The following is a 56,728-nucleotide window of genomic DNA, read 5'->3' as shown; positions in this document are numbered from 1 at the left end:
CAGGCCGCACGGCACGGAGATGGCCGGGCCGCCGTACAGGTTCGAGGGGATCGTGTACAGGTCCGCCAGGTACATGCTCGACGGGTCGGCCATCCGGGCACCGAGCTGGAACGCCACGAACGGGGTGGTCGGCGAGATGAGCGCGTCGACCTTCCCGAACGCCGCCTGGAAGTCCCGCGTGATCAGGGTGCGGACCTTCTGGGCCTGGCCGTAGTAGGCGTCGTAGTAGCCGCTGGACAGGGCGTACGCGCCGATCATGATCCGGCGCTTCACCTCGGGGCCGAAGCCGGCCTCACGGGTCAGCGACATGACCTCCTCCAGGCTGTGCACGCCGTCGTCGCCGGTGCGCAGGCCGTAGCGGACGCCGTCGAACCGGGCCAGGTTCGAGGAGCACTCGCTGGGGGCGATCAGGTAGTAGGTGGGCAGCGCGTACTCGAAGTGCGGGCAGGACACCTCGACGATCTCGGCGCCGAGCTTCGTGAGCGCCTCGACCGCGGAGTGGAACGCGGCGACGACGCCGGGCTCCGCGCCCTCGGCCGACATGAACTCCTTGACCAGGCCCAGCTTGACGCCGGTCAGGTCGCCGGACATGCCCTGCCGCGCCGCCTCGACCACCGGCGGCACCGGGACCGGGATGGACGTGGAGTCGCGCGGGTCGTGACCGCCGATCACCTCGTGCAGCAGGGCCGCGTCGAGGACCGTGCGGGCACAGGGGCCGGGGGTGTCCAGGGAGCTGGAGAACGCGACCAGGCCGTAGCGGGACGTGCCGCCGTAGGTCGGCTTCGCGCCCACGGTGCCGGTGACCGCGCCGGGCTGGCGGATCGAGCCGCCGGTGTCGGTGCCGATCGCGAGCGGGGCCTCGTAGGCGGCCAGGGCTGCCGAGGAGCCGCCGCCGGAGCCGCCCGGGATCCGGGTCAGGTCCCACGGGTTGAAGGTGGGGCCGTACGCCGAGTACTCCGTGGAGGAGCCCATCGCGAACTCGTCCATGTTCGTCTTGCCCAGGATCACCGTGCCGGCGGCCTTGAGGCGCTCGACGAGCGTCGCGTCGTACGGCGGCTTCCAGCCCTCCAGCATCTTCGAGCCCACGGTGGTGGGGATGCCCTTGGTGGTGACGACGTCCTTGACCGCGATCGGCACGCCCGCGAGGGGGCCGAGCTTCTCGCCGGCCGCGCGGCGGGCGTCCACGGCCTTCGCGGCGGCCAGCGCGCCCTCGATGTCCACGTGCAGGAACGCGTGCACCCGCTTGTCGACCTTCGAGATCTGGCCCAGGTGCTCCCGGGTGACCTCGAGCGAGGACGTCTCGCCGGAGGCGATCAGCGCGCCGAGCTCCGCGGCCGTCTTCTTGATCAGGCTCACGTGTCTACTCCTCGTCCAGGATCCGGGGCACCCGGAACCGGTCCTCGGCCTGGTCCGGGGCGCCCGACAGGGCCTCCGCCCGGGTCAGGCCGGGGCGCGGCTCGTCGGGGCGGAACACGTTGGTCAGCGGCACCGAGTGCGACATGGGCGGGATGTCGTCGGCGGCGACGTCACCGATCCGGGCGACGGACTGCAGGATCACGTCCAGCTGACCGGCGAACATGTCCAACTCTTCATCGGTCACAGCTAGCCGCGTGAGGCGCGCGAGATGCGCGACCTCCTCGCGGGAGATGGCGGTCATCGACTCGCTCCTCACGTAGTCCTGCTCGAACCGAACGATTCTATTCGCCGGCCTGTTACCGGCAGATGTCGGCTACTCCCCGACGGTGGCGGCGGCGAGTGCCACGTCCCGGACGTCCGGTTCCTGCCTGGCCCGCAGCGCGGCGAGCACGCCGCGGGCCTCGGCCGTCCAGGCGGTACGGGCGCCGGCGACCAGCAGGTGGACCGCGAAGAGTCCTCCGGCCAGGTCGCCCCGGGCGGCGAGCCTCGTCGCGACGTCGACCAGGGTGGCCGGCGGGGCCGTGGTCGCCGTGTCGAAGGTCAGCCTGGCCGCGAGCACCGGGCGGTCCCGGACCAGGTCGGCGAGTTCCGCCAGGTCCGCGGCCAGCGTGTCGGGGTCTGCGGTGAACCGGAGCTCGCCGTGCACCAGGTCGACGGCCGTGGGCAGCCAGTCGCGGGTCTCCGCCAGCCTCGCCGCCACGGCCAGGGTCGCTTCCCGGCCGGTGCCGGGGTTCGGGCGGTCGCCGAGCCGGGCCGCGAGGCTGACCAGCCGTCGCCGGGCGGGAAGATCACGACCTTCGACGGGTACGTGGTGCTCCAGCGCCAGGAGCCGTTCCGTGGCGTCGAGGAGCGCCGGGCCGGCCAGCCCGGACCTGTGCAGGGCGGCGAGGGCTCCGGCGGCTTCCGGCCAGTCGGTGCGCCGGTCGAGGTCGACGAGGTGGTCGACGAGCGCCGTGGCGGCGGTGCCGGGGTCGGGGAGGTGCCCGGCCCAGGCGGGAAGGACCGCCCAGGCGGCCTTGCGCAGTACCGGGTCGGCGGCCCGGGTCGCGCGGAGGACCAGCTGGGCGTAGCGGGAGCGGTGGCGTGCCGGGAGGGTGTGCGGGGCGGGGGCGAGTACGGCCGCCGCGACCAGGGGATCCTCGGCCAGGGCGGCGTCGGTGACCCGCCAGGCGCGCTCGTCGTCCAGGAGGCCCGCCACGGCCCCGACCACCGCGTGCCGGACGTCCCGGTGCCGCTCGGCCTCCCAGGCCGCCAGGAGAGCCGGCAGGCCGGCGGACCGGGCGTCGCGGCCCAGCAGGCGCGCCGCCTCCTTGCGGCTGGTCACCTTCAAGCCTCCCGCGAGCACCGGGCCGAGGGTGGCGGGCAGGGTCGACGGCCGGGCGAACCGGACCGCGCGGGCGGCGGCGTACACCGCGACCCGGGCCTGGTCCGTGTCCGCCCGGGACAGCAGGAGGGGCAGGTGGTCGGCCGGGCGGTCCGTCCAGATCAGCCCGCCGAGCGCTGCCTCCGCGAGCCGGGTGTCCGGGGAGTCGACGTACGCGCCGAGCACCGGGAGCCCGTACTCCGGGATCCGGGCCGCCGCGCCCAGCGCCGCCACCCGCTCGTCCCCCGGCCGTCCGGCGTCCGCCGCGACCCTGGCGAGGAGGTCGGCGTACGCGCGCCGCTGCCGGGGCAGCCACCGCTCCACGGCCAGCGGGTACGGAGGCACCCAGCGCGCGCCCCGGGCCAGGTACCGCCCCTCCGGCGCGCGGTCGAGCACCACGTCGAGCAGGTCCTGGCGGCGGTGGCAGAGCGCCCGCCACACGGCGGGGACGGTCACCGAGGAGGTGTCGGCGCGCAGTACCTCCTCGACGCGGGCGGAACGGGCGCGCGGGTCCGCCAGGTACAACGTGACGGCCTGTGTTCTGTGCGGCTGGTCCGGGTCTGCCGCCCGGCGGAGCAGTTCGGCGAGCGCCGGCACCGCCCAGCCGCGCCGGCCCAGGGCGCGGGCGACCCCGAACAGCGGCGCGGGGTGGTCCCGGTCCAGGGCCCGGGCCAGCCACGGCCCGACGGCGGCGAAGAACGCGTGCTCCTGGCCCCGGCGCAGGGTCCGGTCGAGGGGCTCCAGGTGGGGCACGGACCGGGACTCGAAGAGCCGCTCGAACGTCCGCGCGGCCCAGGCGGGTTCCGTGCCGAACAGGCGCGCGCCCAGAGCGCCGAGGGCGCCCCGGGTGCCGTCCCGGGCAGCGAGGGTGTCGTCCACCAGCCGGTCGAGCACCGGCAGCACACCGGCCCCGAATCGGTCCGCCGGTGCGGCGGCGATCGCGGCCAGCACCCGGGCGCGCACCGGGTCCTGCTCGTTGCGCAGCCGGGTGAGGCCGGCCAGCACCTCGGTGAACGCGGCCGGGTGCCGCTCGCGGACGGCGCAGGCGATCAGGGCCTCGTAGGCCTCGGCGCGCCGGTCGGCGTCGGGGTGCCGGGTCTCGGGCTCCAGGGTGGGGCGGGCGTCGGCGAGGGGCAGGTAGGCGCTGTAGCGGAGAGTGGCGTCGCGGTCCTCGCGGATCCGGGGCAGCGCGAGGATCCGGCGCGCCTCGGCGGCCCGGACGGCGTGCGGGAGGACCGCGAGGACGGCCGGGTCGGTTGGCGGCGCGTCGCGGGGCAGGGTGGAGGGAACCTCCCGGTCGGTTGGCGGCGCGTCGCGGAGAGGGGCGGCGGGCACGTCCGGCCCGGTGCCGGGAGCTGCCGGGGTGGCGGCCCCGGCTGCGTCCCGTCCCGCGGACACGGCGGCGAACAGCTCACCCCGGCGGGACGGCGGCAGGCTGGCCAGCACGGCCGCCCAGAGCCGCGGGTGGTGCTCCCGGAGCATCGCCGCGAACCCGGCCAGCAGGGCGGGCTCCAGCCGGCCCAGGGCGCGCAGCACCGGGCGCGGCAGGGTCGTGTACCGGTAGATCCCCCGCCGCTCGGGGGCGGCCAGCACGGCCAGGGTCCGGGCCGGCTCGGCCGTCAGGAGCGCGCCGAACGCCACGAACCGCCACGGCAGCCACTTCGGCGGCAGGTAGCGTTCCAGCAGGTCGAGGACGCGGGACGGCCGGCTCCGGTTCGCGGCCAGCACCCGGGGACAGTACCGGGACCACCACTCGTGGCGGTCCGCGTCGCCGAGCGCGGCCAGTGCGCGCTCCGCGTCGTCCAGCATCGCGTCCGGGAACCGGTGGGTGAGCGCGACACCGGAGCCGACCGCGTGCCCGATCCGGGGGAGCCACGCGCGGACCACCGGCTCCGAGCAGGCGGGCAGCAGCTGGGCGGCCTCGCGGTCCCCGTACCGGTCGAGGGTTCCTGTGATCAGGTCTTCGGCGAGGGCGGTGCGGCGGCCGGAGCGGATCACGGCGTAGACGCGGCGGCGCAGCTCGGCCGGCGTGTCGTCGAGAACCCCGGACAACACCTCGTCGGGTACGCCGACCCGCCCGCACGCCCCCAGCGCCGCCGCCCGGACCACCGGATCCGCGTCCCGCAGCGCCCCCTCGATCGTGGGGCGGTGCCGGGCGACCATGGCCACGAACACGGCGTTCCGCCGTGCCTCCCGGTCACCGGCCGCCAGTGCCGCGAGGGTGCCGTCCGCGGTGAACTGGTGCGCGCGCTCGGCGAGCAGGCGCATCCGCGCGGGGAACGGGAGCGGGTCCAGCTCGGCCAGCAGGGCGTCGGGGCGCATCGCGTGATTCTGCCACCGGCCCGCCCCGTGCGGCGCGCCCTTTCCGAAGCCGGCCGCCTCGGTAGGCGCGGGGCGGCCGCCCCGGAAGGCGCGCCGCTATCCGTGCCCCGGGGCGACCGGCGCTCCGCACCGCCCGCCCCGACCGTCAGTGCTCCGTGCCCGCCCCGGACGAAGCCCGCCGCCCACGGTTCAGTTCGATCGCGCCGCATCCCCGGTACCCGTCGAACCGGTCCTTCTCAGGAAGCCGCCTCGGGCTGACTGGGCACCGCCCGTAACAGCATCGGCGGCCGGTACTTCGCCAACCACCGCGGCAGCTCGTCCGCCGGCATCGGCCGCGCGTAGAACCAGCCCTGCGCCACGTGGCACCCGTGCGCCACCAGCCACCGCCACGTCCGCTCGTCCTCGACGCCCTCGGCCACCACGCGCAGCCCCAGCGCCCCGGCCAGCTCGATGATGGACCGCACGATGGACGCGTCGTCCTCGTCGGTACTCATCCCGAGCACGAACGACCGGTCGATCTTCACCTCGGACAGCGGGAGCCGCCGGAGGTGCTGCAACGACGAGTACCCGGTGCCGAAGTCGTCCAGGGACAGCGCGACGCCGAGCCGGTCGAGCCGTTGCAGGGTGGCGAGCACCCGGCGCGGGTCGGCCATCAGCGCGCCCTCGGTGATCTCCAGCTGGATCTGGTCGGCGGCCACGTCGTGCTCCGCCAGCCGCTGCGCCAGGTAGTCGACCAGGTCGGTGGTGTGCAGGTCGCGGACCGACACGTTGATCGCGGCCCGCAGGTGCATGCCGCCCACGGCCCACCGGGCGAGCTGGGCGAGCACCTCGTCGATCACCCGGTACGTCAGCAGGCGCATGACGCCCGAGTGCTCCGCGACCTTGATCAGCTCCTCGGGGCTGACCAGCCCGCGCACCGGGTGCCGCCAGCGCAGCAGGGCCTCGACGCCGACGACCTCGCCGCTGCTCATGTCGACCTGGGGCTGGTAGTACAGCGCGACCTCGCCGAAGCCGGGCGTCTCCAGGGAGCGCCGCAGGTCGCCCAGCAGGCCGAGCCGGGCCGGGGAGTTGTGGTCGGACTCCGGCACGTACACGGCGACGGTGTCGCCCCGGGTCTTCGCGTCGTACATCGCCACGTCCGCGTGCCGCAGCAGGGTCGTGAAGTCCTCGCCGTGGTCGGGGGACAGCGCTATCCCGATGGAGCTGGCCACATCGAGCGGCATGCCGTCGAGGCGCACCGGGTCGTTGAGGGCCAGCGAGATCGTGTTGGCGAGCGCCTGGGCCGCCTCGACGTCGGTGATCCGGGGCGCGAGGACCGCGAACTCGTCCCCGCCGAGCCGGGCGACGACCGCGTCGGCGGGGACGCACGTCGCCAGCCGGCGGCCGACCTCGATCAGCAGCCGGTCCCCCACGGCGTGGCCGAGCGCGTCGTTGACCTGCTTGAACCGGTCGAGGTCCAGCACGATCAGCGCGAGCCGGCGGTCCTGGGCGTGGCTCGGCACCTCGCGGAGCGCCGCGATCGCCTCCTCCACGCCGGTGAACAGGGCCTTGCGGTTGGCGAGCCCGGTCAGCGGGTCCAGCAGGGACAGCCGCTCGTGTTCCTGGGAGAGCCGGGCCGTGCGGTACACCGCGTAGAGCGGGACGACGATCAACGGGATCAGCCAGCCGCTGGTCTGCGCGGCGGCCACCAGGAACGGGCCGAGGAGCAGCAGCGCGAAAGCGGCCAGCCCCTCGGAGCCGACCGTCGTGGTGAGCGTCTGCCGCCAGGAGCCGCCGAACCGCAGCCACACGGCGGTGGCCACCAGGCCGTGGCTGACGGCGAACCACACCGAACAGGCCAGCAGGAGGAGTACGACGTCGTGCCGGTTGACCGTGCCGTCGCGCAACGGGATCGCGGGGGCGAGGCTGAGCACCCCGTACGCGGCGGCGAGGGCCAGCGTGTACTGGCCGACGTTGAACAGTCCACGCCAGAACGAGTGGCGCATCCGCCAGGCGAAGACCAGGGTGGCCGACGCCTGGATCAGCACGGCGGCCGGCAGGCCCCACATCAGCAGGGCCGCGAAGGCGAAGCACACCGACGGGAACACGGCCACAGACTGGCGTGGTCCGGTGGCGTTGAACGGGCGCGCGTCGGCGGCGCACGCCAGGGCGAACATCAGCCAGTAGGTCCCCGGCAGCGACAGCAGGGGTGTGCCCTGCTCGAGCGCCGCGGGTACGACGACGGCGATCGCGGCGAGAATGACCAGGCCCAGGTAGCCGAAGAATGCAAGACGCCGCCCTGGCGGCGCTGAATTGCGCAATGACGTCGGCTCCATACACCCCTCCCGACGCCATCAGCCCCGTCGAGGCCACGCTGGCTCGACGATCGCCCCCCAGCGACCCACCGCGCTCGCTTCTGGATACTTGAACGCAACCAGGACGAGCGCGGTAACGGCGTCTGTGTTGAGTATCACCCTTGGCGGCCGAGCGGGTGTATCGCCGTGCCAGAACGTGCGCGAATCGTTGCTTGCGCAAGCTGTTTCACACAGACATGCACCAATTCGTTACTTGATCACGCAATTGGATCTTCCGCGGACCCTGTTCGGGGGCGGAATCGGGCCTTCGACCCGGCGGCCTTACGCCTGAGGCCGGGGCGAGGCGCCGGGGGCGAGGCGCCGGGGGCTGAGACCGAGGGGCGTAGGCCGGGGGCGAGGGCTGGGAGCCGCAGGCCGGGGCCGGGCCGACGTACCGGGACCGGGAGCCGCAGGCCGGAGCCGGGGGTCGGGCCGGAGCCGGGGGTCGGGCCGGGGCCAGGGCGGGGCCGGGGCTGGGGCCAGGGCGGAACCGGGAGCCGTAGGCCGGAGCCGGGAGCCGGGCCGGGGCGGGAGCCGCAGGCCGGAGCCGGGAGTCGGGCAGGGGCCGGTGCCGGTGCCGGGCCGGGGCCGGGGCCGGAGCCGGGGGTCAAAGGCCGGAAGTCGCAGGCGGGGGCCGGGCGCCGCAGGCCGAGGCCGAGCCGACGTGCCAGGGCCGGAGCCGGAGGCCCGAGCCCGAGCCGGAGGCGGAACCGGAACCGGAACCGGAACCGCAGGCTGGAGGACCGAGCCGGGGCCGGGAGCCAGAGGGGGCGGCCGAGCCGGGAGCCGGAGCCTGACGGCCCAGGCCAGCGGGAGCCAGCCACCGCACCCGAACCCCGCAGCTCCAGCCACCAAGCACTCAAACCCGACCCCCCGCCCGGACGGTCGGGCCGAGCCACCCGCGCCCTGCCGTCCCAGCTACTCCCCCGGCTCGATCACCGCATCGACCTCGGGCCCCGTCTCACCGCCGGGCTCCCCGATCTGCGCGACCTCCCGGGCGGCGTCCGGCCCGTCGGTGAGCAGCACCCGCAGCCCGTCTGAGTCCAGGATCGGCACCTTGGCGGCGACCGCCTTGTCGTACTTGCTGCCCGGGTTCTCCCCGACCACCACGAACCCGGTCTTCTTCGACACCGACCCGGTGACCTTGCCGCCCTGGGCCTGGATGGCCTCGGTCGCCCCGTCCCGGGAGAAGCCCTCCAGGGTGCCGGTCACGACCACGGTCACGCCCTCCAGCGGCCGGGGGCCCTCGTCGCCACCCTCCTCCGCCAGCCGGACGCCCGCGGTGCGCCATTTCTCCACGATCTCGCGGTGCCATTCGACGGCGAACCACTCGACGACGCTCTCGGCGATCCGGGGGCCGACCCCGTCGACGGCGGCCAGCTCGGCCTGCTCCGCCGTGGCGATCCGGTCGATGTCGCGGAACTCGCGGGCCAGCGCCCTGGCCGCCGTCGGGCCGACGTGCCGGATGGAGAGGGCCACCAGGATCCGCCACAGGGGACGCTCCTTGACCTCGTCCAGGTTGACCAGCAGCTTCGTGGCGTTGGTGCCGAGCTGGCCGGCCCGCTTGCCGCTGGAGTTCACGAAGAACGGGCAGCTCAGGAGCTTGTCCTCGGTGAGGTCGAACAGGTCGCCCTCGTTGGTCAGCACGCCCGAGTCCAGCAGGGCCACCACGGCCTTGAAGCCGAGGACCTCGATGTCCAGGGCGGAGCGGCCCGCCAGGTAGCTCAGGCGCTCGCGGAGCTGGCCGGGGCAGGCCCGGGTGTTCGGGCAGCGGATGTCGACGTCGCCCTCCTTGGCCGGCGCCAGCTCCGTGTGGCATTCGGGGCACTCGGTGGGCATCACGAAGGGACGCTCGGAGCCGTCCCGCAGCTCGACGACCGGCCCGAGGATCTCCGGGATCACGTCGCCGGCCTTGCGCAGCACGACCGTGTCGCCGATCAGCACGCCCTTGCGGGCCACCTCCTGCGCGTTGTGCAGGGTGGCGAACTCCACGGTCGAGCCCGCGACCAGCACCGGGGACACCATGGCCCGCGGCGTGACCCGGCCGGTGCGGCCGACCTGCGGGATGATGTCGAGGAGCTTGGTGTTGACCTCCTCCGGCGGATACTTCCAGGCGATGGCCCATCGGGGCGCGCGGCTGGTGGAGCCGAGCCGGCCCTGCACGTCGACCTCGTCCACCTTGACCACGACGCCGTCGATCTCGTGCTCGACGTCGTGGCGGTGCTCGCCGTAGAACCGGATGAACTCGCGGACCGCGTCGAGCCCCTCGACGACCTTCCACCGCTCGGACGTGGGCATCCCCCACGCCTTCAGCTGCTCGTACGCCTCCGACTGGCGGGTCGGCGTGAAGCCCTCGCGGGCACCGATGCCGTGCACGATCATCCGGAGCTGGCGGGACGCGGTGATCCGGGGATCCTTCTGGCGGAGCGAGCCGGCGGCGGTGTTGCGCGGGTTCGCGTACGGCACCTTGCCCTGCTCGACCAGCTGCGCGTTGAGGTCGGCGAACTGCTCGCTGGGGAAATACACCTCGCCGCGGATCTCCACCAGGGCGGGGGCGTCGCCGGTGAGCTGGTCGGGGATGCCGGCGATGGTGCGCACGTTGGGCGTGATGTCCTCGCCGACCCGGCCGTCGCCCCGGGTCGCGGCGCGGGTCAGCCGGCCGTGCTCATAGGTCAGGTTGACGGCGAGGCCGTCGATCTTCAGCTCGCACAGGTAGGTGACCGGGCCGCCGGCGTCGCGCTCGACCCGGGTCGCCCAGGCGGCCAGCTCGTCGTCGTCGAACGCGTTGTCGAGGCTGAGGAGCCGCTCGGCGTGCTCCACCGGGGTGAACTCGGTGACATAGGACCCCGCGACCTGCTGGGTCGGCGAATCCGGGGTGCGCAGCTCGGGGAACTGCTCCTCCAGACCCTCCAACTCGCGGAGGAGGACGTCGAACTCGCCGTCCGTGACCACGGTCGTGTTCAGCACGTAGTAGCGATACCGATGATCATTGATCTCTTCGGCCAGAATCTTGTGCCGCTCGCGCGCCGCCTGCTCAGACGTCAACCCAACCTCCCTGGTTCTTTTCGCCAGGCTAGTCGGCCCGTACGACACTTTCGGGCCAGGCCCCGCCGGCATACAGTGGGAAAACCCCAGGAGGTACGCATGTCCAACCTCTATCCCGGCGCGGCTGCGGTCATCTGTCTACTCCTCGTCGGGCTGGCCGCCATCCTGATCGTCAACATGAACCAGCGCCGCCGCCAGCCCTCCGCCCCACCACACTGGACGGGCGAGGTCCACAACACCCCCGACCTGCACGACCGTCCGCCCGGGCCCGCGTGGCTCGAAGGCCCGCAGCCCGGCGAGATCTGGTGGGCGGACGTGCCCTTCGCGGACGGCGAGGGTTCCGAGCAGCGGCCGTGCCTCGTGCTCCGGACGCACAAGGACCGGGCCGACGTCCTGAAGATCACGAGCCAGGACCAGGGCCGCGGCCCGAGGTACGTGGCGCTGCCGCCCGGCGACTGGGACAGCGGCGCGGGCCAGGACAGCTGGCTGGACCTGTCCGGGTTCTTCCGGGTGCACAACGCGGCGTTCGCGCACCAGACCGGGGTGTGCGACGAGAAGACCTGGTGGCAGGTCCGCCGCTACCACGAGACCGGCTGGGTCCCCTAGCGTTCCAGGAGCCGCTTGGCGGCCTCGGCGCACGCGCGCAGCGTCGCGTCCGCCACCTCGGGCGAACTCCCGGCCAGCCCGCACGTCGGCGTGACCACGACCTGGCGCGGCAGGTCTGCCGGCCTGAGTCCGAGCTTGTTCCACAGGTCCTCGACCCGGTCGGCGGCGGCCTTCGACGAGGCCCGGCCGACGGAGGGCGCGACCCCGGCGAGCAGCCCGAAGCCGGCGTCGAGCGCCTCGCCCAGCGGGTCGAGGTTGCCGAGCAGCGACAGGTCCAGGGCGACGCCGACCGCCCCGGCGGACCGGATCAGCGCGACGGGCACGTCCGGCGCGCAGCAGTGCACGACGACCGGCGCGCCGACCCCGGCGACGAGCCGCGCGAGCGCCTCGGTGGCGTCGGGCGCGGGGACGGCGGGGAAGACCCCCAGGCCTGATTCGGTACCGATGTGCCCCGCCAGGACCGCCGGCAGCGAGGGCTCGTCGAGCTGGACGAGGACGGTCGCACCGGGCACCCGGGCGGACACGGCCGCGACGTGCTGGCGCAGGCCCTCGGTGAGCGAGTCGACCAGGTCCCGGACCGCGCCCCGGTCCCGGAGCACCGCCCCGCCCACGGGCAGCTGGAGGCTGGCGGCGAGGGTCCACGGGCCGGCGGCCTGCACCTTGAGCGGCCCGGTGTAGCCCTCGGCGGCCACGGTGAACGCGTCGAGGTCGCGGGCCCACCAGTCGGCGGTGCGCCGCGCGTCCCTGCCGGGCCGGCCGGTGAGCTGCCAGCGGGCCGCGTACAGCTCGACGGGCATGTCCACGAGCAGGCCCATGGTCCGGCCGAGCATGTCGGCCCCGGCGCCGCGCGCCGGCAACTCCGGCAGGTACGGCAACGGCAGTTCGAACGCGACCCCGAGCGCGTCGCCCATCGCCGACCCGGGGTGCGACCCGATCCCGGTCGCGGCCCCCGGAGCCCACGGCAACCCCCGGCCGTCCCCAGCCCCCGGCTGCGCGACGGCGTCGTGCTCCCGGTCGATCGCCTCGAACGCGGCCCGCTCCACCGACCCGAGCGGCGAACGCGGCCCGGAGGCCCACCCGCCCGTCGAGCCGGTCACCGGGCGCCGGTGATGGTCGCCGAGCCGAGGACGATGTCGCCGGCCGGGTCGGGCCGGTAGACCACGATGGCCTGGCCGGCTGCGACGCCGGAGGCGGGGCTGGCGAGTACCGCGGTGAGGGTGGTGCCGTCTGTGGTCACAGTCGCAGGGTAGACCTCGCCGTGCGCGCGGAGCTGCACCTCGTACGGCCCCTCGACGGGGGCGTGCCACACGGCCCGGTCGGCGGTCACGGTGGTGACTTCCAGCGCCGAGCGCGGGCCGACGGTGACGGTGTTGGTGACGGGGGTGATGGACAGCACGTAGCGCGGCCTGCCGTCGGGCGCGGGCCGGCCGATGGACAGGCCCTTGCGCTGGCCGACCGTGTACGCGTACGCCCCGTCGTGGGCGCCGACGACGTCGCCGGTCACCGAGTCGACGATGTCGCCGGGCTGGGAGCCCAGGCGCTCGGCGAGGAAGCCGCGGGTGTCCCCGTCCGCGATGAAGCAGATGTCGTGGCTGTCGGGCTTGTCGGCGACGGCCAGGTCGCGCTGTGCGGCGAGCCCCCGGACGTCGGCCTTGGTGTGCGGCCCGAGTGGGAACACCGACCGGTCGAGCTGGTGCCGGTTGAGCACGGCGAGGACGTAGGACTGGTCCTTGCCGGCGTCCACGGACCGGCGGAGCAGCCCGTCGCCGCCCAGCCGGGCGTGGTGGCCGGTGACGACGGCGTCGAAGCCGAGGGCGAGGGCGCGCTCCAGGACCGCGTGGAACTTGATCTTCTCGTTGCACCGCAGGCACGGGTTGGGTGTGCGCCCCGCCGCGTACTCCGCGACGAAGTCGTCGACGACGTCCTCCTGGAACTCCTCGACCATGTCCCACACGTAGAAGGGGATGCCGATCACGTCGGCGGCCCGGCGGGCGTCGCGGGAGTCCTCCAGGGTGCAGCAGCCGCGCGCCCCGGTCCGGTAGGTCTGCGGGTTCTTCGCCAGCGCCAGGTGCACGCCGGTCACGTCATGGCCGGCCTCGACCGCCAGGGCGGCGGCGACCGCCGAGTCGACCCCACCGGACATCGCAGCCAGAACACGCATGCCATTCAGGTTACCCGGCTGTTCCGACCGCCCACCGGGCAGCTCGACGGAGTCCACCGGGCCGGGAACCAGGCCCGTTCTCGCAGCTCAGCGGCAGTCCCTGGCTCCCGGAACAGAGCCCTGTCCCCGGCGGCCCCGGGCACCACGGCCGACCGCCGATCGGCCCACGGGGGCCCGTACCCGTCAGCGCCGGATCTTCCCCGCCCGCCGGGCCCGCTCCACCGCCGTGGGCAGCGCCGCCACCAACGCGTCGATGTCCGTTTTCGCCGAGCCGTGCCCCAGGGAGAACCGCAGCGAGGACCGGGCCCGCCCGCTGTCGGCCCCCATGGCGAGCAGCACGTGCGAGGGCTGGGCCACCCCGGCCGAGCAGGCGGAGCCGGTGGAGCACTCGATGCCCTGGGCGTCGAGCAGCATGAGGAGCGCGTCGCCCTCGCAGCCGGGGAACGAGAAGTGCACGTTGGCGGGCAGCCGGTCGACCGGGTCGCCGTTGAGCAGGGCGCAGGGCACGGCGTCGCGGATCCGGTCGATCATCTCGTCGCGGAGCACGGCGAGTTCGGAGGCGAAGATCTCCCGGCGCGCGCCGGCCAGCTCGACGGCCCTGGCGAAGGCGACGATCCCGGCCACGTCGAGGGTGCCGGACCGCACGTCGCGCTCCTGGCCGCCGCCGTGCAGCAGGGGGGTGCACTCGGCGTCGCGGTCGAGGAGCAGCGCGCCGACGCCGGTCGGGCCGCCCAGCTTGTGGCCGGTGAGGGTCAGCGCGGACGCCCCGCTGGCGGCGAAGTCGACGGGGAGCTGCCCGACGGCCTGGACGGCGTCGGTGTGCAGGGGCACGCCGGCCGCGCGGGCGACGGCGGCCAGGGCCGCGACGGGCTGCACGGTGCCGACCTCGTTGTTGGCCCACATCACGGTGGCGACCGTCACGTCCGGGCCGAGGGCGGCGGCGAGCACCTCGGGGTGTACCCGGCCCAGCTCGTCCACGTCGAGCCACGTCACCTCGGCGCCCTCGTGCCGCTCCAGCCACTCGACGGCGTCGATGACGGCCTTGTGCTCGACGGAGCTGGCGACGACCCGGTTTCGGCCCTCGCCCCGGCGGGCCCAGTGGATGCCCTTGAGGGCGAGGTTGTCGCTCTCGGTGCCCCCGGCGGTGAACACGACCTCGCCGGGCCGGGCGCCGAGCACGGCGGCGACCCGCTCGCGGGACTCCTCGACCAGCCTGCGGGCCTTGCGGCCGGAACAGTGCAGGGACGAGGCGTTGCCGCCGGCGGTGGCTGCGGAGACGTACGCCTCCAGAACCTCCGGCAGCATCGGAGAGGTCGCGGCGTGATCGAGGTAAACCATCGCCGCCCAGCCTAGCGGGCAGCGGCCCTCCCCCGCGCGAGTCCCATTCGCGCCTCGACCACGGAGCCGCCGTACGCGAAGGTCGCGCCGTGCGCCACGAGGAGCCGGCGCATCCGGACGTTGTCGGCGAGCAGGCTCGCGCGGAGCTCGGCGAGGCCCCGGTCGCGGGCGTCGGCGACGAGCATGGCGACGAGGGAACGGCCGAGGCCGCGTTCCTGCCAACCGTCCTCCACCAGCACCGCGAGCTCGGCGACCCCGGGTTCGGGGGTGTAGGCGAGGTGGGCCAGGGCCACGGCCCGCTGCCCGGCCTGCACGAGGTAGGTGGCGCCCCAGCCGGGGTCGCAGAACGCCTTCCACATGTGTCCGGTGAGCTGCCGGCGGGCGACGAAGTACCGGGCCCGCCGGGTCTCGGCGGTGCACCGCCGGTGCAGGGCCTGCACCTCGGTCAGGTCGTCGGGGTGCAGCAGCCGGACGGGCAGCCGGGTGCCGTCGGCGAGCGAGACGGTCTCCCGGGACGCGGTGCCGTCGAGCAGCAGCAGCCGGACGAACGCCTCGGCCCGGGCCGCCTCGGTGAGCGTGAACGGCAGCCGGCGGGTGAGGCCGACGTGCCGGGCGGGCCCGATGGGTACGACCAGGTCGGCCTCCTCCCCGTCGGCGAGCCAGCGGGCGGCGTCGGCGCGGAGGAGCTCCATCAGCAGGTCGGGCAGGTTGCGCTGCTCGGCGGCGAGCCGGCCGGCGAGCAGCAGGGCCCGGGTGGGCTCGTCGACGAGGTCGCGCCGGGTGGCCGGCACGGTGACGACGCCCCGGCCGCCGGCGATCCGCAGCGCGGTGCCGACGGCCTCCCCGGACACCCCGGGCGGGGTCTCGACGATGAACTCGTCGACGACCCCGGCGGCGTCGACCTGCACGGTCAGGGTGAGGATGTTGCCGCCGACGTCGGCGAGTGCCCGGGACAGGGCCGCGAGCCGTCCGGGCCGGTCGTCCACCTCAGTGCGGATCCGCCAGAGACTCACGCGCCCACCTCGCTGTTCCCGGCGGGCGCGGGCTCCCGGGTCGCCGGGCCGCCGATTCGCTCGCTCATGTCTTCACAATGCGGGCAAAGTGTTTCCGGCGCGCTACGGACGGGTGAGATCGCCGTTGCGGATCACAACGCGGACAACCAGGCGTGTTCCGGGTGCACCTGTCCCAGCCAGGCGGCGAGCCGGGCGCGCCGGTCGGGGCCGAGCTGCGGCAGTACCCCGTCGAAGTCGTTCTGGTCCTTCGGTCGGACGTTCTTCGCCTTGAACAGGAGCACCAGCTCGGGGATGAGGTAGGGGATCCCGTCGCCGGTCAGGGCGATGATCTCCGGGTACGGGAGGCTGATCGTCGGATCGCGCCGGCACACCCACCGCCCGCCGTCGTGGGGCTCGCGGAACACGTCGAGGTGGAAGAGTCCGGTGGCCGGGTCGCTGAGCCAGGTCTGGTGGAGCTCGGGGTGGTCGCCGGCCTCGTCGTACGGCCAGAGCCGCATGTCGCCGGGCACCTCCCAGGTGTAGCCGGGCAGGGCGGCGTGGATCTCGGGGAACGAGCCGCGCGGGACGGCGATCTCCAGGTCCTCGTGCTCGCGGGTCACCTCGCCCCGGAAGAGGTCCAGCGCCCAGCCGGCGGCCACGTACCAGGGCGCGGTCACCCCGGCGAGGCGGTCGTGGATCTCCCCGGGGGTCCACCCCCGCCAGCGTGCGTCGCATTCCTCGTGCGTGATCGGCGTGCCACCCTCGGGAAAGTCCATGGCACATCCCTACCCGACCGGACAGGCCAAACGAAAACCCTTTATCCGGGTACTCGCGACCAGCGCTCCCGCCCGCACCGGACGCGGCCCCCGTCCCGGCCGCCCGCTGACATCCCCTGCCCCGGCGGCGTCCCCGGAACGGCGGGTGGCCGGGAAGCGTGTGCTTCCCGGCCACCTGTCACACCTGACTACGAGCGGCGCTTGCGGATCTCGTCACCGGCCTGCGGGACGACCTTGTGCAGGTCCCCCACGATGCCGAAGTCCGCGAGCTCGAAGATCGGCGCCTCGGCGTCCTTGTTGACCGCGACGATCGTCTTCGAGGTCTGCATGCCGGCCCGGTGCTGGATCGCGCCGGAGATGCCCAGCGCGACGTACAGCTGCGGGGAGACCGTCTTGCCGGTCTGGCCCACCTGGAAGGCGTGCGGGTAGAAGCCCGAGTCGGTCGCGGCGCGCGAGGCACCGACGGCCGCGCCGAGCAGGTCGGCGAAGTCCTCGACGACCTTGAAGTTCTCCGCCGAGCCCACGCCGCGGCCACCGGAGACGACGATGTTCGCCTCGGTGAGCTCCGGGCGGGAACCCTTGGCCTCGATCTTGCGCTCCAGCACCTTGGCGCCCAGGGCGCCCGCGTCGACGGACACGTCGACCGGGGTCAGGGTGCCGGCGGCGGGAGCGGCCTCGGGGGTGAGCGAGTTCGGCCGGAGGGTCACGAGCGGCAGGCCGCGGGTGACCTGGGAGTCCACGATGGTCGAGCCCGCGAACACCACCTGCTGGGCGGTGCCGTCGGCCGCGAGGCTGACGACGTCCGTGAGCAGGCCGTTGTCCAGCTTGACCGCGAGGCGGGCGGCGATCTCCTTGCCCTCCTGGGTCGAGCCGATCAGCACGGCGGCCGGGTTGACCTCGCCCACGAGGCGCGCGAGCACCGTGGCCTTCGGGGCCACCAGGTGGCCGTCGATCTCGGCGCTCTCGGCGACGTAGACCTTCTCCGCGCCGTACTCGGCCAGCTTGGGGGCCAGCGCCTCGGCCGTGCCGGGCGCGCCGAGCACGACGGCCGACGGGGTGCCCAGGGTGCGGGCGAGCGTCAGCAGTTCGAGGGTGACCTTCTTGACGCCGGTCGCGGTCGAGCCGTCGACGACGACGAGTACCTCAGTCATCTTTTTCCTTCTCCCCGGCTCAGACGAACTTCTCGGCGGTCAGGTACGTCACGAGGTCGACTCCACCGTTGCCGGAGTCCTCGACCTTGGTGCCGCCGGTGCGCGCCGGGCGCTTGGTGCTGCCGAGCACCTTGCTGGTCGCGCCGGCCAGGCCGACCTCGTCCGCCCCGATGCCCAGGTCCGCGAGGGACAGGGTGCTCACGGGCTTCTTCTTGGCGGCCATGATGCCCTTGAACGACGGGTACCGCGGCTCGTTGATGGTGTCCCAGACGCTGACGATGGCCGGGCCGGTGGCCTGGACGACCTCGTACCCCTCGTCGGTCTGGCGCTCGGCGGTCAGGGTGGCGCCCTCGACCGTGAGCTTGCGGGCACCGGTCAGCGCCGGGATCCCGAGCCGCTCGGCGAGCATGTGCGGCATGAGCTGGGTCCGACCGTCGGTCGACTCCGCGCCACAGATGACCAGGTCGAACTCGAGGGTCTTGAGGGCGGCGGCGAGCACCTTCGACGTGCCGAGCGCGCACGAGCCGTGCAGCGCGTCGTCCACGACGTGCACCGCGCCGTCGGGGCCCATGGACAGGGCCTTGCGGATGGCCTCGGTGGCGCTGTCGGGCCCCATCGTCAGGAGGGTCACCTCCGACCCGCCGTTCGCCTCGGCGATCTTCAGCGCCTCCTCGATGGCGTATTCATCCATCTCGTTGATGACGTTGCTCGCCGACGCGCGGTCGACGGTGGCGTCGTCAGCGCGCAAATTGCGCTCGGAGCCGGAATCCGGCACCTGCTTCACAAGTACGACAATCTTCATCGCCGGACACGACCTCCTGCTGAACGAGCGTTAAGCTCCGGTATGACGTGAGCCTTTCGCGCACGGCCGCACGGGTCAACCCGCGCCGCTGTGTGCTTGGCCACCGCCCATGTTACTAGCCAGTAGCTAGCAGTCTAGTAGATGTCTTGTGGATCTCACTCTGCCAGGCGTTCCGGCCAGGCATGATGTGGGTGACGCAAAGTACACGATAGTGGCGTCACATCCCTCCTCCGCACACGTCTTGAGCCCAGGAGGTGTCCAGCGATGACGAAAAACTCAGAAGTCGCGGCCGAGCCCACCCAGGAGCACCACCCGCAGCCACCCCCCGACGAACACCTGTGCACCTGCGGGAAGCTCCGCGAGGAGTGCCTGCGGGACCAGTTGCACGACATGTTCCAGATCCCGCCGACGAAATAGGCCGGGCCGGGTCAGGCTGGGCGGCGGAGTTCCACCTCGCCGCCCACCACCCGGCCGCCCAGGCCCGTGAACAGCGCGTTCGAGCCGGTGTTGGTCTCGTCGACCTCGCAGGCCACCTCGGCGACCCCGCGCGCGTGCAGGGCACGGAAGACCGCACCCACCAGAGCCAGAGCCAGACCCTTCCGCCGGTACGCGGGGAGCACGCCGACCATGCCCAGCCGGGGTAAGGGGCGCGGTCCGTCCCAGACCCGGACCAGCCCGACCAGGTCCCGACCTGCCAGCGCGCCGCCGACGGCCCCCGCGTCCCGGGCGGCCCCGGGATCGCGGTCCGCCACGGCCACCAGGTAGTACTCCGGGCGGAAGAACGGCGACTCCCAGGTCTCCTCCCGGAACCACACCGGATCGGGCCGCCAGCCGGCCGCGCCGGGCACGTCCTCCCGCAGCGCGCAGTCCAGCTCCATCAGCTCCAGCCCGAGCTCGGCGGCACTGACCAGCGCGATCCCCGCCGGGACCGGGGCGTCGACCACGGACACCGGCACCAGATATTGGTGCTCCCGCCGCTCGGCCACGAACCCGAGCCCCTCGAACAGCGGCGCGTCGTCGACGGGCACGGTCACGTACACCTCGCCGGGGACGGCCCCGGCGAGCGGGGCGTAGGCGTCCGGGCGGGTCGGGCCGAAGTACAGGGTGTGCCGGCCGTCGGGGCGCCGCCACGGGTTCAGCACCCCGACGACGGCGTCGTCCTGCCAGGCGAGCCAGGTGTCGCGGTCCTCGCTGTGGTACTCCTCGATCTGGGCCCGCAGCTCCTCCACCGGGTCCCCGGTCCAGGCCGCGAGGGCCCCGTACTCACCGTCGAACCTCGTCACCCTCAGCGTCATGCGCCGCAGGCTAGCGGCCCGGCCCGGCCCCGGGCGACGGAATTACCCGCGCCCGCGATCACCGGATGACCCGCCCCGGCGGGCGCGGGCCGCGGCGTGTCAGTACTTCTCCCGCTCCGGGTAGCCGAGTTCACGGCGCATGCCGTTCTCCGTCAGGCCGTCGGGGTGCCCCGGGTAGGTGCGCTCGGGCGTGCGCGGGTCGCCGTCGTGGTCGACGGGCAGCCCGACCGCCTCCCGTTCGTGGTTGGGGGCGCCCGGGTTGGCGGCGCCCCCGTACGTCCCCGGCGCGCGGGTGTCGTGGGCGTAGTCGTAGACGTGCGCCAACTCGTGGAACAGGATCGTGAGCGGCCGGCCACCGGCGGAGCTGCCCGTACCCGGATAGGCGGGGTTGTACGTGATCTCGTACTTCTCGCTGAACTCCCAGACCCTGTCGTACCGCGCGTGCCCGGCCTCGTCCCGGCCCTCCCGGATCGTCAGCTGGTCGCCCTGGTAGGCGATGGCGCCGAGGACCGGCCAGTCCGCCGCGACGGCCCTGGTCCGGTCGTGCGCCCGGTCGATGGCCGTCAGCATCTCCTGGCCGAGCGGGGAGCCCTCCAACATGCCCAGGTCGGCCTTCACCCGGGCCACGAACTCGGGCGAGCCCTGCACCTCGATCGTGTCGCCCGGATGCCCCCTGATCTCCACGGTCACGGCCCGCTCCGCGTCGACCCGGTCCCCGGACTGGGTGAACGCCCGGTCCGTTCCCGTGCCGCCCGACCCGGTGTCGGCCCCGCGCCCACCGTAGAGCCGGTCGTCGCCCTCGCCGCCGCGCAGGGTGTCGTCGCCCTCGCCGCCGGAGAGCACGTCCGGGCCGGCGCCGCCGTCGAGCTGGTCGCCGCCCCGCGCGCCCTCCAGGTAGTCGGCGCCGGACTGGCCCGACACCCGGTCGTCGCCGGACATGCCGTAGAGCACGTCGTCGCCGGCGCCGCCGGTGACCGTGTCGTCGCTGTCGCCCGCGTCCACGTAGTCGTCGCCCGCCCCGCCGGAGATCCGGTCGGCCGCCGCCCCGCCGTACAGGCGGTCGTCGCCGGCCCCGCCGAGCAGCCGGGTCGCGCCGTCCCCGCCGTGGATCCGGTCGTCGCCGTCGCCGCCCAGGACCGTCAGACGCAGCGGGGTACCGGGCGGCACGTCGATCTCGTCGTTGCCTCCACCCGCGCGGATCACCAGGTCCATGCCGTCGAAGATCTGGCGCTCGATCCCGTTGACCACGAGGAACCGCTCGCCGGTCCGCTTGTCCACCCGCACGGACACGTGGTCGTTCCCCGGTCCGGTGTCGACGATCAGCGTGCCGTCCACGACGAGGAACACCGTCCCGTCCGGCTCCGGTGGCAGGGTGAACCAGTCGGTCGAGCCGTCCCAGGTGGCGCCGATGGTCCGCAACGGGGTGCGCAACTTCTCCAGCGCGACGAACTGGCTGGTCAACGTCACGTCCAGGTCGGCCCGGATGTCGCTGGCCGCCTGGATCTCGGCGATCACCACCTGGGTCTGGTCCCTGCCGAGCATCGTGACCGTGACCTGGTCATCCGTGAACGTCGCCCCGACCTTCGCGGACAGCCGGGCCCGGCTGTCGTCGAGCGCGCCCTGCGCCGTGCCGAGCGCGGCGGCGGCGGTCTCCAGCGCGAGCGCCGCCGCGCCGAAGTGCCCGCCGACCGCCTCGACGTCGGTGGTGACCTTGCGGCGGTGCGCGTCGTAGGTCTCGGCCGTGGTGCCCGTCCACTCGGCGGCGAAGACCGCCCCGGTGGCCGTCGTGACCGTCTCGGCGGCGCGCTGCGCCCCGGCCCCGAACAGGCGCAGCGCGGACGCGGCGGCCCGCAGCGCGGCGGGATCGGCCCCGAGCCGCCACAGGTTGGCGATCGTCTCGACCTCGCTCACCGCAGGCCCTGCCGGGTCGGGGTCCGGGCGGCGGCGTTCTCGTCCGCCCGCTGGTACGCCGCCGCGACCAGCAGCAACCGCTCGTAGTCGGTCTCCAGCAGCCCGACGAGCCGGTCGACCGGGACGGCGGCCTCCTCGGCCACGGTGGCCCAGGAGCCGGCCAGGTCCCTGCCGCCCCGGGTCACGCCGAACGCGGCGGACGGCAGCGCCATCGCGGGCCGGGCGGTGTGCAGGGCGTCGGAGAGGGCGGTGGCCGCCGCGTCGAAGGCGGCGGCCAGTCGGGCCAGCTCCCGGGCGTCGGCTCTCACCTCTTCGGGCATGCCCCGACGGTAGCGGACATGCGCAACCCTCTATGCCTGCCCGGGAGCCCGCCCGCCGGGGTCCGGCGCCCGCCCAGGGCCCGCTACGGCTGCCAGATGTACGGCGTGGTCCGGGTGACCGCCGTCATGCCCAGGCGCTCCAGGATCGGCCGGGAGTCCTCGGAACAGTCCACCTGGAGGTAGGAGTACCCGCGCGCGTGGGCGAGCCGCGCCCGGTACGCCACGAGGGCCTTGTAGATGCCCCGGCCCCGCCACTCGGCGAGCGTGGCCCCGCCCCACAGCGAGGCGAAGCTGCGCGACCCGAACCGGATCCACGCGGCCGACACGACCAGCCCGTCGGCCTCGGCGACGACGATGGTCAGCCCGTTCGGGTCGGCGGCCAGCTCGCCCAGCAGGCCCTCGGCCAGGTCGCTGCGGTCGGTGCCCCAGACCACCTCCTCCATGGCGACGATCCTGGCCAGGTCCTCCGGGGAGGTCACCTCCCGCAGGGTCACGCCGGACGGCGGGTCGGCGGCGACGGCCAGGGGTCCGACCGGGCCCACGACGACCGTCTCGGGGTCCTCGGCCTCGAAGCCGGCGGCCAGCAGCCGGTCGGGCAGGTCGGCGGGCAGATCATGCGAGTAGGTCTTCCACTCGAACCGTTCACCCCGGGCCGCGTAGAAGTCCCGCTGGCGCGCGATGAACGCGTCGAGTTCCGCGCCGTCGAGGCCGCCCAGGTCCCGGTGGTACCCGATGAAGCCGCCCCACGGCAGCCCGGAGACCCGCCAGATGGGTCCGTCCTTCTCGACAGTGGCCCCGAGGGGCAGGTCGTCGGGGTCGTGGCCCCGCATCTCGGCGTCGAACGCCGTCAACAAGTCAGTCATCCCCGGCAGCCAAGCACGTGCGGACGCCGGCCGCCATCGGTTTAGCGGGACCGCCCCGGCGGCCGCCCGGTCCGCCGGGGCGGAGGTGCGACTTCGGGGAAGACGCCGTCGATCCCGTCCGAAGGACGACGCCTTCCCCGAAGAAGACAAGAACATGCCACACGCCGATCCGGGGTGCGCCACGCGGGTCGGCCGTGCGGCACCGGTCAGGCCGCCAGTACCGGCACGTCCGCCAGCAGCGCGACCCGCACGCGCACCCCGGGCACCAGGCCACCGGCGAGCGGACTCGGCACGTCGGCGACGATCTCCCGCCCGCCGGGCAGCTCCAACGCGAGCCGGGTCAGCGCGCCGTGGAAGGTCCGGGCCGCGATCACGATGTCCCCGGTCGGGTCGGCCACCACGGTCAGGGCCTCGGGGCGGACCAGGATCTCGGTGTCGCCGTCGCCCGCGAGTTCCCGGGGGGTGCCGAACACCTCGACGGCCGTGGGCGAGATCCGCCGGGCCGGCAGCCGGTTGGTGGTGCCGACGAACTCGGCCACGAACGCGGTCGACGGCCGGTGGTACAGCTCGTCGGGGCTGGCGAGCTGCTCGACCCGCCCGGCCCGGAGCACGGCGACCCGGTCGGCGATCGACAGCGCCTCGCTCTGGTCGTGCGTGACGAACAGGGTCGTGGTGCCCAGCCGCTGCTGGATCCGGCGGATCTCGTCGCGGAGCTGGGTCCGGACCTGCGCGTCGAGCGCGGACAGCGGCTCGTCGAGGAGCAGCACCCGGGGCTCGATGGCCAGGGCCCGGGCGAGCGCGACCCGCTGCTGCTGGCCGCCGGAGAGCTGGTGCGGGTACGCCTTGGCCTTGTCGCCGAGGCCGACGAGTTCGAGCAGCTCGGTGGCGCGCGCCCGGCGGGCGGCCGACCCGACCCGGCGGACCCGGAGCCCGAAGGCCACGTTCTCCAGCGCGGACAGGTTCGGGAACAGGCTGAACGCCTGAAACACCATGCCCATGTCGCGCTTGGCAGCCGGTACCCGGGTGATGTCCGCGTCGCCGACCAGTACCGAGCCGGAGTCGACGGTCTCGAACCCGGCGAGTACCCGCAGCGCGGTGGTCTTGCCGCAGCCGGACGGGCCGAGCAGGGCGATCAGCTCGCCGGGCTCGATGGCCAGGTCCAGCCCGTCGAGAGCCTTGACGCCCCCGAAGGACCGATGCAGCCCACTCATCCTCACGGACGTCATGCCTTCTTCTCTTTTCGGTCCAGTGCGGAGACGGACAGCAGCAGCAGCCAGGTGAACACGAGGCTGGCGAGGCTGACCGCGACGGAGAGCTTGCCGTCCGAGCCGCCGACCTTCACCAGCCACACCGGGACGGTCTCGAACAGCAGGATGCTGGCCACGGTGAACTCGCCCAGCACCAGCGCCAGGGTGAGGAACGCCGCGCCGAGCAGCCCGGACCGCAGCTGCGGCAGGACGACCCGGCCGAGCACGGTGCCCCAGGAGGCCCCCAGGCCCCGGGCCGCGTCGACCAGGGTGCCCAGGTCCCCGCCGCGGATGCCCGCGTCGAGGCTGCGGTACGCGAACGGGAGGGCCAGGACGACGTACACGATGACGAGTACCCAGGGCAGTTCCGGGTCCTGGATGGACACCAGGAAGTCCCCGATCGGCGTGCCCGCGAGTTCCTCGGGGCCCATGCCCAGCAGGCTGCGGACGCCCACCACGAGCGCGATCGGCGGCACGGCCAGCGGGAGGAGGGACAGGTTCTCCACCAGGGGGCGCAGCTTCGGCAGCTTGAGGTGCACGACCAGCAGGGCCGGCAGCACGACGACGAGGACGCCGAGCACGGTCAGGACGGCCAGGGTCATGGAGCGGCGGAGCGCGTCGGCGAAGCCCGGGGAGCCCACGATGTCGCCGTAGACGCCGGTGCCGTCGGAGACCGTGAAGGCGAAGGAAGCCACCAGGGGGACGACGAAGTACAGGCCGACGAGGAGGAGTGCGAACCGGCGGATCACCGCAGCCACCTCGACGTGCGGCGCTGCAGGAGCCAGTACCCGACCATCATCACGCCGACGATGATCAGCATGTCGAGGGCCAGCGCCGCGCCGATCCCCTCGCCGCCGACCAGCACGTTGCCGCTGAGCACGTCGGCGATCTGGAGCGTGATCAGGGGCACGGAGCCGCCGACCAGGGCGGCGGCCGTCGCGTAGGCGCTGAACGCCCCGCAGAACAGCAGCAGCGCGCCCGCGCCGACGGGCGGGGCGAGCACGGGGGCGCCGACATGCCGCCAGTAGTGCCAGCGGGAGCCGCCGAGGCTGGCCGCAGCCTCGCCCCACTGCGGCTTGACGGCGTCCAGGGCGGGCAGAACGACGAGCACCATGAGGGGTACGAGGAAGTAGAGGTACACCACGGACAGCCCGACCATGTTGTACAGCGAGAACCCGGTGTCGGCGAGCCCGAGCACCTTGGTCACGATGCCCGCGTTGCCGATGGTGGCCATGAACGCGAAGGCCAGCGGCACGCCGCCGAAGTTGGCCAGCACCCCGGACGCGGTGGTGACCACCTTGCGGAGCAGCCCGGGCTTGCTCCTCACGACGGCCTGCGCGATGAGCGTGGCGAGAATGGCGCCGAGCACCGCCGTGACCAGGGACAGCTTGAGGCTGCCGGCCAGGGCGATGCCGTAGGCCCCGCCGACGGTGTCGCCGAGGCTGGTCGCCCCGGTCGCCAACACGGCGACAGGAGCGACCAGACCGATCCCGACGATCACTACGAAGGGGACGAGCGCGAACCACTTGCTCAAGAGGTGATCGCCTTCGCCCAGTTGTCGGCGAGGACCTTCTTCACCGCCGTGATCTGGTCCGGGGTCGGGAACTTGACCTCGCCCTCGACCTTCGGCAGCTTGGCGACCAGGTCGGCCTTCGCGGAGTTGGCGGTGACCATCTTCGGCAGCCGGACCGGGCGGGCGTAGCCCTTCAGCCACAGGTTCTGGCCCTCGTCGGAGTAGAGGAACTCCTGCCACAGCCGTGCTGCGGCCGGGTGCGGGGCCGACTTGTTGATCGCCTGGTTGTAGTAGTTCGCGTACTTGCCGTCGGCCGGCACCGCGACCTTCCAGTCGATGCCCTTGTCCTTGTACTTGTCGGAGTACCCGGCGTTCAGGTAGTCCCAGTCGATCGAGATCGGGGTCTCGCCCTTCTCGATCGTGGCCGGGGTCGACTCGACCGGCAGGAAGTTGCCGGCCTGCTTGAGCTTCGCGAACCAGTCGATGCCGGGCTGGATGTTGTCGAAGCTGCCGCCGTTGGCGAGCGAGGCGGCGTACACGCCGGCGAACGCCGAGCCGGACTTGGTCGGGTTGCCGTTGAGGGCGACCTTGCCCTTGTACTCGGGCTTCAGCAGGTCCGCGAACGTCGTCGGGCAGACCGCGATCTTCTTGGCGTCGCAGCCGATGGAGACGTAGCCGCCGTAGTCGTTGAACCAGCGCCCCTCGGCGTCCTTCTGGTTGGCCGGGATCTCGTCCCACTTGGCGACCTTGTAGGAGGCGAACAGGCCCTCGGCGGCGCCGGAGAGCGCGAAGGCGCTGCCCAGGTCGAGTACGTCGGGAGCCCGGTCCTGGCCCTTGAGGCTCTTGACCGCGTTGATCTCGTCGGCGGAGGAACCGTCCGGGTTCGCCTCCTCCAGCTTGATCCCGTACTTCTCCGAGAAGGTCTTGAGGATCTCGCCGTAGTTGGCCCAGTCGTGGGGCAGCGTGATGACGTTGAGCTGCCCTTCCTTCTTGGCAGCCGCGATCAGCGCGTCCATGCCGCCCAGGTCGGCCGCGCTCTTCGCCTCGGCCGCGCTGGTCGTCGCGGCCGCCTTCTCCTTGGCCTTGGACGACGAACCGCAACCGGCGAGGCCCGCCACCGCCACCATGGCGGCGACGCTCACCACTAGAACACGCTTCACTGCTGCTCCTCCAACGGGAATGTCTGGCCCCGTCAGAGTGGGCAGAGAGCGTGTCGCGGAGGTGAACGCGGCGTGAGTCCCGCTCGAACCCTGTGGGCCCGAGCGGCGACAGTCGGCTGTGCGGTGATCAAAAGCACTGCTCAGAGGCTCGGAGCGGTGGGAAAAGTAGTGGTCTAGACCACTTAGGGGGTGTACGCCTCATCCGTGTGGCTCAGCTCCAGCAGCGTGTTCCCGCCGAACTGGTAGACGGCGGTGCGCCGGAGGTTCAGCCCCGCCGCGGGCACGTCCGGCGTCCGGGTCAGGTAGACCACCGTGGCCTTCTGGCCGCCGATCGCCACCGACTGGACCGGCTCCCGGTCGGCCAGCTGCACGAGCACCGAGCACACCGGGGCGCCGGCCTCCCGCTTGCAGAGCATCAGACCCCAGAACCGGCCGGTGGTACCCGACGTGCTGCTCATGATCGTGGCAAGAGTGGAGAGTCCGCCGTGCGGGTCCAGGTTCCCGGTCGCGCACGGCGCCTGGACCGCGAAGGTCAGTCCGTCCGGCCCCGACCACTGGCCGTCGACGAGCGGCACCCCGGCCGCGGCGTAGGGCGGCTTCGTGCCCCGGACCTTCGCGCCCCGCACCTCGGCGCAGGTCACCGACGACCCCGCCGGGGTGGGCGCGCCGGTGGCCGCCGGGGCGGTGGTCTGCACCGTCGACGCGCCCGGGGCGGGCTTGGCCGGCGCGTCGGCACAGCCGGCGAGCAGGCCGGTGGCCGCCACGGCCGTGACCAGGGCGGCGGCACTCCACGAACGATGTCCCCACATGGCGGTTCCTCTCGGCACGAGCGTGTGCCGGAACGTAGCAACGCCGCCCGCCGGAAATCCGGCACTGTCCGAACCACGACCGAGCCGCGGGGTACGGTCCGGACATTCGCGCCCTGGTCGGACGCCCGGTCGGACCGTCCCGTCGGACCTTCCCGGCTCAGGCGGTCCCGACCGGTTCCACCGCGCGCAGCGACCCCGGCCGCCCGGTCCGCTCGATCTCCGCCCGGACCCGGAGCATCAGCTCCCCGGACGCGCGCCACCCCGCCGGCTCCCCGGCGAACACCTCGTCCCGGGAGCGTGCCGTGACCGTCCAGCCCCCGGGCCGCCAGCGCCGCCGCAGGTGCCAGTACCGCAGGCCGCCGCCCGCCGACGTGAACACCTCCACGTCAGCGCGCCCGGACCGCGCCCCGGATCTGGCGCATCGAACGCGGCCAGCCGGTCGCCTCGATCTCCATCCGGGTCTGCTCGATCAGCTCGGCCGACGCCCCCCAGCCGGACACCTCGGCCACGAACTTGTCCCCGCCCGACTTCGCCGTGACCGTCCACGGCACCCCGAACGCGGTCCGCGCGATGACCAGCACCGGCACGATCAGCAGCAGGAGCAGGATCTCCGCCAGGAAGATCACCGCGATCAGCAGGAACGGCAGCACGATGATCAGGAACAGGATCAGCATGATCGGGTGGTCGATGTCGAAGCTGAGGCCGTTGACAGCGTCCAGGCTGTCGAGCCGGTTCTTGGGTCGCCAGGGCAGCCAACGCCGCCGGACCCGCCAGCGCCGCCCGCCGCGGCCGGTGACGGTCACGCGAGGTTCGACGAGCGCGGGTACGCGTCCGCCGGGTCGGTCAGCACGTTCACCAGGTACGGCACGCCGGACGCGAACGCCCGGTTCAGCGCGCCGGACAGGTCCCCGGCCTTCGCCACGGTCTCCCCCGCTCCGCCCAGGCCCTTGACCACCTCGTCGTAGCGCAGGCCCGGTTGCAGGTCGGCGGCCACGTCGTAGCCGTACAGCTGGCGCATCGGGTGCTTCTCCAGTCCCCAGATCCCGTTGTTGCCCACCACGATAACGACGGGCAGGTCCTGCCGGACCAGGGACTCGACGTCCATGAGGGAGAATCCGGACGCGCCATCGCCCATCAGGACACAGATCTGCCGATCCGGGTACGTGTACCGCGCGCCCATCGCGTAGCCCATCCCGGTGCCCAGGCAGCCGTACGGCCCCGGGTCGAGCCAGCAGCCGGGGGTCGCCGGTTCGAGGTAGCGGCCCGCGTAGGACACGAAGTCGCCGCCGTCGCCGATCGTCACCGCGTCCCGGTCGAGCACCTTGCGCAGCTCCCCGTACACCCGGCTGGGGCGGATCGGGTCGGTGTCGGCCGCAAGCGCCGCCCGGTCGTCCTCGCGGGCGGAGTCCTCGATCTCGCGGAGCTGTTCGAGCCAGTCGTCGTGGTCGGCGCGCGGCCCGGCGTAGTCGGCGAGGGCGGTCAGGATCGCGCGCAGGTCGCCGGCCGGGGACACCTCGGGCTCGATGTGCGTCGCGCGCTGCGCCGGGTCGTCGACGATGTGCACCAGGGTGGCCGCGCCGAAGTCGCCGAAGCTGAGCCGGAAGTCCAGCGCGGTACCGATGACGGCCACCACGTCGGCGTCGGACAGCGCCGCGCGCCGGCTCTTCGAGAACGCCAGCTCGTGCTCCGGCGGCAGCGAGCCCCGGCCCATCCCGTTGGTGTAGACCGGCACCCGCAGGTTCTCGGCCGCCGCGCGCAGGGCGCCCACCGCGTCCCCGGTGTACACATCGGACCCCGCGATGATCGCCGGCCGTTCCGCGCCGGCCAGCAGCGCCGCGGCCCGGGACACCTCGTCGGGGTCGGCCTCCACGACCGGGGGCGCGAACATCCTCGGCAGGGTCACCGGGTCCTCGGGGTGGCCGAACAGCACCTCGAGCGGGAAGTCCAGGAACGCCGGTCCCTTGTGGCCGGAGATGGCGGCCATCGCCGCCGCGTACACGTCGGCGACGATGTCCTCGGTGTCGAGCACCGTGCCGGCGTGCTTGGTGACCGGAGCCAGCAGCGGTACGTGGTCGAGCTCCTGGAGGCTGCCGGAGCCCCAGCGCCACGAGGGTGCCCGGCCGCCGAACACCAGCACGGGCGAGCCGTTGAACTGGGCGGTGGTGACCGCCGAGATGCCATTGGTGACCCCGGGGCCGGCGGTCAGCGCCGCCAGGGCCGGGCGGCGTTGCAGCTTCGCCACGGCCTCGGCGGCGAACACCGCGGACTGTTCGTGCCGGACGTCGAGGATGCGCAGGCCGGCGCGCTGGGCGGCGTCGTACAGCGGGAAGATGTGCCCGCCGGACAACGTGAACAGCTCGTTGACCCCGAAGCCGCGCAGCGCGGCGAGCGCGAGATCACCGCCGTGCCCCGCGATCGTCTCAGTCATCCCAGCACCTTACCCGGGGGTAGATAGGCGGGACAGCCCTCAATTTCCGGGGCGGTCCGCCGCCCAACCCCGGGCGGCGGAGCCCTCTAGCGCCCGGTGAACTTCGGCGCCCGCTTCTCGACGAAGGCGGCCATGCCCTCCGCCTTGTCCTCCGTGGCGAACAGGCCCGCGAACAGCTGGCTCTCCCAGGCCAGGCCGGTGGCCAGGTCCACGTCCAGGCCGCTGTCGATGGCCTGCTTGGCGGCCTTGAGCGCCTGGGCGGGCCCGTTCGCGTACCGCTCGACCAGCTCCGTGGCGGCCGTGAACACGTCGGCGGCGGGCACGATCTTGTCGACCAGGCCGATCCGGTACGCCTCCTCGGCGTCCACCAGCCGGCCCGAGAAGATCAGGTCCTTGGCGCGCGCCGGCCCGATCAGCCGGGCCAGCCGCTGGGTACCGCCCGCGCCGGGGATGACGCCGAGGGTGATCTCCGGCTGGCCGAGCTTCGCGTCCTCGGCGGCCACCCGCCAGTCACAGGCCAGGGCGAGCTCGCAGCCACCGCCGAGCGCGTACCCGGTGATCGCGGCGACCACGGGCTTCGGGATCCGGGCGACGGCGTCGAACGCGCTGGACAGGTCGCGGGCGCGGGCGCTCATCGCCACGTACCCCATGTCGGCCATCTCCTTGATGTCCGCGCCGGCCGCGAAGACCTTCTCGCCGCCGTACACGATGACGGCCCTGATCTCCTCCCGGGCGGTGGCCTCCTGGGCGGCCGCGCGCAGCTCCTCCTGGACCTGCGTGTTCAGCGCGTTCATCTTCGGCCGATCCAGACGGATCACCGCGATGCCGTCCTTACCAGTCTCCAGCCGCACGAACTCACCCATGACCGACCTCCACCGCCGACGCCTCTGTCGGGGCCCAGACTAAAGGAGAGGCGCGGCAGGGGGGTGTGGGGCTATCGTGCGCGCGTGACGAACTGGCAGGAAATCCTGGACAACGAGTACGCCATTCCCGCCGACCGGCCGTTCGCCGAGCTGATGGACGAGCTCGTTGAGCTGCTGAGATCACCAGATCCACACCTGCGGGACGCCGTGGGCTACAACATCGCCGCCGAATGGGTCGAGCACCTCGAGGAGCCCGACCGGGTCGCACTCGGCGACACGATGGCGCTGCGGATGACCGACGACCCCGAGATCCAGGCCCGCACGTTCGCACCGCTGATCCTCGACTGCGTCGTTTCGGAGGGTACGTTCCGGCCGGAGTGGCTCGACGCCTTCGTCAAGTGGTACCCGACGGAGCCGGACATCCGGGGCTACCACCCCGAACTGGGCTGGCTGCACGCCGTCGCGCACGGGGCCGACCTGCTGGGCGCGTTCGGCCAGTGCCCCGCCGTCGACGTGGACGACCTGCTGACCCTGCTCGACGTGGGCATCGACCGCCTGGTGGCCCCCACCACGCACGTGTTCGACGCGCAGGAGGACGACCGGCTCGCCTACGCGCTCGCCCGGGTCCTCACCCGCCCCGAACTCACCGAGGACGAGGCCGTCGACTGGCTCGACCCGGCCCGGGAGACCTTCGCCGTCCGGCTGCGGACCGGCCCGACCGTCCAGGCGACGAACACGATGCGCACCCTGCGGATGCTGTACATGTTCGCCGACCGGGGCGCGCTCCTCGAGGGCGGCAGCGCTCCGGTGCCGATCCCGCACGCCCGGGAGCTGAAGCGGGCCCTGGGTTCCGTACTGCGCCCGACGTTCACCCGGATGGGCTGACCAACCGCACCGCACCGCCGCTGACACACGGTCGGCGACGCACCGCACTGCCGGCCGGCGCACGGCCGGCGATCACGGACCGGCTGACCCCGGTGGGGCTCGAGTCCCCGGACCGGGGCTCGCGCGGAGGTCGGAGCCCGCGCGAGCCCTGGTCCGGCCCACCCCCTCCCGAGCCGATCGCCCTGCCCCGGACGCACCGGAGCCGGCGTCCCGCCCGGTCGCGCACCCGGCGGAACCGGCCTCCCGTCCGGTCAAGCACCCGGATCACGCACATGGAAAGGCCCGCCCGGATCAGATCCCGGCGGGCCTCTCGCGTGGGTGCTACAGCGTCTCGGTGACCTTCTTCAGGCCACGCGGCGCGTCCGGATCCTCGCCCCGGGCCAGCGCCAACGACAACGCCAGCTGCTGCAACGGCAGGATGTCCAGCAGCGGCGCGTACCGCTCGTCCACGGCCGGCGTGCCGATCGTCATGCCCGCACCGATGGTGACGACGTCGGCCCGGCGCTCGCCCAGCTTGGCCAGCACCTCGCGCATGGACTGTCCGCCCGGCCCGGAGCCGGCGACGGCGAGCACCGGCACGTCCGGGTCGGTCATCGCCAGGGGGCCGTGCAGCAGGTCGGCGCCCGAGAACGCCAGGCCCGCAATGTAGGAGGTCTCCATCAGCTTCAGGGCGGTCTCCCGGGCGGTCGGGTACGCGTACCCCCGGCCGGTGGTGACGATCCGGTCGGCGAACCGGTAGCGGGGCGCGAGCTCGGTGGCGGTCGGGTCGGCGAGCAGCTTCTCGGCGAGTCCGGGGATCCGCTCCAGCTCGGCGCGCTCGTCGGCGGGCAGCGCGCCGCCGGCCCTGACGCCCTCGACGAGCATGAGCAGCGCGAACAGCTCCGCCGTGTACGTCTTCGTCGCGGCGACCGCGCGCTCGTGCCCGGCGAGCACGTCCACGTGCAGTTCGGCGGCGGCGGCCAGCGGGGAGGCGGCGTTGTTGGTGACCGCGAGGGTGTGCGCGCCCCCTTCGCGGGCGGCCCGGACGACCTCGACCAGGTCGGGCGACCCGCCGCTCTGGGACACGCCCACGACCAGGGCGTCCTCGAACCGCGGCCGGGCGCCGAACAGGGTCACGGCGCTCGGGGAGATCAGGCCGACGGGGATGCCGAGCCGGATCTCGGTGAGGTACGCCGCGTACAGCGCCGCGTGGTCGGACGTGCCGCGCGCGGTGAACAGCACGAACTTGGGCTGCCACTCGGCGACCTTGGCGGCGACCTCCGCGATCGCACCGGCCCCCTCCTCCAGCAACCGGGCGTAGCCCGCGGGCTGCTCGGCGATGTCGGTGGCCATGCCGATCCCGGCCTGTTGTGCGATCACTGCGCCTCCTCGTGCGATGTCCTCTGCGCACAGCATGCTCGATAATGCTCGTGAAGTCCAGTGACCAAGCTCAAACGCGCACCCATCGCGCGTGTACTGCGCACGCGTCCGTCATTAGAATGCGCCTTTATTCCCGCTGTGTCCCCCATTGCGCATGCGCGAACTGCGCGAACGGCGGCACACGGCGGTGCGCGGCCGTTCCGGTGCACGGGAAGGGCGCCCGCCATCCGGAGATGACGAGCGCCCGACAGTGTGACGGAGGCGGCGGTCCGGAGCCCCGGCCACGGCGACCCGACCGAGAACCGGCCCAGGGCCCGACCGCGGCGACCGACCGACGGCGGCCCAGGGCCCGGCCTGGGGCGACCCGACCGAAGGGGCCGCCCCACCGCTACGCCTCCACCAGCTCCTTCTCCGCCCCGTCGGACGCCCCCGGCGCCCCGCCGCGCAGCGGTACGTGCTGGATGAAGATCGCCAGCACCACCGACAGCACGGTGAACACCACGCCCCAGCCGAACACCGTCGCGGTGGCGTCGGCCACGGCCTGCCCGAACATCGTCTTGGCCTCCGTGGTCAGCTGCGCCAGGTCGGCGGGGTTCATCCGCGCCCCGCTGCTGGCCAGCTTGTCGGCGACGTCCGTCGGCAGCCCGGACAGCCCGGAGCGCAGGGTGTGGGTGAAGATCGCGCCGAAGATGGAGACGCCGAACGCGCCGCCGATGGACCGGAAGAACATCGAGGTGCTGCTGGCGACGCCCATGTCCTTCGGTCCGACGCTGTTCTGGGCGATCATGCCGACGATCTGCATGATCAGGCCCATCCCGACGCCGAGCACGACCATGTACAGCGACGTGGTCAGCTTCGAGGTGTCCACGTCGATCGTGGACAGGGCCAGCATGCCGGCCGTCATCACGATCCCGCCGGCGAACGGGAACCAGCGGTACTTGCCCGTCTTCGTGATCACCTGGCCGGCGACCATGGACGCGCTCATCATGCCGAACATCAGCGGCAGCAGGAGCAGGCCGGAGTTGGTGGCCGAGGAGTGCTGCACGAGCTGCTGGAACAGCGGCAGGAACATGATCGCGCCGAACATCGCGAAGCCCTGGAAGAAGCCGATCGCGGCGGTGAGGGAGAAGTTCCGGTTGGTGAACAGGTTCAGCGGCAGGACCGGCTCGGTCGCCCGGAGCTCGACCCAGAGGAACAGCCCGAGCCCGATGCCGGCGGCCACGGCCAGCCCGATGATCTGCGGCGAGCCCCAGGCGTACTCGGTGCCGGCCCAGGTGGTGAGCAGGACCAGGGCGGTGGAGACGCCAGACAGCAGCGCGATACCCAGATAGTCGATCTTGTGTTTGACCGTGTTCTTCGGGGTGTGCAGCTTGGCCATGATCATGAACAGCGCGATCGCGCCGAGCGGCACGTTCACGTAGAAGCACCAGCGCCACGAGATGTGGTCGGTGAAGAAGCCGCCGACCAGCGGACCGCCGACCATGGCGAGCGCCATCACGGCGGCGAAGTAGCCCTGGTACTTGCCCCGGTCGCGGGGCGGCACCAGGTCGCCGATGATGGCCATCACGCCGACCATCAGGCCGCCGGCGCCGAGGCCCTGCACCGCGCGGAACGCGATCAGCTGGGTCATGTCCTGCGCCAGCCCGGACAGTGCGGAACCGGCGAGGAAGATCAGGATGGCGGTGATGAACAGCTTCTTGCGGCCGTAGAGGTCGCCGAGCTTGCCGTAGAGCGGGGTGGTGATCGTCGAGGCGAGGATGTAGCTGGTGGCCACCCACGCGAAGTGCTGCATGCCGCCGAGGTCGCCGACGATGGTGGGCATCGCGGTGCCGACGATCGTGTTGTCCAGCATGGCCAGGAGCATGACCAGGACAAGTCCCGGCAGCACCGCGAGGATGGCTCTACGCTCCGCCGTCGAGGGCTCCGTCTGTGTCACCATGTTCTCCGTTACCTATGGCCGCTTACTTGCCGGCCGGCTAGTAGACTGTGGCGAAGATACCCCGGTCCCTTGCCGGCCGGCAAGTAGATTCTCTGAGAGGTGTGACGTGGAGACCCGTGAACGGATCATGGTCGAGGCACTCGACCTGTTCGCCGAGCGAGGCTACGGGGAGACGTCACTGCGCGAGATCGCCGAGAAGATCGGGATCACCAAGGCGGCCGTCTACTACCACTTCAAGACCAAGGACGACATCCTCAACGGCCTGCTCGACTCGATGGGTCAGCAGATCGACGCGATCATCGAGTGGGGCAACGAGCAGCCGCGCACCCCGGAGACCCGGCTGGAGGTCGTCCGGCGGTACGCCGCCAAGATCCGCGAGGGCGCCAAGGTCATGCGCTTCCTGCACGAGAACCAGACCGCCCTGCGGCACATCGACGCCGGGGCCCGGTTCCGCGAACGGATGGGGCGGCTGCACGTCCTGCTCGTCGGCGAGACCCCCGACCTGGCCGAGCGGCTGCGCGCCCTCGCGGCGATCATGACGATGCACGCGGGCTGGATGCTGCGCGAGGAGCACGCCAGCAGCGACAAGGAGATGTCCGACGCGATCCTCGAGCTCGCCTCGAAACTGGTGACGGACAAGATCTGATCTGACGGGTACCGGACACCGCCGGCTCGCTCCGGAACCAGCCGTGCCGCAGGCCCGGAGCCGACCGGTCGTCGGGCCTGCCTGTGATGGGTGGGGCCCGGTGGCTCATCGGGGCCGGCCCTGCGATGGGCGGCGCCCCGCGGCCCGGAAGACTCATCGGGGCCAACCCTGGAAAGAGCGGCGCTCCCGCGTCTCCGGTCGTCGCGGCCAGCCCGGGACGGGCGGCGCCCCGCGGCCCGGAGCGGCCCCCTCAGCCCCGGCGGGTCACCGGGTCGAGCCCGCCAGCTCCAGTCGCCACGCGTCCAGCGTCACCCCGGCCACCGGTTCCCAGTCCAGATCCGGCGTCCGGACGAACCCGAGCCGGGTGTACAGCCGCCGCGCCGGCCCCGCGACCCCCTCGTCGCGCGTGCACAGCACCATGGCCGTGCAGTCGAGCGCGACCGCCCGGTCCAGGCACGCGCGGACCAGCGCCTCGCCCACGCCGCGACCCTGCGCCGCCCGGTCCACGGCCAGCATCCGGAACTCCGCCTCGCCCGGCTTCGTCAGCTCGGCGAGCCGCTGGCCGTGTACGCAGAACGTGACCGCGCCGAGCACGGTCCCGTCCCCGTCCACAGCGACCAGCAGGTCGGCGTCCCCGGCCCGGCCGGCGGCGTCGGCGAGCACCCGCTCGTAGCGGCCGCTGTCCCCGGAGAGCTGCCCGGAGTGCGCGTACGCCGCGACGGTGATCGCACCGACCGCGGCCAGGTCCTCGGGCCCCGCCAACCGGACCAGCATTACTCGATGACCGCCAGCAGGTCGCCTTCCTGCACGACGTCCCCCATCGACTTGGCGTCGTCGGGGTCGCCGCCGTTGACCGCGATCTTGGTGACGGTGCCGTCCTCCTCAGCGATCACCGGGATCTCCATCTTCATGGACTCCAGGATCATCAGGGTGTCGCCGTCCTCGACCGTGTCGCCCTCCTTGACAAGGACCCTCCACACGTTCGCGACCATCTCGGCACGGACCTCGGTCATCGTCGAACCTCCTCATTGAGTGGGGCTACCGCGCGTATCCAATCATGCGGAAGGCCCCAGCCGGGACGCACCCACCCAGTTACCGGTGGGAAACAACGATAAGACCGGCCACTGGGGCCGGTCTTATCGGATAACGCTGTAGTCGTGCGGTGCGCCCAGTGACTAGGCGTTGGGACGACGACCGTGGTTGGCCTTGCTGTTCTTGCGACTGCGCTTCTTGCGGGCCTTCTTACCCATGATCATCTCTCCCTGCGTGTACTGCACCGAATCCCTACGAGCTTAGAGGCCCGCCGGATTGATCACCGTCTCGGGTACCTAGGCGAGGTCGCGCAGCTCCGCCTCGAACGACGGCTCGGCGGCGATCTCCTCGATCCGCATCCGCAGCCGGTCGCGCAACTCGGTCGGGGCGGACTCGCCGCCGCAGCACCGGGCCACCAGCGCCTTGACCTCCTGCTCGATCCCGAACTCCCGCAGACACGGCGAGCACTCGTCGAGATGGGTCTGGATCAGCCCCCGGCGGCCCTCGTCGCACTCCAGGTCGAGATAGAGATAGACCTCCGCCAGTACCTCGCGGCAGTCGGCCGCCTCCTGGGACTCACCGCTCACGACTGCACCTCCTGCCGGGCCTGCCCCTGACGCTCGGAGCCGCCGAAGCCGCGCTCGGCCGCGTAGTGCTCCAGCAGGCCGCGCAGGTTGCGCCGGCCGCGGTGCAGGCGGGACATGACCGTGCCGATCGGGGTACCCATGATGTCGGCGATCTCCTTGTACGAGAAGCCCTCGACATCGGCCAGGTACACCGCGAGGCGGAACTCCTCGGGCAGCCGCTGGAGCGCGTCCTTGACATCGGAGTCGGGCAGCCGTTCGAGGGCCTCGGTCTCGGCGGACTTCAGCCCGGAGGACGTGTGCGACTCGGCCTCGGCCAGCTGCCAGTCCGTGATCTCCTCGGTGGGCGCCTGGATGGGCTGGCGCTGCCGCTTACGGTACGAGTTGATGTACGCGTTCGTGAGGATCCGGTACAGCCAGGCCTTGAGGTTCGTGCCCTGCTCGAACTGGTGGAAGGCGGCGAACGCCTTCATGAACGTCTCCTGGACCAGGTCCTCGGCGTCCGCCGGGTTCCGGGTCATCCGCAGGGCGGCCGCGTAGAGCTGGTCGAGGAACGGCATCGCGTCCCGTTCGAACCGGGCCCTCTGCTCCCCCACGCCCTCGGCTACTGGCACTGTGCCGTCCCCCCTGGTCCGCGGAGTGCGGCCCTGGAGTGAGGATACGGCCCGAACCTGGAAGACCTCGCCCGAGGTTGCGGGCCACTCGGGTGCCGTCAGCAGCTGCTGCAAGTGCTCGCTGCCCTGCTCCCGCAGGATGGTCGCCACGTGCCTGCTCCCCTCCAGCCCTGCCGACCAGAGCTTCACAGGGAGGAACAGCACCGGGGCGGTCGACATTCCCTCGCCCGGGGCCGGTGAGGTGAGTCACCGACCCCGGGGAGAGTTGTGGAGGTTCCCCGCGAGGTGCCGGGTACGTCCTGTCTAACGACCGGCGTCCGCGTAGGTTGCGTCCCCGGCCGTGCGCCAGGCGACGAGCATCGCCCGCCGTTCCCGGGGCAGTGTGCCGCCCCAGACGCCGTTGATGTCCCCGGATTCCAGCGCCCAGGCCAGACATGCGCCGGATACGACGCATGAGCCGCACAGCGCCATGGCTGCGTCGGCTTGATCCCGTTCTGTCGGAGCTGGGAAGAACATCTCAGGATCGACTGATCGACATCTTCCGTCGATGCGCCAGCCGGCGTCCATCTCCCGCTGCTCGTGGGCCTGCAGAAGCCGCGGGTCGCGGCGTGCTGCGGCCACCTCGTGTGGGCGTGGCATACGCGCCCTTGTCATTGACCACCTCCCCCGTGCTGTCCGGCGGGTCAAAACGCCGGCGCTGTGTTTTACCGCACAGAAGTTGACCGAGACAAGGGGTTAGCCGGGCTTTGTTCAACATGTGAAATCATAAATTTACTCAATACCTGACAATCCCCCGGCAGCCCTGGCGAATGTCGGCGGGGCTTTCCCCGTGGCGCCGCCCGACCCGGCAGACTGGACCGGTGACTGAAACCCCCTGGACAGCACCCACCGCGACCGGACCGATCCACGGCACCGTCAGGCTGCCCGGTTCGAAGTCCATGACCGCCCGGGCCCTCGTCCTCGCGGCCGCGAGCGTCGACGCCTCCACGCTCCGCCAGCCGCTGAGCGCCCGCGACACCGACCTGATGGCCGCCGCCCTCCGCGGGCTCGGCGCGCAGGTCACCGTCGAGGACGAACTCTGGACCATCCGGCCCCGTCCCCCGCGCGGCCCGGCGCACATCGACGTGGGCCTCGCCGGCACGATCATGCGCTTCCTCCCCCCGTTCGCGGCGCTGGCCGACGGTGACATCACCTTCGACGGCGATCCGTACGCGCGGCGCAGGCCGCTCAAGCCGCTGCTGGACGCGCTGCGCGCCCTCGGCGTGCGCGTCACCGGCGACGGGCTCCCGCTGACCGTGCACGGCACCGGCCGGGTCCGGGGCGGCGAGGTCACGATCGACGCGTCCCTGTCCAGCCAGTTCGTGTCCGGGCTGCTGCTCGCGGCCACCGACTTCGACGAGGGCATCGTGGTCCGGCACGTCGGGCCGCCCGTGCCGTCCGCGCCGCACCTGAAGATGACGATCCAGATGCTGCGCGACGCCGGCGCCGGGGTGGACGACTCCGTGCCGAACGTGTGGCGGGTCGAGCCGGGCAAGCTCGCCGGCCGGGCCTGGAACATCGAGCCCGACCTGTCCAACGCCGCGCCGTTCCTGGCCGCCGCGCTGGTCACCGGCGGCGAGGTCAAGGTGCTGGACTGGCCGCGGTCGACCACCCAGCCCGGCGACCAGCTCCGGATCCTGCTCGGCCAGATGGGCGGGTCCTGGACGCTCGACACCGACGGCCTGACCTTCCGGGGTACGGGGAACCTGCGCGGCATCGACGCGGACCTCTCCCAGGTCGGCGAGCTGACCCCGGTGATCGCGGCGCTGTGCGCGCTCGCGGACTCCCCGTCGCACCTGCGCGGCATCGGGCACATCCGCAACCACGAGACGGACCGGCTCGCCGCGCTGGCCCGCGAGCTGTCCAAGGTCGGCGCGCAGGTCGACGAGACCGAGGACGGGCTCATGATCACGCCGGGCAAGCAGAGCGGCGCGGTCTTCGAGACGTACGACGACCACCGGCTCGCGCACGCCGCCGCCGTGATCGGCCTGCGGGTCGAGGGCGTCGAACTCACCGATGTCAGCTGTACGTCGAAGACGATGCCCGAGTTCCCGCAGCTGTGGGCCGGGCTCCTGGAAGGCCAGAACTCCTGAAGCAGTCGAAGGATTTTGACGAGGACGACATCCGGGTCCGACCGGGGAAGCGTTCCCGACCCCGGACCCGGATCCGGCCCAAGCACTCCGACGCGACCGCCGGGCTCGTGATCGCCGTCGACCGGGGGCGCTACACCTGCGTCACCGACGACGGCGAGCTCACGCTCACGGCCATGCGCGCCCGGGAGCTGGGCCGCAAGTCGGTCGTCGTCGGGGACCGGGTCGGCCTGGTCGGCGACGTGACCGGTTCCGCCGGTTCGCTGGCCAGGATCGTCCGGATCGACGAGCGGGTGTCCACGCTGATGCGGACGGCCGACGACGACGACCCCACCGAGCGGGTCGTCGTCGCGAACGCCGACCAGCTCGTCATCGTCGCGGCGCTCGCCGACCCGCAGCCCCGGACCGGGTTCATCGACCGGTGCCTCGTCGCGGCGTACCACACGGGCATCTCGCCCCTGCTCTGTCTCACGAAGGGCGACCTGGCCGGCCCGGAGGAGCTGCTCGACTACTACTCCGACCTGGACCTGGCCTGGCTCGTCATGCAGCCCGGCTCCTCGATCGACCCGCTGATCGACGCCCTCGACGGCAAGCTGTCCGTGCTCGTCGGGCACTCCGGGGTCGGCAAGTCCACGCTGGTCAACCGCCTGGTGCCGGGCACCGACCGGGCCGTCGGCGTGGTCAGCGCCATCGGCAAGGGCCGGCACACGTCCACGAGCGCCGTGGCCCTGCCCCTGGTCAGCGGCAACGGCTGGATCATCGACACCCCGGGCATCCGGTCGTTCGGCCTGGCGCACGTGTCCGCGCACAGCCTGCTGTACGGGTTCGACGACCTGGTCGACGGGACCCTGGACTGCCCGCCGAACTGCGAACACGACGAGCACTCGCCGGACTGCGCGCTCACCGGCTGGGTCGCGGCGGGCAACGCGGACCCGCGCCGGCTCGCCTCCTACCGGCGGCTGCTGGCGTCCCGGGCGGGCGAGGAGCTCTCGGGCCCGGACAGGACCTAGGACCACCCCGGGACGGGTACCGGATCGCGGGTGACCTCCCGCAGAAGTGCCGCCGTCACCGGGGCGGGCGCCCGGCGTAACCCGCTGAAGTCTGGTCTTGATCTGCCCTAGTTCGTCATGGTGTTGGGGAGGTGCGGGCCCAGGTAGCCGATGTAGATGGTGCCCGTGGTGGCCGTCGCGTCGTGGAAGTGCAGGCGCGGCGAGATCGCGCCCGCCGCGCCGATCCGGATGTGCGCGCCCATGAAGATCCGCCCGGCCGGGTGCACGGAGCGCGGTACCGGCAGCATCCGGTGGTTGGCGAACTTGGAGCTGTTGACGACCGTGTCGGACTCGGTCGGGGCCACCTTGCGGGCGGTGATCGCCAGGCCGCCCGGCGGGGGTTCGCGGCACCAGGCGTAGAAGTTGTTGCTGAAGCCGGCCGTGGCCCGGGCCCGGGCGTAGTCGGCGAGCGCGCGCAGGGCGTCCCAGGCGGAGACGGCCCAGGTGGAGTACTCGTGCTGCTCCTCCAGCGCCAGGGTGCGGTGCCGGTCCCCGGTGAACTCGACCCGCGGCAGCTCCCCCGTGTCGAGCCGGTCGAGGAGCTCGTCGAAGGACTTGGGCGGCTCGTCGATCGGCGGGCCCGCGTAGACCCGGTCGCCGTGGCCGGACTCGGTGAGCAGGCGTTCCAGGTAGCGGACCCGGTCGACGAGCCGGCTGCGTTCGCGCTGCTCGGTCTCCAGCTCGCTGTTGGCGTCGAAGAGGCGGCTGTCCAGCTCGTCGCGGCGGGCCCGGGCCCGGTCGCGTTCCCACTCGATCTCCTTGAGCAGGTGTTCGAGCTCCTCGTACCGGCCGCGCAGCTCCGTCAGCTCCACCTCCGACTCGCCCCCGGACCGGGCGAAGCTCACCTTGGCCAGCGCCTCCGGCAGCGGGCGGGACGCGGCGAGCCGGCGGGGCAGCAGGCCGATCAGTTGGCGGGCCCGGACCGGGTCGACCTCGATCCGCCGGCCGGCCAGCACCGGGTGCCGGGAGGCGTCGCCGGGGACCGCCGGGTCGGTCTCCTCCAGGTAGGTGCGCAGGAAGCCCGGTTCGACCTGGTAGCCGGAGTCGCCCATGCCCCGGTTGAACTCGGCGAGCGCCGGCGGGTCGAGGATGTACACGCTGGCCAGGCCGGCCAGGTCCGCCGTCACCCCCACCACGTCGTGCCGCCACGTGTCGAACGGCCGCTCCGGGTGCGGGGCCGCCACGACCACCGGCAGCCGGCGGTGCGGGGAGCACACCACGTCGAGCAGGTCCTCGACCCGGTCGGGGCGGATCAGTTCGGGCTCGGCGCGCAGCACGGCCTCGTCGTCGTACGCGTCGAACTCGGTGAGCAGCAGCCGGGCCAGCTTCGGCACGTGCGCGGGCTGCGCCTCGGCCCCCGTGACCGGGATGTGCTCGATGTCGAGGGCCACCCAGCTGCGGCCCGCCGACTCCGCCTGCACGGTCAGGGTGCTCAGCCAAGTGCCCTGGGGGTCGCGCTCGCGTAGCTGCCAGCCCCGGGTGCCGGTGGGGCTGACGTAGCGCATGTACACGCTGGGGGCGAGCTTCTGGTGCTCGTTGTCGTACGCGGCGACGCTGTAGTTCTTGTCGCGGAGCCAGGTGCGCAGTTCGCGCTCGGCCCGCTCGCGCGCCTCCCGGAACGCCAGGTCGATGTGGAACGCGGTGCGGTAGGGCAGTCCTGCGTCCATGCGTACCTCCCATCGACTGTTATCAAACATAGCGGCGTGGCCGTGCTCTGCAGATCCTCTGAAAAGGCATCGGATAGGTTTTCTCCCATGACGAGCTACGCGGACGATCTCGGCCTGGCCCACCTACTCGCGGACACCGCCGACGCCATCTCGATGTCGCGGTTCCGGGCCCTCGACCTCGTGGTGGACTCCAAGCCGGACCTGACGCCGGTCAGCGACGCGGACACCGCCGTCGAGAAGGCCCTGCGTGCGACGCTGGCCCGCAGCCGGCCCCGCGACGGCGTGCTCGGCGAGGAGTTCGGCACCACCCCGGCGAAGGCGGGTCCGGGGAACCGGCAGTGGGTGCTGGACCCGATCGACGGCACGAAGAACTTCGTCCGGGGGGTACCGATCTGGGGCACCCTGATCGCGCTCCTGGAGGGCGGCGAGCCGGTCCTCGGCCTGGTGTCCGCGCCGGCCCTCGGCCGCCGCTGGTGGGGGGCGCGCGGGCACGGCGCGTTCGCCGGGAAGCACGCCGCCCAGGCCACCCGGATCCGGGTGTCGGCGGTCTCGGAGCTGGCCGACGCCTCGCTGAGCTACTCGTCGCTGCCCTCCTGGGAGGAGGCCGGCCGGCTCGACGGGATGCTGGACCTGATGCGCGGCGCGTGGCGGACCCGGGCGTACGGCGACTTCTACGGGCACATGCTCGTCGCCGAGGGCGCGGTCGATGCGATGGTGGAGCCGGACCTGGCCCTGTGGGACATGGCGGCCCTGGTGCCGATCGTCACGGAGGCCGGCGGGACGTGCACCAACCGGGCCGGCGAGCCGTTGCGCGGCCCGGGCAGCGTGCTGATCAGCAACGGGCGGATCCACGACGTGTTGCTGGAGAAGCTCGGAGAGTGACTTGCGCCCGCCTGCTGAGGAACCGGTCGGCTACGGGACTAAGCTCGATCGGTGTCCTCAGGTTGGTTCTTCCTCGCAGCGATGGTCTTCGCGTACGGTGTGGCCAACCTCCTGCAGTCAATCGGCGTAAACAAGACCAAAGCCGGCAAGAACATGCACCCCAAGCTGCTGGTGCGGCTGTTCGGCCAGCGGATGTACATGCTGGGGCTGCTCTGCCAGATCGGCGGCTTCGTCCTCGCCTTCCTGGCCCGTAAGGACCTGCCGTTGTTCCTGGTCCAGGCGTGTATGACCGCCGGGCTCGGGGTCACCGCCGTCCTCGGCGTCCTGATGCTCAAGTGGAAGCTCCCCCGGGCCGAGGTGCTGCTGCTGACCCTGCTCGGCGCCGGGCTCGTCGGGCTCGTGTTCGCCGCCCGGCCCGCGCCGTCCCGGCAGATCGGCCTGCTCGGCATCGTGCTCCTGATCGTCGCCCTGATCGCCATCGCCGCCGCCGGGGCGTTCGCGGCCAAGCTGCCCGGGGTGCGCGGCTCGATGACCCTGGGCTCGCTCGCCGGGCTGAACTTCGCCGCCGCCGCGATGGCGTCCCGGCCGCTGGCCAACGTGGGTAACTTCGTCACGTTCGTCACGGATCCCCTGCTGTACCTGCTGATCGTGCACTCGCTGTGCGGCTCGCTGCTCCTCGCGCTCGGCATGCAGCGCGGCTCGACCATGGCCGCCATCGCCGGCATGGACGCGGCGGCGGCCGTCCCGGCGGCGGTGCTCGGCCTACTGTTCCTCGGCGACCAGATCGTCGGGGGTCGCGAGTGGCTCGCCGGGCTGGGCTTCCTCGTGACGCTGGCCGCCGTGCTGGCCCTCACCCGGTACTCGGCGCCCCAGCAGCTGCCCGCCCGCGAGAAAGTGATTGCGAAAGTGTCCTAGGGGCACGCTACGGTGCGTGCGTGTCCTTGATTCACGCGCGCGACCTCGTCAAACAGTTCGGTGACTTCACCGCCGTCAACGGCATCGACGTCGACGTCGCCCCGGGCGAGGCGTTCGGCTTCCTCGGCCCGAACGGGGCCGGCAAGTCGTCCACGATGAAGATGATCGGTTGCGTCTCGCGGCCCACGTCCGGCGAGCTGCGGATCCTCGGCCTCGACCCGGTGACCGACGGCAGCGCGATCAAGGCCCGGATCGGCGTCGTCCCACAGACCGACAACCTCGACCAGGAACTGACCGTCCGGGAGAACCTGACGGTCTACGCCCGGTTCTTCGGCCTGTCGAGGGCCGTGGCCCGGGAGCGCGCCGCCGAGCTGCTCGACTTCGTCCAGCTCAGCGAGCGGGCCGACGACCGGGTCGAGCCGCTGTCCGGCGGGATGAAGCGCCGGCTGACCATCGCCCGCGCCCTGATCAACGAGCCCGAGCTGGTCCTGCTCGACGAGCCGACCACCGGGCTGGACCCGCAGGCCCGGCACCTGGTCTGGGAGCGGCTGTTCCGGCTCAAGCAGCGCGGCGTCACCCTCGTGCTCACCACGCACTACATGGACGAGGCCGAGCAGCTCTGCGACCGGCTCGTCGTGATGGACGGCGGCCGGATCGTGGCCGAGGGCTCGCCGCGCGAGCTGATCGAGCGGCACTCGACCCGCGAGGTGCTGGAGCTGCGGTTCGCGCTCACCGAGATGGACCAGCTGGGCGCGCTCGCCGAGAAGCTCGACGGCATCGCCCAGCGGATCGAGATCCTGCCCGACCGGCTGCTGCTGTACACGGCCGACGGCGACGCGGCGACGTCCGAGGTGCACGCCCGGGGCGTCGTCCCGGCCGCGGTGCTGGCCCGGCGCGCCACCCTGGAGGACGTGTTCCTGCACATCACCGGCCGGACGCTGGTCGACTGATGACGGGCACCCTCGCGGTCTACGAGTACTTCCTGGTGATGTACCGGCGCCTGTGGCGCGCCAGCGTCTTCAGCCAGTTCATCGCGCCCCTGCTGTTCGTCGTGGCGCTGGGCACCGGCGTCGGCTCGTTCGTGAACCGGGGCGGCTCCCTGGGCGTCGACTACCTGACGTACCTGGTGCCGGGCCTGATCGCGTCCACGAGCATGAGCCTGGCGGTGTCGGAGTCCACCTTCCCGGTGTACGGCCACTTCGCCTGGAACCGGTACTACTTCGCGATCCAGGCCACCCCCGTGCACGTGGGCGGCATGATCGCCGGTCAGGTGGCGTTCCTGCTCACCCGGACCCTGATCGCCGGCTTCGCGTTCCTGCTGGTGATGGGCGCGCTCGGCGAGGTGCACGGCGTCGGGATCCTCGGCGTGGTGCTGGTCGGCATGCTGCTGGCCCTGGCGGTCGGGCCGGCGACCATGGCGTTCTCGGCCTGGGTCTCCTCCGAGGCGTACTTCGCGCTGCTGTTCCGGTTCGTGGTCGCGCCGCTGACCCTGTTCTCGGGGGTGTTCTTCCCGGTCAGCCAACTGCCGGGCTGGCTGCGCCCCGCGGCGTACGTGTCGCCGTTGTGGCACGGGGTGGAGCTGTGCCGGTCGTTCGCGTACGCGGGGTTCCCGCTGGGCAGGTCCCTCATGCACGTCGGGTACCTGCTCCTGCTGTCCGCCGCCGGGCTGTACGCGGTCCGGGTCGCCTTCCTCCGCAGGCTGGAGCGGTGATGCCGCAGAACCGCGCCGCCCCCGCCCGAGACCGTGCCGCCCCCGAAACGGATGGACCCGAGTCATGATCGCCCTGATGGTGTCCGCCCGGCGGGCCGGCGTGATGATCGAGCGCAACGTCGCGGTCTACAAGCGGCTGCCGTGGAACATCGCGTCCGGCGTCCTGGAGCCGATCTTCTACCTGTTCAGCATCGGGATCGGGGTCGGCGCGCTGGTCGACGGCGTGTTCACGGTCGACGGCGAGCCGATGTCCTACGCGCTGTTCGTCGCGCCGGCCATGATGGCCCAGGCGGCGCTGAGCGGGTCGCTGATCGAGTGCGTGTTCAACTTCTTCGGCAAGATGAAGTTCGCCAGGTTGTACGACGCGTTCCTGGCCACCCCGCTCCAGCCGATCGAGATCGCGACCGGCGAGCTGGCGTTCGCCCTGATGCGCGGCGGGGCGTACTCGGCGGTGTTCCTGGTCCTGATGGCCGCGATGGGGATGACCAGCTCGTGGTGGGCGGTGCTCGCGCTGCCGGCGGCGCTGCTGATCGGCGTCGCGGCCGGCGGGCTGGGGCTCGCGGTGGCGACGTTCCTGCGCGGCTGGCAGGACTTCGACTACGTGACCGGGGGCATGACCGCGATGTTCCTGTTCTCGGGGACGTTCGCGCCGATCGGGCTGTACCCGGCGTGGACCCAGTGGGTGATCCAGGCCCTGCCGCTGTACCACGGCGTGGAGCTGCTGCGCGGCCTCACCACCGGGCACGTCGGTCCGGGCCTGCTGGTGCACGTCGCGTACCTGGTCGCGCTGGGCATGGCGGGGCTGTGGGTGGCCAACCGGCGTATGGGCAAACTCCTGCTCAGCTGAGACGCCGCCCGTATTGTCGGGTTCATGGCGCAGCAGAAGCGGAGTGTCGGGGTCATCATCGGCGCGCTCATGCTCGCCATGCTGCTCGCCGCCCTCGACCAGACCATCGTGTCCACGGCGCTGCCCACGATCGTCGGGGAGCTCGGCGGGCTGGAGCACCTGTCGTGGGTGGTCACCGCGTACATGCTCGGGTCGACCGTCGCGACGCCGCTGTGGGGGAAGCTCGGGGACCAGTACGGGCGGAAGAACCTGTTCCTCGGGGCCATCGTCATCTTCCTCGCCGCCTCCGCGCTGTGCGGGCAGGCCGGCACCCTGGGCGAACTGATCGCGTTCCGCGCCCTCCAGGGCATCGGCGGCGGCGGACTGATGGCGCTGGCCGCCGCGATCGTCGGGGACGTCGTCCCGCCCCGGGAACGCGGCCGGTACCAGGGCCTGTTCGGGGCCGTGTTCGGCGTGAGCAGCGTCGCCGGCCCCCTGCTCGGCGGGCTGTTCGTCGACCACCTGAGCTGGCGCTGGGTGTTCTACGTCAACCTGCCGCTCGGGGTCCTGGCCCTGGTCGCCGTCGCCGTCGCGCTGCGCCCCACCGAGGTCAAGACCCAGCACAAGGTGGACTTCCTCGGGATCGGCCTGCTCGCCGCCGCCGTGAGCTGCCTCGTGCTGCTGACCAGCTGGGGCGGCACCACGTACGAGTGGGACTCGGTCGAGATCATCGGGCTCGGGGTGGCCGCCGTCGTGCTCGCCGTGGGCTGGTGGCTGTCGGCCCGGCGCGCCGCGGAGCCGGTACTCCCCCTGCATCTGTTCAAGATCCGGGTGTTCGCGCTCGGCTCGGCGATCAGCTTCGTGATCGGCTTCGCGATGTTCGGGGCGCTGACGTTCCTGCCGCTGTTCCTCCAGGTGGTGCACGGGGTCAGCGCCACGATGTCGGGGGTGTACCTGCTCCCGATGGTCGGCGGCCTGCTGCTCACCTCGATCACCAGCGGCCAGCTGATCAGCCGGACCGGGCACTACCGGATCTACCCCATCGTGGGCACGGTCGTCACCGCGCTCGGCCTGTTCCTGCTGTCCCGGATGGACGAGAACACGTCCGCGCCGGTCTACAGCGTGTACTTCTTCGTCCTTGGCGCCGGCCTGGGCCTGGTCATGCAGGTGCTGGTCATCGCCGTGCAGAACTCCGTCGGGTACCGCGACCTCGGCGTCGCCACCTCCGGCGTGACCTTCTTCCGCTCGATCGGCGGCTCGTTCGGGGTGTCGGTGTTCGGCACGATCTTCTCCAACCGGCTGGAGGCCACCCTGGGCGGGGCGCGGCCGGGCACCCCGGAGTACCTGCACGCGTACGCGGCCTCGTTGCAGACCGTGTTCGCGCTGGCGACCCCGATCGCCCTGCTGGCCTTCGTGTTCGCGGTCATGCTCCGCGAGGAACCGCTCCGCGACGGCCTGGCGACGAACTCCGACCTGGGCGAGTCCCTCGGCGGCGCGCCCACCCAGCGCACCAGCCTCGCGGAGGTCGAGAAGGCCCTGTCCCAGAGGGCGGACACCGAACTCCGACACGGGTACTACCGGTGGCTCGCCGCCGAGTCCGGCCTCGGGATCAGCCCCGCCGGGTGCTGGATCCTCGCCCGGCTGTCCCAGCTCGGGCCGACCCCGGGGGCCGAGCTGGCCGACCTGGCGGGGACGACGGTGGAGGAGGGCCGGCCGTACACGGACGGTCTCGTCGAGGCCGGGCTGCTGCGCCGGGTGGACGGCACCCTGGAGCTGACCGTGGCCGGGGAGCAGGCGGCGGAGAGGTTGTTCGCGCTGCGCCGCGCCGGGCTGGAGAAGCTGCTCGGGGACTGGTCGCCGGACACCGAACCGGACCTGGACGCGCTGCTGGACCGGATGTCGCGGGCGCTGCTGGGGGCGGACGCGGACCGGGTGCGGGCCGGGTCCTGAGGGGACCGGGCGCGCGACCCCGGACTGGCGCGGCTCCGAGCTGGCGGGCGGCTACAGCGGTACCAGGGTGAATCTGGTCTTCAGGGTCGGCAGCAGTCGGCGGTACGCCTCGATCGTGTCCGGCTTCCCGTTGTCGTGGGACAGCACGATCGACCCCGGCCGGGTGGACCCGTTGACCGCCGCGACCACGTGCTCGATCATCGGCGCGCCGTGCCCGTACTTGGTGCTCTCCCAGTCCCGGGGGTCCACGTCCCAGTACGCGGAGCGCATGCCCAGCTGGCGGGCCGTCGCGACGAGCCCCGGGGTGAAGTTGCCGCCCGGGGCCCGGAAGTAGGGGATCGGCACGCCGGGTGCCGCGTTGTGGATCGCGTCGTTGGTGCGCTGCAGGTCCGCCCGGATGTACCCGTCGTCGTGCTTGGCCAGGTCGAACAGGTGCTGCCACGAGTGGTTGCACAGGGTGTGCCCCTCGGCCGCGATCCGGCGGACCAGCGCGGGGTGGTCCCGGGCCCGGAAGCCGACCAGGCAGAACGTGGCCTTCACGCCGTTCTGGTGGAGGATGTCGAGGATCTTCGGGGTGTTGACCGGGTCGGGGCCGTCGTCGAAGGTGAGCGCCACGGCCTCCGTGCCGGTGAACCTGATCGCCCCGCCGGGACCGTCCACCGAGGTCGAGGGGGACGCGCTCGGCTTGCCCGAGGCCGACGGGGTCGGGCGGGCACTCGGCGAGGCGGACGGCGACGGGGTGGGGCTCGGGGTGGGCAGCGGCGGGGTCATCGGCCCGGCCGGTTGCCAGAGCGCCTCCCGGCGGGTCCGCCCCATGGCCCCGCCGGCCAGAGTCCCGCCGAGGACGACAACGATGGCGAGGACGGCCAGGAGGGTACGGCGCATCGGGCACTCCGAGGGGTCGAACGGGACGTCCGGCCAGGTTACGCCAGGTGCGCGGCCAATACTGTGCGCTGGGTGGGCAGTGCCTGTGCGTAACGGATGGTGCCGGCGTCCGTGAGCCGCACGAACACGCCCCGCCGGTCGGTCTCACAGACCTCGCGGGTGACCAGTGTGTCGCGCTCGAGCCGGGCGACGACCCGCGACAGCGCGCTCTGACTCAGGTGCACGCTGGTGGCCAGCTCCTGGATGCGCATGCAGTCGCCGTTCTGGGCCAGGCGCTCCAGGACCTCGAACTCGCTGACGCCGAGCTGGTGCTGATCGTTGAGCGCCCGGTCGAGGGCACAGGAGGTCGCGTGGTATCGCTCCAACAGGCCGCGCCAGGCGCTGACCAGCTCCGTGTCGGTCACGTGCGCATCGTACCAGGACCCGTACATAATTTGTTCATGCATTTTTTGTACTTGCATTAATTGCAACTGCATGTAGATTACTGATCATGACCTCCGTGGCGACCCTTGCCCCTTCTGCCCCAACAGTCACCTGGACCCCGCGCCTCTGGGGCGCGCTCATCGTGCTCTGCGGCGCCCTCTTCCTCGACGGACTCGACATCTCGATGGTGGGTGTCGCGCTCCCGTCGATCGCCGGCGAACTGGGCCTCAACCCGAGCTCCCTGCAGTGGATCGTGAGCGGCTACATCCTCGGCTACGGCGGCCTGCTCCTCCTGGGCGGACGCACCGCCGACCTGCTCGGCCGCCGCCGGGTGTTCCTGATCGCCCTCGCCGTGTTCGCCGCCGCCTCACTGCTCGGCGGCCTGGTCAGCGACCCGACGCTGCTGATCGCGACCCGGTTCATCAAGGGCGTGGCCGCCGCGTTCACCGCCCCGGCCGGCCTGTCGATCATCACCACCACGTTCCCCGAGGGCCCGGCCCGCAACAAGGCGCTGAGCATCTACGCCGGCTTCGGCGCGACCGGCTTCTCCTCCGGCCTGATCCTCGGCGGGCTGATGACCTCCGTCGGCTGGCGGTGGACCTTCCTGATGCCCGTCCCGATCGCGCTCGCGGTCCTGGCGTTCGGCGCGCGGCTCATCCCCCGCGACCACGCGCCTGAGAACCGGGGCGGCTACGACGTCGCCGGCGCCGTGACCAGCACGGCGGGCCTCCTGATCCTGGTGTACGCGGTCGTGCAGGCCCCCACGGTCGGCTGGCTCGCCCCCGGTACCGTCATCGGGCTCCTCGCCGCCGTGGCCCTGCTCGTCGCGTTCGTCGCCATCGAACGCCGGGCCAAGCACCCGCTCGTGCGGTTCGGCATCTTCCGCAACCGGTCCGTGGTGTCGGCGAACCTGGCCGCGCTGGCGATGTTCGGCTCCTACGTCGGCTTCCAGTTCATCGGCACCATGTACATGCAGTCCCTGCTCGGCTGGTCGCCGCTGTCCATGGCGCTCGCGTTCCTGCCCGCCGGCCTGATGGTGGCCGTGGGCGCGCCCCGGGCCGGGTTCCTGGTCGACCGGTTCGGCGCGGGGAAGATCGTGGCCGCCGGCTTCGTGTTCTTCGTCGTCGGCTACGCGCTGTTCCTCCGGATCGGCGAGGAGCCCAACTACGTCTCCGAGGTGCTGCCCAGCATCATCTGCCTCGGGTTCGGCTTCGCCCTGGCGTTCCCGACCCTGAACATCCAGGCCACCACCGGGGTCGACGACGCCGAGCAGGGTCTGGCGTCCGGGCTGGTCCAGACGTCGATGCAGGTCGGCGGCGCCATCGTGATCGCCGCGGTCACCGCCGTGATCGCGTCCGCCGGCAAGGTCGAGACGCCCCGGGAGGTGCTGGACAGCTACTACCCGGCGCTGACCGTGGTGACGGCGGTGGCCGTCGCCGGGCTGGCGTTCACGATGCTCGGGATCCGCAAGGCGCGTCAGTAGGCGGGGGGACGAGGGCCCGGGAGGAGACTCCCGGGCCCTCGTGCGTTCCCAGCCTCCGCCGGGTACCGGGACCAGCGGCCCGCCGCGGCCCCGCTAGAAACACGTCCGCAGCCGGCGCAGCCCCTCCTCCACACCGGAGATCGCGCCCCACCCGATCACCAGCCCGTGCTGGGGCTCCTCCCCGCAGTAGTTCGCCAGGGACTCCACGGCCACGCCGACCCGGGCCGCCCGGGCCACGATGTCGGCCGCCTCCGGCCCCGACCGCGCGCACAGGTGCAGACCGGCCGCGCTGGGCACCAGGTCGAACCGGTCGGCCACCGCCTCGATGATCCGCTCGCGCCGGGACGCGTACACCCGGCTCGCGCGGCGGATGTGCCGGGCCAGCAGGCCGTCCTCGATGAACCGGGCCAGCGCGCCCTGGGCGTAGGAGTCCCCGTGCCAGTCCAGCAGTTGTCTCGCGGTGCGCAGGGCGGTGCGCAGCGAGGCCGGGGCGATCAGGAAACCCTGGCGCAGCACCGGGAGCATCGTCTTGGAGAACGAGCCCACGTAGATCACCCGGCCCGCGCCGTCGAGGCTCTGCAACGGTTCCAGCGGCCGGTCGGAGAACCGGAACTCGCTGTCGTAGTCGTCCTCCACGATCACCGTGCGGTGCCGTTCGGCCCAGCCGAGCAGGTCGGCCCGCCGGCCCGGGGACAGCGGCGTGCCGAGCGGGAACTGGTGCGACGGGGTCACGTACACGAGGCGGGCGTCGGGTGGGATCGCCGACACGACCAGGCCCTCGCCGTCCACCGGCACACCGACCACCCGCGCGCCGTGCGACTGGAACAGGCGGCGCGCGGGCGGGTAGCCGGGTTCCTCGACGGCGACGCAGGAGCCGGGCTCGACGAGTACCCGGCCGATCAGGTCCAGGGCCTGCTGCGCGCCGTGCGTGACCAGCACGTCCTCCGCGCCCGCCCGGACCGACCGGGACACCCCGACGTGCCGGGCGATGGCCGCGCGCAGCCCGGGGTGGCCGGCCGGGTCGGCGTAGTCGGCGGTGGGGGTCGCGCGCAGTTCCGCCGCGACGAGCCGCCGCCACGCGCCGGCCGGGAACAGCGCCGCGTCGGGCACCCCGACCCGGAAGTCGAACTCCGGCGGCGGCCCGGCGGGCACCGGGGCCGGGATCGCGTCCCAGAGCCGGCGGGGGCGCACGGACCGGCCGGCCGGCGCGTGCCGGGCCGCGCGCCGGGCCCCGACCCGGGTGACCGCCTCGGCGGCGACGAAGGTGCCCGCGCCCACCCGGCCGACGACGAAGCCCTCGGCGGTCAGCCGGTCGTACGCGGCTGCGACCGTGTTGCGCGACACCTCCAGGCTCGCGGCCAGTTCCCGGGTCGGGGGCAGCCGTTCGCCGGGGCGCAGCCGGCCGTCGAGGACCGCGTCGAGGAGCTGACGGTAGATCCGGGCGGTCAGGTCGCCCCGGCCGGCCAGGGTCACGTGGAAGTCCACCGATTGGCCCATCCGTACTCGTCAAAATTGGATCTTCTAGCTGGCCAATCTACTCCCTAGAGTGATCGACATGGAGATGATCGACCTGTGGTTCGACCCCCGGTGCCCCTGGGCCTGGATCGCCTCGCGCTGGCTGCTGGAGGCCGAGCGGGTCCGCGACGTGCGGGTCGGGTTCCACGTCATGAGCCTCGTGGTGCTCAACGAGGGCCGCGAGATCGACCCGTGGTACCGGGAGTGGCTCACCCCCGGCATGGGCCCGGTCCGGGTCGCCACGGCCGTGGAGGCCAAGTACGGCGCGGACGCCCTGCGCGACTTCTACACCGCCCTCGGCACCCGGATCCACCTGGACAAGGCCCCGATCGGCCCGGCCCTGTACGTCGCGGCGCTCACCGAGCTGGATCTCGACCCGGTGCTCGCCGACGCGGCCGACATCTCCGTGCACGACGAGGCCCTGCTGGCCAGCCACCACGCGGGCATGGCGCCGGTCGGGGACGCGGCCGGGACGCCGGTGATCCATGTCGCCGGGAGCGCGTTCTTCGGGCCGGTGGTCAGCCCGGCCCCGCGCGGCGAGCAGGCCGGGCTGCTGTGGGACGCGGTGCGGACCCTGGCGGGCATCGACGGGTTCTCCGAGATCAAGCGGCCCCGCAACGGCCGGCCGCTGGTGGAGCCGTGACGCCCGCCGGCCGGGCCACCACCCCGGCCACCGGCCCCGCCACGCCGCCCACCGCCCGGGACGGGTCCGCAGGCCGGAGCGGCTCCCCCGCCCGCACCCTCGCCCTGGCCCAGCTCACCAACTCCATCGGCGACGGCGCCTTCTACGTCTGCTCCGCCCTCTACTTCGCCCGCATCATCGGCCTGTCCCCCACCCAGATCGGCTTCGGCCTGACCCTCGGCTGGGCGGTCGGCGCCGTCGCCGGGGTCCCCCTCGGGCACCTCGCCGACCGGCGGGGCCCGCGCGGCACCGCGATCATGCTGGCCGTCGCCACCGGGGTGGCCGTCTCGGCGTTCCTGGTGGTCCGGTCGTTCCCGCTGTTCGTGCTCGCCGCCTGCGTGTACGCCTGCTGCCAGTGTGGCCTGACCGCCGCCCGCCAGGCCCTGCTCGCCGGCCTCGTGGACCCCGCCCAGCGCACCAGGGTCCGGGCCGCGCTCCAGTCGACCGTGAACGCGGGACTGGCCGTCGGCGCGGCCCTGGGCGGCATCGCGCTGTACCTGGACACGCCCCGGGCGTACCTGACCGTGTTCGCCGTCGACGCCGTGAGCTTCCTGCTCGCCGCGCTCGTCCTGCGCCGGCTGCCCGCCGTGGACGCCGTGCCGGCCGGGGCTGCGGGGGAGCCCCGGCTGGCCGTGCTCCGGGACCGGCCCTACGCGCTGATCACGCTGCTCAACACCGTGCTGCTGCTGTACATGCCGCTGTTCAGCCTGGTCATCCCGTTGTGGATCGTGCAGCGGACCGAGGCGCCGCGCTGGCTGGTGTCGGCGCTGCTCGTGGTGAACACGGTGAGCGTGGTGCTGTTCCAGGTCCGGGTCGCGCGCCGGGTCACCGACCTGCGGTCCGCGGCGCGCCTGATCCGGTGGGCGGGGGCGGTCATGCTCGTCTCGTGCGCCATCTTCGCGCTGTCCGGGGACGGGCGGGCGAAGTGGACGTCCGCCGCGATCCTGCTGGTGGCCGCCGGGTTGCAGGTGGTGGGCGAGATGATGCAGGCCAGCGGGGCGTGGGAGATCAGCTTCGGGCTGGCCCCGGCCGGGAAACAGGGCCAGTACCAGGGCTTCTTCGGTACGGGGACGGCCGTCGCCCGGATGCTCGGTCCGCTGCTGCTGACCACGCTGGTGATCGGGTGGGGCGCGCCGGGCTGGCTGGTCCTGGGCGGGCTGTTCCTCGGGGCGGCGTGCGCGATGGGGCCGGCGGTGCGGTGGGCCGAACGGGACCGCGCGACCCCGGTACCCGCAAATGGAGTTTCTATTCGTTGAGGAGGTGAATAACTTCCTCGCGGGTCAGCGCCGCGCCCCGACCGTGCGCCGCCGCGAAACCCGACGCCCCCAGCGCCGCCGCGGCCCCGGCCGTGACCCGGGCCGCGTCCGGGTCCCCGGCCAGGGACGCACCCCGCAACGCCACCACCGAACCGAGCAGCAGCGCCGCCCGCCCCGGGTCCCCGTCGAGCAGCGCCACCTCGGCGAGGGCTTCGGCCACCCTCGCCACCGCCATCATGTTCGGATGGCCCAGGCTCACCGCCAGGGCCTGGCGCAGGACGCCCCGGGCCTCCCTGGCGGCACCCTCCGCCGCGGTGACCCGGCCCAGCGCGGTCAGGATCTCCGCCCGGACCATCTCCCCGCCCCAGGTGACCGTGGCGCACTCCCGCAACGCCGTCTCCAGCAGCCGCCGGGCCCTGGGCAGCTCGCCCCGCAGCCGGGCCAGTTCGCCGAGCCGGCGGTGCGCGCCGGCCAGCTTCTCGGGCACGCCGGCCCGGCGGAGCAGCTCGGCGGACCGCTCGTAGTCGGCCTCCGCCGCCGCCAGGTCCCCGCTGCGGAGCTGGCTGTCGCCGCGCCGGCCGAACAGGTCCGCCTGGTCCTCCAGCGCGCCGAGCTGTTCGACCAGCTCCAGGGCCTCGCCCATCAACGCGATGGACCGGTCGTGGTCCCCGCGCGCCTCGGCGAACAGGGCCAGCGGGTCCAGGGTGTTGGCCATCCCCCACCGGTCGCCCAGCGCGCGGAACCCGGCGAGCGCCGCCTCGAACTCCGGCTCCGACCCGGCCAGGTCCCCGTTGAACTGGTGCTGGTAGCCGAGCCCGACCCGGTACAGCGCCAGGGACCAGGGTTCGTGGTCGAGCTGCCTCTCGTACGCGGCGATGTCCGTACGGTGCGGCCCGGCCGACAGCGCCCAGAGCACCGTCGTGCACGGGTACCGCAGCGTGTGGTCGATCCCCGCCATCAGCTCCTGCGCCCGGTCGAGCAGCGCCACCAGCTCCGGCGCGTCCGTACCCGTGGACACGGCGTTGACCACGCACAGCACGTACTCCTCGTGCAGGTCCGCAGGTGGTTCGGTGCCGACCGCGGCGAGGATCTCGGCGGCCAGCGGGGCGGCCTCCCCGCGCAGGCCGCGCAGCCACCAGTCCCAGGACAGGATCGCGACCAGCCGCAACGCCAGCGCCGGGTCCGCCCGGGCCGCCCAGCGCACGGCCGCCAGGCAGTTGGGGTGCTCGGCGGCGAGCCGGGCCAGCCACGCCAGCTGGTCGTGCCCGCGCAGGTGGGGGTCGGCGGTCGTGGCCAGCCCCAGGAAGTACTCCGCGTGCGCCCGGCGCAGCCGCTCCGCCTCCCCGGCCTCGACCAACCGCTCGGCGCAGAACACCCGGATGGTGTCGAGCATCCGGTACCGCCCGCCCGCGTCCTCCACCAGCGACTTGTCCGCGAGGTCGGCGAGCAGCTCGTCCACCTCGTCGGCGGGCAGGCCGCACACCGCCGCGGCGGCGTCGAGCGTCAGGCCGCCGGTGAACACGGTCAGCCGCCGGGCGAGGGTCCGCTCCGCGTCGCCGAGCAGGTCCCAGCTCCACTCGAC

53 protein-coding genes (2 of these 53 running past the window's edge) are annotated in these 56,728 nt (G+C 72.8%); 15 read left to right on the top strand and 38 right to left on the bottom strand.

Annotated elements, in window-relative coordinates; genetic code table 11:
• From gatA to ligA, 5 genes are all read right to left on the bottom strand, one after another.
• Positions 1-1,356, bottom strand: partial view of an Asp-tRNA(Asn)/Glu-tRNA(Gln) amidotransferase subunit GatA gene (gene gatA, locus PT931_RS02400; RefSeq protein ID WP_456244048.1) — the 5' portion only. The gene continues 120 nt to the left of window position 1, outside the view; only the first 1,356 of its 1,476 coding nucleotides appear in the window; its start codon is at positions 1,354-1,356; its stop codon lies beyond the left edge, outside the window.
• Between the two features lie 4 nt (positions 1,357-1,360).
• The gene (gatC, locus tag PT931_RS02395) at positions 1,361-1,657 is read right to left on the bottom strand and encodes an Asp-tRNA(Asn)/Glu-tRNA(Gln) amidotransferase subunit GatC (protein ID WP_456244047.1); all 297 of its coding nucleotides are present in this window, start codon (positions 1,655-1,657) and stop codon (positions 1,361-1,363) included.
• Positions 1,658-1,729: 72 nt separating this feature from the next.
• Positions 1,730-5,101, bottom strand: a complete 3,372-nt coding sequence (locus PT931_RS02390; RefSeq protein WP_456244046.1) for a hypothetical protein — start codon at positions 5,099-5,101, stop codon at positions 1,730-1,732.
• Positions 5,102-5,337: 236 nt separating this feature from the next.
• A complete protein-coding gene (locus tag PT931_RS02385) occupies positions 5,338-7,416 on the bottom strand; it encodes a putative bifunctional diguanylate cyclase/phosphodiesterase (protein ID WP_363729988.1) in 2,079 nt (692 codons plus the stop codon).
• Positions 7,417-8,352: 936 nt separating this feature from the next.
• A complete protein-coding gene (gene ligA, locus PT931_RS02380; RefSeq protein ID WP_456244045.1) occupies positions 8,353-10,551 on the bottom strand; it encodes an NAD-dependent DNA ligase LigA in 2,199 nt (732 codons plus the stop codon).
• A 27-nt stretch (positions 10,552-10,578) separates the two neighbouring features.
• On the opposite strand from ligA, the gene PT931_RS02375 reads away from it, so the two are divergent.
• The gene (locus PT931_RS02375) at positions 10,579-11,085 is read left to right on the top strand and encodes a type II toxin-antitoxin system PemK/MazF family toxin (protein WP_456244044.1); all 507 of its coding nucleotides are present in this window, start codon (positions 10,579-10,581) and stop codon (positions 11,083-11,085) included.
• On the opposite strand, the gene PT931_RS02370 is transcribed toward PT931_RS02375, so the two are convergent.
• The 7 genes from PT931_RS02370 to PT931_RS02340 form a co-directional block, all read right to left on the bottom strand.
• The gene (locus PT931_RS02370; RefSeq protein WP_456244072.1) at positions 11,082-11,996 is read right to left on the bottom strand and encodes a methionine synthase; all 915 of its coding nucleotides are present in this window, start codon (positions 11,994-11,996) and stop codon (positions 11,082-11,084) included. The two genes, PT931_RS02375 and PT931_RS02370, sit on opposite strands and share 4 nt — an antisense overlap.
• 182 nt (positions 11,997-12,178) lie before the next feature.
• Positions 12,179-13,246 carry a tRNA 2-thiouridine(34) synthase MnmA gene (gene mnmA / locus PT931_RS02365; protein WP_456244043.1) on the bottom strand — a complete coding sequence of 356 codons (1,068 nt, stop codon included), beginning with the start codon at positions 13,244-13,246 and terminating at the stop codon, positions 12,179-12,181.
• A 183-nt stretch (positions 13,247-13,429) separates the two neighbouring features.
• Positions 13,430-14,584 (bottom strand): cysteine desulfurase family protein, encoded by a 1,155-nt coding sequence (locus tag PT931_RS02360; RefSeq protein ID WP_456244042.1) that lies wholly within the window; start codon positions 14,582-14,584, stop codon positions 13,430-13,432.
• Between the two features lie 11 nt (positions 14,585-14,595).
• Positions 14,596-15,597, bottom strand: coding sequence for a GNAT family N-acetyltransferase (locus tag PT931_RS02355; protein WP_456244041.1), 1,002 nt, complete (start codon positions 15,595-15,597; stop codon positions 14,596-14,598).
• A gap of 131 nt (positions 15,598-15,728) precedes the next feature.
• Entirely contained in the window at positions 15,729-16,352 is a 624-nt protein-coding gene (locus tag PT931_RS02350) for a nucleotidyltransferase domain-containing protein (protein ID WP_456244040.1), read from the bottom strand.
• Between the two features lie 188 nt (positions 16,353-16,540).
• Positions 16,541-17,503 (bottom strand): electron transfer flavoprotein subunit alpha/FixB family protein, encoded by a 963-nt coding sequence (locus tag PT931_RS02345; RefSeq protein WP_456244039.1) that lies wholly within the window; start codon positions 17,501-17,503, stop codon positions 16,541-16,543.
• A 19-nt stretch (positions 17,504-17,522) separates the two neighbouring features.
• On the bottom strand, positions 17,523-18,305 hold the full coding sequence (locus PT931_RS02340; RefSeq protein WP_456244038.1) for an electron transfer flavoprotein subunit beta/FixA family protein: 783 nt from the start codon (positions 18,303-18,305) through the stop codon (positions 17,523-17,525).
• 264 nt (positions 18,306-18,569) lie between these two features.
• Here PT931_RS02340 and PT931_RS02335 point away from each other — a divergent pair, with 264 nt between their 5' ends.
• The gene (locus PT931_RS02335; RefSeq protein ID WP_363730006.1) at positions 18,570-18,722 is read left to right on the top strand and encodes a hypothetical protein; all 153 of its coding nucleotides are present in this window, start codon (positions 18,570-18,572) and stop codon (positions 18,720-18,722) included.
• Positions 18,723-18,733: 11 nt separating this feature from the next.
• On the opposite strand, the gene PT931_RS02330 is transcribed toward PT931_RS02335, so the two are convergent.
• The 13 genes from PT931_RS02330 to PT931_RS02270 form a co-directional block, all read right to left on the bottom strand.
• Positions 18,734-19,600, bottom strand: coding sequence for a GNAT family N-acetyltransferase (locus tag PT931_RS02330; RefSeq protein ID WP_456244037.1), 867 nt, complete (start codon positions 19,598-19,600; stop codon positions 18,734-18,736).
• Between the two features lie 99 nt (positions 19,601-19,699).
• Positions 19,700-21,511: a M91 family zinc metallopeptidase gene (locus PT931_RS02325; protein ID WP_456244036.1), complete on the bottom strand. Its 1,812-nt coding sequence runs from the start codon at positions 21,509-21,511 to the stop codon at positions 19,700-19,702.
• Positions 21,508-21,831, bottom strand: coding sequence for a hypothetical protein (locus PT931_RS02320; RefSeq protein ID WP_456244035.1), 324 nt, complete (start codon positions 21,829-21,831; stop codon positions 21,508-21,510). The genes PT931_RS02325 and PT931_RS02320 overlap by 4 nt, the downstream gene beginning before the upstream one ends.
• 83 nt (positions 21,832-21,914) lie before the next feature.
• A complete protein-coding gene (locus PT931_RS02315; protein ID WP_456244034.1) occupies positions 21,915-22,694 on the bottom strand; it encodes a GNAT family N-acetyltransferase in 780 nt (259 codons plus the stop codon).
• Between the two features lie 206 nt (positions 22,695-22,900).
• Positions 22,901-23,920, bottom strand: coding sequence for an ABC transporter ATP-binding protein (locus PT931_RS02310; RefSeq protein ID WP_456244033.1), 1,020 nt, complete (start codon positions 23,918-23,920; stop codon positions 22,901-22,903).
• Complete coding sequence (locus tag PT931_RS02305; protein ID WP_456244032.1) at positions 23,917-24,690, bottom strand: ABC transporter permease; 774 nt, start codon at positions 24,688-24,690, stop codon at positions 23,917-23,919. The genes PT931_RS02310 and PT931_RS02305 overlap by 4 nt, the downstream gene beginning before the upstream one ends.
• Positions 24,687-25,475 carry an ABC transporter permease gene (locus tag PT931_RS02300; protein WP_456244031.1) on the bottom strand — a complete coding sequence of 263 codons (789 nt, stop codon included), beginning with the start codon at positions 25,473-25,475 and terminating at the stop codon, positions 24,687-24,689. Before PT931_RS02300 ends, PT931_RS02305 begins: the two co-directional genes overlap by 4 nt.
• Positions 25,472-26,614: an ABC transporter substrate-binding protein gene (locus tag PT931_RS02295; RefSeq protein WP_456244030.1), complete on the bottom strand. Its 1,143-nt coding sequence runs from the start codon at positions 26,612-26,614 to the stop codon at positions 25,472-25,474. Before PT931_RS02295 ends, PT931_RS02300 begins: the two co-directional genes overlap by 4 nt.
• Positions 26,615-26,796: 182 nt before the next feature.
• Entirely contained in the window at positions 26,797-27,423 is a 627-nt protein-coding gene (locus tag PT931_RS02290) for a hypothetical protein (RefSeq protein WP_456244029.1), read from the bottom strand.
• Positions 27,424-27,580: 157 nt separating this feature from the next.
• Entirely contained in the window at positions 27,581-27,808 is a 228-nt protein-coding gene (locus PT931_RS02285) for a hypothetical protein (protein ID WP_456244028.1), read from the bottom strand.
• A gap of 1 nt (position 27,809) precedes the next feature.
• Positions 27,810-28,226: a hypothetical protein gene (locus PT931_RS02280; protein WP_456244027.1), complete on the bottom strand. Its 417-nt coding sequence runs from the start codon at positions 28,224-28,226 to the stop codon at positions 27,810-27,812.
• Positions 28,223-29,851: an acetolactate synthase gene (locus tag PT931_RS02275; RefSeq protein ID WP_456244026.1), complete on the bottom strand. Its 1,629-nt coding sequence runs from the start codon at positions 29,849-29,851 to the stop codon at positions 28,223-28,225. Before PT931_RS02275 ends, PT931_RS02280 begins: the two co-directional genes overlap by 4 nt.
• A gap of 86 nt (positions 29,852-29,937) precedes the next feature.
• Complete coding sequence (locus PT931_RS02270) at positions 29,938-30,714, bottom strand: enoyl-CoA hydratase-related protein (RefSeq protein WP_363730031.1); 777 nt, start codon at positions 30,712-30,714, stop codon at positions 29,938-29,940.
• Positions 30,715-30,798: 84 nt separating this feature from the next.
• Here PT931_RS02270 and PT931_RS02265 point away from each other — a divergent pair, with 84 nt between their 5' ends.
• Positions 30,799-31,599 carry a DUF2785 domain-containing protein gene (locus PT931_RS02265; protein WP_456244025.1) on the top strand — a complete coding sequence of 267 codons (801 nt, stop codon included), beginning with the start codon at positions 30,799-30,801 and terminating at the stop codon, positions 31,597-31,599.
• Between the two features lie 321 nt (positions 31,600-31,920).
• Here the strand turns inward: PT931_RS02265 and PT931_RS02260 are convergent, their stop codons facing one another.
• Positions 31,921-32,931 (bottom strand): SIS domain-containing protein, encoded by a 1,011-nt coding sequence (locus tag PT931_RS02260; protein ID WP_456244071.1) that lies wholly within the window; start codon positions 32,929-32,931, stop codon positions 31,921-31,923.
• A 415-nt stretch (positions 32,932-33,346) separates the two neighbouring features.
• Positions 33,347-34,894, bottom strand: a complete 1,548-nt coding sequence (locus tag PT931_RS02255) for an MDR family MFS transporter (protein ID WP_456244024.1) — start codon at positions 34,892-34,894, stop codon at positions 33,347-33,349.
• A gap of 109 nt (positions 34,895-35,003) precedes the next feature.
• Between PT931_RS02255 and PT931_RS02250 the strand changes: the two genes are divergently transcribed.
• Complete coding sequence (locus tag PT931_RS02250; RefSeq protein WP_456244023.1) at positions 35,004-35,543, top strand: TetR/AcrR family transcriptional regulator; 540 nt, start codon at positions 35,004-35,006, stop codon at positions 35,541-35,543.
• 264 nt (positions 35,544-35,807) lie between these two features.
• On the opposite strand, the gene PT931_RS02245 is transcribed toward PT931_RS02250, so the two are convergent.
• The 6 genes from PT931_RS02245 to PT931_RS02220 all read right to left on the bottom strand — a co-directional run bounded on the left by PT931_RS02245 (position 35,808) and on the right by PT931_RS02220 (position 38,427).
• Complete coding sequence (locus tag PT931_RS02245) at positions 35,808-36,317, bottom strand: GNAT family N-acetyltransferase (protein WP_363730038.1); 510 nt, start codon at positions 36,315-36,317, stop codon at positions 35,808-35,810.
• Positions 36,317-36,556, bottom strand: coding sequence for a biotin/lipoyl-binding carrier protein (locus PT931_RS02240; RefSeq protein WP_197005446.1), 240 nt, complete (start codon positions 36,554-36,556; stop codon positions 36,317-36,319). The genes PT931_RS02245 and PT931_RS02240 overlap by 1 nt, the downstream gene beginning before the upstream one ends.
• Positions 36,557-36,718: 162 nt before the next feature.
• Positions 36,719-36,793, bottom strand: coding sequence for a 50S ribosomal protein bL37 (locus PT931_RS02235; protein ID WP_372445311.1), 75 nt, complete (start codon positions 36,791-36,793; stop codon positions 36,719-36,721).
• A 78-nt stretch (positions 36,794-36,871) separates the two neighbouring features.
• On the bottom strand, positions 36,872-37,162 hold the full coding sequence (gene rsrA, locus PT931_RS02230) for a mycothiol system anti-sigma-R factor (protein ID WP_456244022.1): 291 nt from the start codon (positions 37,160-37,162) through the stop codon (positions 36,872-36,874).
• Positions 37,159-37,923 (bottom strand): sigma-70 family RNA polymerase sigma factor, encoded by a 765-nt coding sequence (locus PT931_RS02225; RefSeq protein WP_363730045.1) that lies wholly within the window; start codon positions 37,921-37,923, stop codon positions 37,159-37,161. Before PT931_RS02225 ends, rsrA begins: the two co-directional genes overlap by 4 nt.
• Positions 37,924-38,076: 153 nt before the next feature.
• On the bottom strand, positions 38,077-38,427 hold the full coding sequence (locus tag PT931_RS02220) for a WhiB family transcriptional regulator (RefSeq protein WP_372445231.1): 351 nt from the start codon (positions 38,425-38,427) through the stop codon (positions 38,077-38,079).
• 206 nt (positions 38,428-38,633) lie between these two features.
• On the opposite strand from PT931_RS02220, the gene aroA reads away from it, so the two are divergent.
• Positions 38,634-39,905, top strand: a complete 1,272-nt coding sequence (aroA, locus tag PT931_RS02215; RefSeq protein ID WP_456244021.1) for a 3-phosphoshikimate 1-carboxyvinyltransferase — start codon at positions 38,634-38,636, stop codon at positions 39,903-39,905.
• 71 nt (positions 39,906-39,976) lie between these two features.
• The gene (gene rsgA, locus PT931_RS02210) at positions 39,977-40,912 is read left to right on the top strand and encodes a ribosome small subunit-dependent GTPase A (RefSeq protein ID WP_456244070.1); all 936 of its coding nucleotides are present in this window, start codon (positions 39,977-39,979) and stop codon (positions 40,910-40,912) included.
• Positions 40,913-41,019: 107 nt separating this feature from the next.
• On the opposite strand, the gene PT931_RS02205 is transcribed toward rsgA, so the two are convergent.
• Positions 41,020-42,618 (bottom strand): hypothetical protein, encoded by a 1,599-nt coding sequence (locus PT931_RS02205; protein WP_456244020.1) that lies wholly within the window; start codon positions 42,616-42,618, stop codon positions 41,020-41,022.
• A gap of 87 nt (positions 42,619-42,705) precedes the next feature.
• On the opposite strand from PT931_RS02205, the gene hisN reads away from it, so the two are divergent.
• From hisN to PT931_RS02175, 6 genes are all read left to right on the top strand, one after another.
• Complete coding sequence (hisN, locus tag PT931_RS02200; RefSeq protein ID WP_456244019.1) at positions 42,706-43,500, top strand: histidinol-phosphatase; 795 nt, start codon at positions 42,706-42,708, stop codon at positions 43,498-43,500.
• An 81-nt stretch (positions 43,501-43,581) separates the two neighbouring features.
• On the top strand, positions 43,582-44,415 hold the full coding sequence (locus PT931_RS02195) for a hypothetical protein (protein ID WP_456244069.1): 834 nt from the start codon (positions 43,582-43,584) through the stop codon (positions 44,413-44,415).
• Between the two features lie 20 nt (positions 44,416-44,435).
• Positions 44,436-45,365: an ABC transporter ATP-binding protein gene (locus PT931_RS02190; protein ID WP_456244018.1), complete on the top strand. Its 930-nt coding sequence runs from the start codon at positions 44,436-44,438 to the stop codon at positions 45,363-45,365.
• Positions 45,365-46,126, top strand: coding sequence for an ABC transporter permease (locus PT931_RS02185; protein WP_456244017.1), 762 nt, complete (start codon positions 45,365-45,367; stop codon positions 46,124-46,126). Before PT931_RS02190 ends, PT931_RS02185 begins: the two co-directional genes overlap by 1 nt.
• A 64-nt stretch (positions 46,127-46,190) precedes the next feature.
• Positions 46,191-46,973 carry an ABC transporter permease gene (locus PT931_RS02180; protein ID WP_456244016.1) on the top strand — a complete coding sequence of 261 codons (783 nt, stop codon included), beginning with the start codon at positions 46,191-46,193 and terminating at the stop codon, positions 46,971-46,973.
• Between the two features lie 24 nt (positions 46,974-46,997).
• A complete protein-coding gene (locus tag PT931_RS02175) occupies positions 46,998-48,902 on the top strand; it encodes an MFS transporter (protein WP_456244015.1) in 1,905 nt (634 codons plus the stop codon).
• Between the two features lie 51 nt (positions 48,903-48,953).
• On the opposite strand, the gene PT931_RS02170 is transcribed toward PT931_RS02175, so the two are convergent.
• Positions 48,954-49,787 carry a polysaccharide deacetylase family protein gene (locus tag PT931_RS02170; protein WP_456244014.1) on the bottom strand — a complete coding sequence of 278 codons (834 nt, stop codon included), beginning with the start codon at positions 49,785-49,787 and terminating at the stop codon, positions 48,954-48,956.
• 38 nt (positions 49,788-49,825) lie between these two features.
• Positions 49,826-50,191 carry a MarR family transcriptional regulator gene (locus PT931_RS02165; protein WP_456244013.1) on the bottom strand — a complete coding sequence of 122 codons (366 nt, stop codon included), beginning with the start codon at positions 50,189-50,191 and terminating at the stop codon, positions 49,826-49,828.
• 86 nt (positions 50,192-50,277) lie between these two features.
• On the opposite strand from PT931_RS02165, the gene PT931_RS02160 reads away from it, so the two are divergent.
• Positions 50,278-51,693, top strand: a complete 1,416-nt coding sequence (locus PT931_RS02160) for an MFS transporter (protein ID WP_456244012.1) — start codon at positions 50,278-50,280, stop codon at positions 51,691-51,693.
• Between the two features lie 93 nt (positions 51,694-51,786).
• Here the strand turns inward: PT931_RS02160 and pdxR are convergent, their stop codons facing one another.
• Complete coding sequence (gene pdxR, locus PT931_RS02155) at positions 51,787-53,190, bottom strand: MocR-like pyridoxine biosynthesis transcription factor PdxR (protein WP_456244011.1); 1,404 nt, start codon at positions 53,188-53,190, stop codon at positions 51,787-51,789.
• A gap of 49 nt (positions 53,191-53,239) precedes the next feature.
• Between pdxR and PT931_RS02150 the strand changes: the two genes are divergently transcribed.
• Both PT931_RS02150 and PT931_RS02145 read left to right on the top strand, forming a co-directional pair.
• Complete coding sequence (locus PT931_RS02150) at positions 53,240-53,851, top strand: mycothiol-dependent nitroreductase Rv2466c family protein (RefSeq protein WP_456244010.1); 612 nt, start codon at positions 53,240-53,242, stop codon at positions 53,849-53,851.
• A complete protein-coding gene (locus PT931_RS02145) occupies positions 53,848-55,146 on the top strand; it encodes an MFS transporter (RefSeq protein ID WP_456244009.1) in 1,299 nt (432 codons plus the stop codon). Before PT931_RS02150 ends, PT931_RS02145 begins: the two co-directional genes overlap by 4 nt.
• On the opposite strand, the gene PT931_RS02140 is transcribed toward PT931_RS02145, so the two are convergent.
• Positions 55,136-56,728 carry the 3' portion of an ATP-binding protein gene (locus tag PT931_RS02140; protein WP_456244008.1) on the bottom strand. The gene runs 1,530 nt beyond the window's last position, so only the last 1,593 of its 3,123 coding nucleotides appear in the window; its start codon lies beyond the right edge, outside the window; the stop codon is at positions 55,136-55,138. The genes PT931_RS02145 and PT931_RS02140 overlap by 11 nt on opposite strands.

The organism is Longispora urticae (assembly GCF_053902585.1).
The sequence above is the reverse complement of the archived record's forward strand: the minus strand, read 5'-3'. Positions and strand labels throughout refer to the sequence as shown.

Coding starts and splice junctions, on each gene's coding strand:
- gatC (WP_456244047.1), bottom strand. CDS start 1,657: ATGACCGCCATCTCCCGCGAGGAGGTCGCGCATCTCGCGCGCCTCACG.
- PT931_RS02390 (WP_456244046.1), bottom strand. CDS start 5,101: ATGCGCCCCGACGCCCTGCTGGCCGAGCTGGACCCGCTCCCGTTCCCC.
- PT931_RS02385 (WP_363729988.1), bottom strand. CDS start 7,416: ATGGAGCCGACGTCATTGCGCAATTCAGCGCCGCCAGGGCGGCGTCTT.
- ligA (WP_456244045.1), bottom strand. CDS start 10,551: ATGCCGGCGGGGCCTGGCCCGAAAGTGTCGTACGGGCCGACTAGCCTG.
- PT931_RS02375 (WP_456244044.1), top strand. CDS start 10,579: ATGTCCAACCTCTATCCCGGCGCGGCTGCGGTCATCTGTCTACTCCTC.
- PT931_RS02370 (WP_456244072.1), bottom strand. CDS start 11,996: ATGGGCGACGCGCTCGGGGTCGCGTTCGAACTGCCGTTGCCGTACCTG.
- mnmA (WP_456244043.1), bottom strand. CDS start 13,246: ATGCGTGTTCTGGCTGCGATGTCCGGTGGGGTCGACTCGGCGGTCGCC.
- PT931_RS02360 (WP_456244042.1), bottom strand. CDS start 14,584: ATGGTTTACCTCGATCACGCCGCGACCTCTCCGATGCTGCCGGAGGTT.
- PT931_RS02350 (WP_456244040.1), bottom strand. CDS start 16,352: ATGGACTTTCCCGAGGGTGGCACGCCGATCACGCACGAGGAATGCGAC.
- PT931_RS02345 (WP_456244039.1), bottom strand. CDS start 17,503: ATGACTGAGGTACTCGTCGTCGTCGACGGCTCGACCGCGACCGGCGTC.
- PT931_RS02340 (WP_456244038.1), bottom strand. CDS start 18,305: ATGAAGATTGTCGTACTTGTGAAGCAGGTGCCGGATTCCGGCTCCGAG.
- PT931_RS02335 (WP_363730006.1), top strand. CDS start 18,570: ATGACGAAAAACTCAGAAGTCGCGGCCGAGCCCACCCAGGAGCACCAC.
- PT931_RS02330 (WP_456244037.1), bottom strand. CDS start 19,600: ATGACGCTGAGGGTGACGAGGTTCGACGGTGAGTACGGGGCCCTCGCG.
- PT931_RS02320 (WP_456244035.1), bottom strand. CDS start 21,831: ATGCCCGAAGAGGTGAGAGCCGACGCCCGGGAGCTGGCCCGACTGGCC.
- PT931_RS02315 (WP_456244034.1), bottom strand. CDS start 22,694: ATGACTGACTTGTTGACGGCGTTCGACGCCGAGATGCGGGGCCACGAC.
- PT931_RS02310 (WP_456244033.1), bottom strand. CDS start 23,920: ATGACGTCCGTGAGGATGAGTGGGCTGCATCGGTCCTTCGGGGGCGTC.
- PT931_RS02290 (WP_456244029.1), bottom strand. CDS start 27,423: ATGTGGGGACATCGTTCGTGGAGTGCCGCCGCCCTGGTCACGGCCGTG.
- PT931_RS02275 (WP_456244026.1), bottom strand. CDS start 29,851: ATGACTGAGACGATCGCGGGGCACGGCGGTGATCTCGCGCTCGCCGCG.
- PT931_RS02270 (WP_363730031.1), bottom strand. CDS start 30,714: ATGGGTGAGTTCGTGCGGCTGGAGACTGGTAAGGACGGCATCGCGGTG.
- PT931_RS02260 (WP_456244071.1), bottom strand. CDS start 32,931: ATGGCCACCGACATCGCCGAGCAGCCCGCGGGCTACGCCCGGTTGCTG.
- PT931_RS02245 (WP_363730038.1), bottom strand. CDS start 36,317: ATGCTGGTCCGGTTGGCGGGGCCCGAGGACCTGGCCGCGGTCGGTGCG.
- PT931_RS02240 (WP_197005446.1), bottom strand. CDS start 36,556: ATGACCGAGGTCCGTGCCGAGATGGTCGCGAACGTGTGGAGGGTCCTT.
- PT931_RS02220 (WP_372445231.1), bottom strand. CDS start 38,427: ATGACAAGGGCGCGTATGCCACGCCCACACGAGGTGGCCGCAGCACGC.
- PT931_RS02205 (WP_456244020.1), bottom strand. CDS start 42,618: ATGGACGCAGGACTGCCCTACCGCACCGCGTTCCACATCGACCTGGCG.
- hisN (WP_456244019.1), top strand. CDS start 42,706: ATGACGAGCTACGCGGACGATCTCGGCCTGGCCCACCTACTCGCGGAC.
- PT931_RS02195 (WP_456244069.1), top strand. CDS start 43,582: ATGGTCTTCGCGTACGGTGTGGCCAACCTCCTGCAGTCAATCGGCGTA.
- PT931_RS02185 (WP_456244017.1), top strand. CDS start 45,365: ATGACGGGCACCCTCGCGGTCTACGAGTACTTCCTGGTGATGTACCGG.
- PT931_RS02180 (WP_456244016.1), top strand. CDS start 46,191: ATGATCGCCCTGATGGTGTCCGCCCGGCGGGCCGGCGTGATGATCGAG.
- PT931_RS02175 (WP_456244015.1), top strand. CDS start 46,998: ATGGCGCAGCAGAAGCGGAGTGTCGGGGTCATCATCGGCGCGCTCATG.
- PT931_RS02170 (WP_456244014.1), bottom strand. CDS start 49,787: ATGCGCCGTACCCTCCTGGCCGTCCTCGCCATCGTTGTCGTCCTCGGC.
- PT931_RS02160 (WP_456244012.1), top strand. CDS start 50,278: ATGACCTCCGTGGCGACCCTTGCCCCTTCTGCCCCAACAGTCACCTGG.
- pdxR (WP_456244011.1), bottom strand. CDS start 53,190: ATGGGCCAATCGGTGGACTTCCACGTGACCCTGGCCGGCCGGGGCGAC.